48 protein-coding genes (2 of these 48 running past the window's edge) are annotated in these 56744 nt (G+C 73.1%); 24 read left to right on the plus strand and 24 right to left on the minus strand.

Going from position 1 to position 56744, the window contains the following annotated elements; all coding sequences use genetic code 11:
• From trxB to H5V45_RS11590, 6 genes are all read right to left on the minus strand, one after another.
• Nucleotides 1-653: the 5' portion of a thioredoxin-disulfide reductase gene (gene trxB, locus H5V45_RS11565; protein WP_185253055.1), read on the minus strand. 358 nt of this gene lie to the left of the window's left edge; the window shows 653 of its 1011 coding nt (coding positions 1-653); the start codon lies at nucleotides 651-653; its stop codon lies beyond the left edge, outside the window.
• 77 nt (nucleotides 654-730) lie between these two features.
• Nucleotides 731-1525, minus strand: coding sequence for a hypothetical protein (locus H5V45_RS11570; RefSeq protein WP_185253056.1), 795 nt, complete (start codon nucleotides 1523-1525; stop codon nucleotides 731-733).
• Between the two features lie 42 nt (nucleotides 1526-1567).
• Nucleotides 1568-2275, minus strand: a complete 708-nt coding sequence (gene sigM / locus H5V45_RS11575; protein ID WP_185253057.1) for an RNA polymerase sigma factor SigM — start codon at nucleotides 2273-2275, stop codon at nucleotides 1568-1570.
• Between the two features lie 7 nt (nucleotides 2276-2282).
• Nucleotides 2283-4397, minus strand: a complete 2115-nt coding sequence (locus H5V45_RS22390) for a protein kinase family protein (RefSeq protein ID WP_185253058.1) — start codon at nucleotides 4395-4397, stop codon at nucleotides 2283-2285.
• A 103-nt stretch (nucleotides 4398-4500) separates the two neighbouring features.
• Nucleotides 4501-6189, minus strand: coding sequence for a murein biosynthesis integral membrane protein MurJ (murJ, locus tag H5V45_RS11585; protein ID WP_185253059.1), 1689 nt, complete (start codon nucleotides 6187-6189; stop codon nucleotides 4501-4503).
• Nucleotides 6186-8435 (minus strand): DUF6049 family protein, encoded by a 2250-nt coding sequence (locus tag H5V45_RS11590; protein ID WP_185253060.1) that lies wholly within the window; start codon nucleotides 8433-8435, stop codon nucleotides 6186-6188. The genes murJ and H5V45_RS11590 overlap by 4 nt, the downstream gene beginning before the upstream one ends.
• Before the next feature lie 127 nt (nucleotides 8436-8562).
• On the opposite strand from H5V45_RS11590, the gene H5V45_RS11595 reads away from it, so the two are divergent.
• Nucleotides 8563-9981, plus strand: a complete 1419-nt coding sequence (locus H5V45_RS11595) for a CCA tRNA nucleotidyltransferase (protein WP_185254617.1) — start codon at nucleotides 8563-8565, stop codon at nucleotides 9979-9981.
• 156 nt (nucleotides 9982-10137) lie between these two features.
• Nucleotides 10138-10617 (plus strand): SRPBCC family protein, encoded by a 480-nt coding sequence (locus H5V45_RS11600; protein WP_185253061.1) that lies wholly within the window; start codon nucleotides 10138-10140, stop codon nucleotides 10615-10617.
• 619 nt (nucleotides 10618-11236) lie between these two features.
• Here the strand turns inward: H5V45_RS11600 and H5V45_RS11605 are convergent.
• From H5V45_RS11605 to H5V45_RS11615, 3 genes are all read right to left on the minus strand, one after another.
• A complete protein-coding gene (locus tag H5V45_RS11605) occupies nucleotides 11237-15154 on the minus strand; it encodes a PKD domain-containing protein (protein WP_185253062.1) in 3918 nt (1305 codons plus the stop codon).
• A gap of 188 nt (nucleotides 15155-15342) precedes the next feature.
• Nucleotides 15343-16428 carry an inositol-3-phosphate synthase gene (locus H5V45_RS11610; RefSeq protein WP_185253063.1) on the minus strand — a complete coding sequence of 362 codons (1086 nt, stop codon included), beginning with the start codon at nucleotides 16426-16428 and terminating at the stop codon, nucleotides 15343-15345.
• Between the two features lie 68 nt (nucleotides 16429-16496).
• Entirely contained in the window at nucleotides 16497-17099 is a 603-nt protein-coding gene (locus H5V45_RS11615) for a PadR family transcriptional regulator (protein WP_185253064.1), read from the minus strand.
• Nucleotides 17100-17287: 188 nt separating this feature from the next.
• Here H5V45_RS11615 and H5V45_RS11620 point away from each other — a divergent pair, with 188 nt between their 5' ends.
• Nucleotides 17288-19621 carry a transglycosylase domain-containing protein gene (locus H5V45_RS11620; RefSeq protein ID WP_185253065.1) on the plus strand — a complete coding sequence of 778 codons (2334 nt, stop codon included), beginning with the start codon at nucleotides 17288-17290 and terminating at the stop codon, nucleotides 19619-19621.
• Nucleotides 19622-19642: 21 nt separating this feature from the next.
• Complete coding sequence (locus tag H5V45_RS11625; RefSeq protein ID WP_185253066.1) at nucleotides 19643-21055, plus strand: glycosyltransferase 87 family protein; 1413 nt, start codon at nucleotides 19643-19645, stop codon at nucleotides 21053-21055.
• Here H5V45_RS11625 and H5V45_RS11630 read toward each other — a convergent pair.
• From H5V45_RS11630 to H5V45_RS11650, 5 genes are read right to left on the minus strand one after another with little or no spacing between them, the layout of a single operon-like run.
• Nucleotides 21016-22086, minus strand: a complete 1071-nt coding sequence (locus tag H5V45_RS11630) for an alanine racemase (protein ID WP_185253067.1) — start codon at nucleotides 22084-22086, stop codon at nucleotides 21016-21018. The two genes, H5V45_RS11625 and H5V45_RS11630, sit on opposite strands and share 40 nt — an antisense overlap.
• A 10-nt stretch (nucleotides 22087-22096) precedes the next feature.
• A complete protein-coding gene (locus tag H5V45_RS11635) occupies nucleotides 22097-23236 on the minus strand; it encodes a lipid II:glycine glycyltransferase FemX (RefSeq protein ID WP_343061532.1) in 1140 nt (379 codons plus the stop codon).
• Nucleotides 23237-23271: 35 nt separating this feature from the next.
• On the minus strand, nucleotides 23272-24060 hold the full coding sequence (locus H5V45_RS11640; RefSeq protein WP_185253068.1) for a deoxyribonuclease IV: 789 nt from the start codon (nucleotides 24058-24060) through the stop codon (nucleotides 23272-23274).
• Nucleotides 24061-24104: 44 nt separating this feature from the next.
• On the minus strand, nucleotides 24105-24908 hold the full coding sequence (locus tag H5V45_RS11645; RefSeq protein WP_185253069.1) for a LamG domain-containing protein: 804 nt from the start codon (nucleotides 24906-24908) through the stop codon (nucleotides 24105-24107).
• A gap of 55 nt (nucleotides 24909-24963) precedes the next feature.
• Nucleotides 24964-26355 carry a threonine dehydratase gene (locus H5V45_RS11650; protein WP_343061533.1) on the minus strand — a complete coding sequence of 464 codons (1392 nt, stop codon included), beginning with the start codon at nucleotides 26353-26355 and terminating at the stop codon, nucleotides 24964-24966.
• 185 nt (nucleotides 26356-26540) lie between these two features.
• On the opposite strand from H5V45_RS11650, the gene H5V45_RS11655 reads away from it, so the two are divergent.
• The 3 genes from H5V45_RS11655 to H5V45_RS11665 are packed head-to-tail and all read left to right on the plus strand — an operon-like array spanning nucleotide 26541 to nucleotide 29295.
• Nucleotides 26541-27800, plus strand: coding sequence for a hypothetical protein (locus H5V45_RS11655; RefSeq protein ID WP_185253070.1), 1260 nt, complete (start codon nucleotides 26541-26543; stop codon nucleotides 27798-27800).
• Nucleotides 27797-27961 carry a hypothetical protein gene (locus H5V45_RS11660; RefSeq protein WP_185253071.1) on the plus strand — a complete coding sequence of 55 codons (165 nt, stop codon included), beginning with the start codon at nucleotides 27797-27799 and terminating at the stop codon, nucleotides 27959-27961. Before H5V45_RS11655 ends, H5V45_RS11660 begins: the two co-directional genes overlap by 4 nt.
• Nucleotides 27958-29295 (plus strand): hypothetical protein, encoded by a 1338-nt coding sequence (locus H5V45_RS11665; RefSeq protein ID WP_185253072.1) that lies wholly within the window; start codon nucleotides 27958-27960, stop codon nucleotides 29293-29295. Before H5V45_RS11660 ends, H5V45_RS11665 begins: the two co-directional genes overlap by 4 nt.
• 11 nt (nucleotides 29296-29306) lie before the next feature.
• On the opposite strand, the gene H5V45_RS11670 is transcribed toward H5V45_RS11665, so the two are convergent.
• Nucleotides 29307-30497: a serine/threonine-protein kinase gene (locus tag H5V45_RS11670; protein ID WP_185253073.1), complete on the minus strand. Its 1191-nt coding sequence runs from the start codon at nucleotides 30495-30497 to the stop codon at nucleotides 29307-29309.
• 229 nt (nucleotides 30498-30726) lie between these two features.
• Between H5V45_RS11670 and rpsF the strand changes: the two genes are divergently transcribed.
• From rpsF to rplI, 4 genes are all read left to right on the plus strand, one after another.
• Nucleotides 30727-31017, plus strand: a complete 291-nt coding sequence (rpsF, locus tag H5V45_RS11675) for a 30S ribosomal protein S6 (RefSeq protein WP_185253074.1) — start codon at nucleotides 30727-30729, stop codon at nucleotides 31015-31017.
• 110 nt (nucleotides 31018-31127) lie between these two features.
• The gene (locus tag H5V45_RS11680; protein WP_185253075.1) at nucleotides 31128-31697 is read left to right on the plus strand and encodes a single-stranded DNA-binding protein; all 570 of its coding nucleotides are present in this window, start codon (nucleotides 31128-31130) and stop codon (nucleotides 31695-31697) included.
• An 81-nt stretch (nucleotides 31698-31778) separates the two neighbouring features.
• Nucleotides 31779-32015 (plus strand): 30S ribosomal protein S18, encoded by a 237-nt coding sequence (gene rpsR / locus H5V45_RS11685; protein WP_017933521.1) that lies wholly within the window; start codon nucleotides 31779-31781, stop codon nucleotides 32013-32015.
• Nucleotides 32016-32029: 14 nt separating this feature from the next.
• Nucleotides 32030-32476, plus strand: coding sequence for a 50S ribosomal protein L9 (gene rplI / locus H5V45_RS11690; protein ID WP_185253076.1), 447 nt, complete (start codon nucleotides 32030-32032; stop codon nucleotides 32474-32476).
• Between the two features lie 78 nt (nucleotides 32477-32554).
• Here rplI and H5V45_RS11695 read toward each other — a convergent pair whose 3' ends face one another.
• From H5V45_RS11695 to H5V45_RS11705, 3 genes are read right to left on the minus strand one after another with little or no spacing between them, the layout of a single operon-like run.
• Entirely contained in the window at nucleotides 32555-33733 is a 1179-nt protein-coding gene (locus H5V45_RS11695; protein ID WP_185253077.1) for a hypothetical protein, read from the minus strand.
• A gap of 51 nt (nucleotides 33734-33784) precedes the next feature.
• Complete coding sequence (locus tag H5V45_RS11700; protein ID WP_185253078.1) at nucleotides 33785-34339, minus strand: hypothetical protein; 555 nt, start codon at nucleotides 34337-34339, stop codon at nucleotides 33785-33787.
• 10 nt (nucleotides 34340-34349) lie between these two features.
• Nucleotides 34350-35717, minus strand: coding sequence for an MATE family efflux transporter (locus tag H5V45_RS11705; RefSeq protein WP_185253079.1), 1368 nt, complete (start codon nucleotides 35715-35717; stop codon nucleotides 34350-34352).
• 582 nt (nucleotides 35718-36299) lie between these two features.
• Here H5V45_RS11705 and dnaB point away from each other — a divergent pair.
• Together dnaB and H5V45_RS11715 are read left to right on the plus strand one after the other, a co-directional pair.
• Nucleotides 36300-37673 (plus strand): replicative DNA helicase, encoded by a 1374-nt coding sequence (gene dnaB, locus H5V45_RS11710; RefSeq protein ID WP_425491463.1) that lies wholly within the window; start codon nucleotides 36300-36302, stop codon nucleotides 37671-37673.
• Between the two features lie 119 nt (nucleotides 37674-37792).
• Nucleotides 37793-38392 carry a hypothetical protein gene (locus H5V45_RS11715; RefSeq protein WP_185253080.1) on the plus strand — a complete coding sequence of 200 codons (600 nt, stop codon included), beginning with the start codon at nucleotides 37793-37795 and terminating at the stop codon, nucleotides 38390-38392.
• A 143-nt stretch (nucleotides 38393-38535) separates the two neighbouring features.
• Here the strand turns inward: H5V45_RS11715 and H5V45_RS11720 are convergent, their stop codons facing one another.
• On the minus strand, nucleotides 38536-39198 hold the full coding sequence (locus H5V45_RS11720; protein ID WP_185253081.1) for a hypothetical protein: 663 nt from the start codon (nucleotides 39196-39198) through the stop codon (nucleotides 38536-38538).
• Nucleotides 39199-39260: 62 nt separating this feature from the next.
• Complete coding sequence (locus tag H5V45_RS11725) at nucleotides 39261-39629, minus strand: hypothetical protein (RefSeq protein ID WP_185253082.1); 369 nt, start codon at nucleotides 39627-39629, stop codon at nucleotides 39261-39263.
• A gap of 274 nt (nucleotides 39630-39903) precedes the next feature.
• Between H5V45_RS11725 and H5V45_RS11730 the strand changes: the two genes are divergently transcribed.
• The 5 genes from H5V45_RS11730 to H5V45_RS11750 all read left to right on the plus strand — a co-directional run bounded on the left by H5V45_RS11730 (nucleotide 39904) and on the right by H5V45_RS11750 (nucleotide 45181).
• The gene (locus tag H5V45_RS11730) at nucleotides 39904-40620 is read left to right on the plus strand and encodes a transporter substrate-binding domain-containing protein (protein WP_185253083.1); all 717 of its coding nucleotides are present in this window, start codon (nucleotides 39904-39906) and stop codon (nucleotides 40618-40620) included.
• A gap of 108 nt (nucleotides 40621-40728) precedes the next feature.
• Nucleotides 40729-42843 (plus strand): CARDB domain-containing protein, encoded by a 2115-nt coding sequence (locus tag H5V45_RS11735; protein ID WP_185253084.1) that lies wholly within the window; start codon nucleotides 40729-40731, stop codon nucleotides 42841-42843.
• On the plus strand, nucleotides 42840-43349 hold the full coding sequence (locus tag H5V45_RS11740; protein WP_185253085.1) for a hypothetical protein: 510 nt from the start codon (nucleotides 42840-42842) through the stop codon (nucleotides 43347-43349). The genes H5V45_RS11735 and H5V45_RS11740 overlap by 4 nt, the downstream gene beginning before the upstream one ends.
• 138 nt (nucleotides 43350-43487) lie before the next feature.
• Nucleotides 43488-43832, plus strand: coding sequence for an STAS domain-containing protein (locus H5V45_RS11745; protein ID WP_185253086.1), 345 nt, complete (start codon nucleotides 43488-43490; stop codon nucleotides 43830-43832).
• A 53-nt stretch (nucleotides 43833-43885) separates the two neighbouring features.
• Complete coding sequence (locus tag H5V45_RS11750; protein ID WP_185254621.1) at nucleotides 43886-45181, plus strand: alpha-hydroxy-acid oxidizing protein; 1296 nt, start codon at nucleotides 43886-43888, stop codon at nucleotides 45179-45181.
• 608 nt (nucleotides 45182-45789) lie between these two features.
• Here H5V45_RS11750 and H5V45_RS11755 read toward each other — a convergent pair.
• Complete coding sequence (locus H5V45_RS11755) at nucleotides 45790-48090, minus strand: DUF6351 family protein (protein ID WP_185253087.1); 2301 nt, start codon at nucleotides 48088-48090, stop codon at nucleotides 45790-45792.
• A gap of 99 nt (nucleotides 48091-48189) precedes the next feature.
• Here H5V45_RS11755 and H5V45_RS11760 point away from each other — a divergent pair, with 99 nt between their 5' ends.
• Both H5V45_RS11760 and H5V45_RS11765 read left to right on the plus strand, forming a co-directional pair.
• A complete protein-coding gene (locus tag H5V45_RS11760) occupies nucleotides 48190-49971 on the plus strand; it encodes a DUF429 domain-containing protein (protein ID WP_185253088.1) in 1782 nt (593 codons plus the stop codon).
• On the plus strand, nucleotides 49971-50321 hold the full coding sequence (locus H5V45_RS11765; protein ID WP_185253089.1) for an iron chaperone: 351 nt from the start codon (nucleotides 49971-49973) through the stop codon (nucleotides 50319-50321). Before H5V45_RS11760 ends, H5V45_RS11765 begins: the two co-directional genes overlap by 1 nt.
• Here H5V45_RS11765 and H5V45_RS11770 read toward each other — a convergent pair.
• Nucleotides 50318-51307 carry a GNAT family N-acetyltransferase gene (locus tag H5V45_RS11770; protein ID WP_185253090.1) on the minus strand — a complete coding sequence of 330 codons (990 nt, stop codon included), beginning with the start codon at nucleotides 51305-51307 and terminating at the stop codon, nucleotides 50318-50320. The genes H5V45_RS11765 and H5V45_RS11770 overlap by 4 nt on opposite strands.
• A gap of 127 nt (nucleotides 51308-51434) precedes the next feature.
• Entirely contained in the window at nucleotides 51435-52658 is a 1224-nt protein-coding gene (locus tag H5V45_RS11775; protein ID WP_343061534.1) for an MFS transporter, read from the minus strand.
• A 59-nt stretch (nucleotides 52659-52717) separates the two neighbouring features.
• On the opposite strand from H5V45_RS11775, the gene H5V45_RS11780 reads away from it, so the two are divergent.
• The 4 genes from H5V45_RS11780 to H5V45_RS11795 all read left to right on the plus strand — a co-directional run bounded on the left by H5V45_RS11780 (nucleotide 52718) and on the right by H5V45_RS11795 (nucleotide 56661).
• The gene (locus H5V45_RS11780; RefSeq protein WP_343061535.1) at nucleotides 52718-53266 is read left to right on the plus strand and encodes a CGNR zinc finger domain-containing protein; all 549 of its coding nucleotides are present in this window, start codon (nucleotides 52718-52720) and stop codon (nucleotides 53264-53266) included.
• Between the two features lie 77 nt (nucleotides 53267-53343).
• Entirely contained in the window at nucleotides 53344-54576 is a 1233-nt protein-coding gene (locus H5V45_RS11785; RefSeq protein ID WP_185253093.1) for a calcium-binding protein, read from the plus strand.
• Between the two features lie 67 nt (nucleotides 54577-54643).
• Nucleotides 54644-55750: a carbohydrate kinase gene (locus tag H5V45_RS11790; protein WP_185253094.1), complete on the plus strand. Its 1107-nt coding sequence runs from the start codon at nucleotides 54644-54646 to the stop codon at nucleotides 55748-55750.
• Nucleotides 55747-56661: a pseudouridine-5'-phosphate glycosidase gene (locus tag H5V45_RS11795; protein ID WP_185253095.1), complete on the plus strand. Its 915-nt coding sequence runs from the start codon at nucleotides 55747-55749 to the stop codon at nucleotides 56659-56661. Before H5V45_RS11790 ends, H5V45_RS11795 begins: the two co-directional genes overlap by 4 nt.
• 8 nt (nucleotides 56662-56669) lie before the next feature.
• Here H5V45_RS11795 and H5V45_RS11800 read toward each other — a convergent pair whose 3' ends face one another.
• Nucleotides 56670-56744 carry the final stretch of a TIGR03557 family F420-dependent LLM class oxidoreductase gene (locus H5V45_RS11800; RefSeq protein WP_185253096.1) on the minus strand. Its footprint extends 915 nt past the window's final position, so 75 of the gene's 990 nt are visible here — the last part of the coding sequence; the start codon falls outside the window, past its right edge — the gene reads right to left on this strand; its stop codon occupies nucleotides 56670-56672.

Genomic DNA, 56744 nt, shown 5'->3' on the forward strand with positions numbered 1-56744 from the left:
AGGGTCAGCGACTCGAGGCGGTCCTCGCCGTTGATCTCCTCGATGACGGAGTTCCACACGATGTCGAGCTTGGGGTCGGCGAAGGCCCGCTCCTGCATGATCTTCGAGGCGCGCAGCTCGTCGCGGCGCACGATCAGCGAGACCTTGGAGCCGAAGCGCGTGAGGAAGGTGGCCTCCTCGATGGCGGAGTCGCCGCCCCCGACCACGGCGATGTGCTGCTCGCGGAAGAAGAAGCCGTCGCAGGTCGCGCACCAGGACACCCCGCGGCCGGAGAGCTCCTCCTCGCGGGGGAGGCCCAGCTTGCGGTAGCCGGAGCCGGTCGCGAGCACGATGGACCGCGCGGTGTAGGTGTCGGTCGCCGTCTTCACGGTCTTGACCTCACCGGTGAGGTCCACCTCGACGATGTCGTCGGCGACCAGCTCGGCGCCGAAGCGCTCGGCCTGCGCGCGCATCTCGTCCATCAGGGCCGGTCCCATGATGCCGTCGCGGAAGCCGGGGAAGTTCTCCACCTCGGTGGTGTTCATCAGCGCCCCGCCGGCGGTCACCGAGCCCTCGAAGACGAGGGGGGCCAGGCTCGCGCGGGCGGCGTACACCGCGGCGGTGTAGCCGGAGGGGCCGGAGCCGATGATGATGACGTTGCGGGTGTCGGACATGGAGTGGAACTCTCCTCTTTCGGTGGACCTCGACACAACCGATCGTAGGCGAGCGGCATTCCCCGCGGCGGGCAGCGTCAGGGCGCGGGCAGCGTGGTGGAGCGCAGCACCACGGAGCTGCCGCAGCCGTACAGGTCGACGACCTGGGTGTCGCCCATCGCCCGGCGGAAGACCAGCACGCCGGGATCCCCGGCGTAGATGACCGGGACGAACACGCCGGCGCCCCAGTCCGCGGGCTCGCAGACGAAACCGCTGGTCGACGCGAGGGCCCCTGCCCCGGCCTCCTCGCTCCGCAGCCCTTCCGCGGAGTAGGCCGAGGGGTTGTCGAGGATCGCGTTCAGCTGCAGGGCCCGCGAGCGCAGCCGGCGGATGTCCGTCGAGAAGTCCTTCTCCGACAGCGGGCGCGGCGCGGGGAGGGCGTACGTCACCTTCCCGTCGGTCGGGCTCGCCTGCTCGGCCAGCGATCCGCCCGCCTCCTTGCGGCTGGTGTCCGAGCCCGCGGCCTCCGGGGCGTCGCCGGCTCCCGCCGAGTCGGCGCTGGTCGCCGAGCCGTCGCTGCCGGACAGCTGCGGCAGCACCTGGCCGAGCCCGATCCCGACGGCGACGACGGCCGCGGCGGCGACGAGGAGGGTGGCCACCCGACGGCGGCGGTGCGAGGCGAGGTCGACCACGGGGGCGGGGTCGGCGTGCCCGCCGGCCGCGAGCTCGGCCAGCACGCGGTCGAGCCGCGCGGCGACGTCGCCGGGGACCGGCTCGGCGAGGCGTGCGTCGGCGAGCATCCGGCGTACGTCGCGCTCCTGCTCCGGCGTGAGACCGGGCTCGTCGGAGGCCCCGTCGGCGTCGTCGTACGGCTGGTCGGTCGGCTCGGTCATCGGGGTCCTCCTCTCGGGGGGGTCGGGCGGTGCGGGGCGCGGTCAGGGGTCGGCGGGCGTGGGGGGTGCGCGGGGAGCCGTGGTGGATCGGACGGGCCGGGGCGGGTCGGGGTTCCCCGGCGCGGGGTGCGCCGCGTCACCATCCTCCCGGAGCACCCCCAGCAGCACCGCCAGCCGGGCCCGGCCGCGCGAGCAGCGGGACTTCACGGTGCCGACGGCGCAGTCCAGCATCTCGGCCACCTCGGCGACCGGGTAGCCCTCCATGTCGACCAGGACCAGCGCCGCCCGCTGCTCGTCGGGCAGGGTGGCCAGGGCGTCCAGGACTGCCCGTCGCCGCTCGTCGCGCACGCTGAGGTCGGCGGGGTCCTGCTCGGCCTCGGTGGCGGAGGCGAGCGAGCCGCGGTTGCCGTACTCCTCGAGGTCGTCGGGGAGGGTCTCGGTACGGCGTACCTTCGCCGCGCGCAGCCGGTCCAGGCACGCGTTGACGACGACCCGGTGCAGCCACGTGGTGACGGCGGCCTCGCCGCGGAAGGAGCCGGCCCGGCGGTAGGCCGCGATCAGGCCGTCCTGCAGCCCGTCGGCGGCGTCCTCCGGGTTGCCCATCGTGCGGACCGCGACCGCCCAGAGCCGGTCGCGGTGCCGGCCGAAGAGGACGCCGAACGCGTCGGGGTCGCCGTCGACGTGGGCGCGCAGCAGCTCCTGGTCGGTCGGCTGGTCGGCGAGCGGGTCGGTCGGCTGGTCGGGGGTCATCGCGCGGTCATCCCCGGACCGCGACCTCGGCGATCTCGCCGCGGTAGCGGCCCTCGACCGTCGGGAGGGAGGTGAGCCAGACGGTGACGTACCGCCCCGTCACGGGCTCGTCCAGGGTGATCCGCCCGCGCGGCTTGACGCTGCCCCGGGCCGCGGGGGTGAGGCCGCGGACCCCGGTGGGCACGGTGTCGGTGACGTAGACGGACACGCCGGTCGCCGCGCCGACGGTGGTGAGGTCGACCGAGGACACGGAGGTGCTCTCGCCGAGGTCGAGGACCAGCCCGACGCCGGTCTTGAGGCCGCCGGGGCCGAAGTTCTGGTCGTAGGTCATCGTCCGCCAGGCCGTCGACGGGTTCCCGTCGAGCGCGAGCGGCACGAGGTCCGGGTTCTCGTCCGGCGGGTCGCCCTGCGGGTCGAAGTCCTGCGCGCTCACGCCGGTGATGACGGCCGGCAGGGTCGCCTCCGCCGAGGGGCTGGACGCGCTCGGCCGGCTGCTGTCGGGCTCGGCGCCGAGCGGGGTCTTGCCGCGGCCGAGGTTGTAGGCGACGACCACGGCGACGAGCAGCAGCAGCCCGGCGGCGATGGCGCCGGCCAGTCGCAGCCAGCTGCGGCCAGGCACCTCGTCGTCGTCGTCCTCGTCGCTGATCGGGGTCACGCCGGTGCCGGTCGAGGAGCTGGACTCCCAGGGCCAGAAGTCGCCGGTGCTCGTCGTCACCGCGCCGGGGCGGGGGGTGCGCACGGGCCGGCCGTCCGCAGGGTCGGGGGCGAAGAGGGGTCGCTCGGGAGGCGGCTCGAACGGCGGGGGCGGGGGCGCCTTCTCGGTGCGGGCGGTCAGCCAGGAGACGTCGTCGTTCTCGTCGTCGAAGATCGGCAGCCCCGCCTGCGTCGGCTGCTCGACCGGGACGTCGCGTGGTTGCCCGGCGTCCGGGTCGGTCCGCGCCTCGCGGTTGTCGGGGCCGTCAGGGGAGGGGTCGGCGTCTCCGGGACCCGCCGGGGGCACCGGGACCGCGACCAGGGTCGGCTCGGACGCGGCCGAGGGCGGGGGCGTCGTCGGGGCCGGCGACGCTGGTGGCTCGGGGGAGGACTCGGCTGACTCGGCGATGGGCTCGGGGGTCGAGTCGGCAGGGACTGCCGGCGGCGCCAGCCGGACCACGGTGGGCTCCGGAGGGGGAGCGGGCGCCGGCGCGGGCGTCGGGGCGGCGTCCTCGGGGGTGGCGTCGGGTGCGGGCGGCACCTCGGCGGCCGCGTCCCCGCTCGGCGCGGGACGGTCGGGGAGGGGGGCGAAGGCCACGGTCTCCGGCTGGCGGTGGACGGGGGCGCTGGCGGCCTCCGCCTCGGCCATGCCGGTCGTGTCGCCCACGAAGTCGCGCAGGTAGTCGCCGATCCCGCGCGCGGTGCTCAGGTCGTGGGCGGAGCGCAGGCTGCCGTGGGAGGGGTAGGGGTTCACGACTTCGTCGCAGAGCGCGTCGAGCGGGCGCGGGATCCCGGCCCGGACCTGGCGCGGCCGCAGCACCCGGCCGTGCTCCTGGGGGGCGGGAGTGACGTCGGAGGGCGAGGCGCCGGGCCAGCGACCGGTCAGGGCGGCGTACAGCAGCCCGCCCAGGTCGCTGACGTCGGTGCTCGGGCGGCCGGCGGGCAGCCCGCGGAGGGCGGCGTCGACGGAGAAGCCGATCACCCGGATCGCGCCGTTGCGGTCGACGAGCACGTTCTCGGGGACGAGCCGCCCGTGGGCGACGCCCGCGTCGTGCGCCACCGCGATCGACGCCGCGACCTCGGAGACCAGCCAGGCGGCCCGGCGGGCGCCGAGCGGCCCCTCGTCGACCAGCATGATGTCGAGGGAGCGGCCCGAGCCCCACTCGTTGACCACGAAGCAGAGCCCGTCGACCTGGTCGGCGTCCAGGACGCGCAGCAGCCGGCGGTCCAGGATCGTCGCGGAGCGGCGGGCGGCCTCGAGCAGCCCGGGCGCGCGCTCGTCGTCCGCACCGATCACGTGCAGGGCGACGTGCCGCTCCAGGACCCCGTCGTGGGCCCGCCAGAAGCGGCCGCCCTCGCTCTCGGTGAGGAGGTCCACCAGGCGGTAGCGGTCGGCGAGGACGTCTCCGGGCCGGATGGAGTTCGGCACGCCTCTCCCCTCTGGATCCGCTGCGGCGTCGGGTCTCGCTGGTGGTCGGACGGGTGGTCGGACTACGCCGCCATCGTAGGGCGCGCGGGCCTCGTCCTCGTGGTCACCGGCGCGCGCGCCGACGAAGGACCGTGTCGAGCACGTCGGTGACCTCGCGCAGCCGCAGCGCCCGGGCCAGGAGGAGGAACAGGGCCACGTCGAGCCCCGTGATCGCGACGCCCTGGGCGAGCGCGACCGGCCACGTCGGCGTGCCGGTGAGGTCGTGCAGGAAGAGCGCCAGGGCGAGGGCCGGCACCGTGGCCCCGACCGTCGCCAGCGCCAGGCGCACGAGGAACCGGACCAGCCGGGGCGTCTCCAGCCCGCCGGTGAGGCGGCGGAGCACGGCGTACGACACGAGCGAGCCGACGGCGTACGACGCGGTGTAGGCGAGCACCAGGGACGGGGAGGTGTGGGCGTCGTCGGTGCTGCGGACCAGCGCCACGGCCACGGCGATGTTGGTCAGCGCGACGGCGCACTGGATGAAGAAGACCGTGCGGGTGTGCTCGAGGGCGTAGAACCCGCGCAGCATCAGGTAGTGGACCGTGAAGAACACCAGCCCGGGCCCGAAGAGGGCCAGCGACGGGACGTAGAGGCCGATGTCGTCGCGCGCGGCCCCGTGGAGGATGACGTTCGCGACGTCGGGGGCCACCAGCGGCAGCAGCGCAGCGAACGGCACGACGACCGCGAGCGCCGTGCGCAGCGCCGAGGTCAGCGATCGGGCCAGCCCGGCGAGGTCGCCGCTCGCGGAGAGCGCCGAGAGCCGCGGCAGGATCGCGGTCGCCAGCGACACGGTGATGATCGAGTGCGGCACCATCATGATGAGGAACGTCGAGGAGTAGACGGTCAGGCCGGTGCCGTCGTCGCCGCCGGCGGTGCCGCCGGAGGCGAGGTTCACGACGACGAAGTACGCCGCCTGGTTGACCACCACGAAGAGCACGGTCCAGATCCCGAGCCGGAACGTGTGGCCGAGCCCGGTGCCGCGGAAGTCGAAGCGCGGGCGGTAGGTGAAGCCGGCCTTCTTGAGGTACGGCACCAGGATCATCAGCTGGGCCACGATGCCGAGCGTCGAGCCGAGGCCCAGGAGCAGCTCCTGGTGGGCGGTGAACGCCGACCGCAGCTGCGAGTCCGGGACCGGACCGAACGCGACGAGGTAGACGACCAGCACCGCCACCGAGATCACGTTGTTGGCGATCGGCGCCCACATCATCGGCCCGAAGCGGCGGCGTGAGTTCAGGATCTGGCCGACCAGCACGAACATGCCGTAGAAGAAGACCTGCGGCAGGCAGTAGCGCGCGAAGTCGACGACCGACTCCCGCTGGGCGGCCAGGGCCGGGGTGTCGTAGTCCGCGTCGAGGTAGAACGAGAGCACCGCCGGCGCCGCGACCACCAGCAGCACGGAGACCGCGCCGAGGAACAGCGCGGCGAGCGTGATCACCCTGTTCGTATAGGCCTCGCCGCCGTCCGCGTCGTCCTTCATCGCCCGGACCAGCTGGGGGACCAGGACGGCGTTGAAGACGCCACCGGCGAGCAGGATGTAGAGCGCGTTGGGGATCGTGTTGGCGACCGTGAAGATGTCGGCGTGCAGCGAGAGGCCCAGGGCCGCGGCCAGCAGGGCCGAGCGCACGAAGCCGCTCAGCCGCGAGACGACCGTGCCGGCCGCCATCACCGCGCTGGAGGCGAGGATCTTGCGGTCCTCGCGCTGCTGGGTCGTCTCGCCCGCCTCGGTGCCGGAGGGCGTCTCGGGGGCGCTCATGCCTGCCGCGCCGCTCGCGCCGCGGCGCGGACCCGGCGGAAGAGCCGGACCAGGATCGCGCCGAAGAGCAGGGCAACGCCGGTGCCGAGGATCACCCAGATCACGCCGCTGACCTGCGCGGAGCGGATCGGGACCTGGTCGCTGCCGCCCAGCGGCGTCCCGTCGACGTCCGTCACCACGAGCGTCACGTTGTGGACGCCGGGGCGCTGGGTCGAGGCGTTGAGGAGCACGGTCGTGCGCGCGCCCGGGCCGATCGGGATCGTCTCGGGCACCCGGATCTCCAGCGGCTGGTCGGACATCGCCTGGATGCTGACGGTCACGGGCTCGTCGAGGCCGTTGACCAGCGTCGCGGCGAAGCGGCCGCTGGCGCTCGACAGGGTGACCTGCCGCGGCGCCTCGATCCGGATCGTCGACATCTGGCTCTCCAGCCAGGTCCGGGCCGCGTCGGCGTCGGCCCGGCTCGCGTCGGGGTGGTCGCGGCCGGCGTACGACGCGGTGCTGTAGGCGCGGTCCGCGACCTCGTCGGCGACGCTGCTGTTCTCGGTGAGGACGTTCTGCAGCGTCTCGCCGGTGCGGATCAGCGAGTCGGTGGCGGCGAAGTTCGCGGCGTCCAGCTCGCGGCGTGCCTCGCGGCGCGGGTAGGTCAGGTCGTCGACGTCGGCCCTGCGACCGTCGCGGGCGCTCGCCGTGGCGACGCTCGTCAGGTGCAGCCAGCTGATGTCGAGCCCCTCGAAGAACCCGTTGGTCCGGGTGGGCGACCAGCGGCCCGGGAAGACCGCCACCAGCGGGCGGGTGCCGGGGGCGAGCACGCGCAGCGCGGCCTCGCTCACGATCCGCTGGCGCAGCGCCACGGGGCTGAGCGGGTCGCCGGGGCCGGGGCCGCCGGCCATCGCGCCCGAGGAGGTCGAGACCAGCGTCCGGCCGTCGACCTTCGCGACCGGGGGCGCCTGGCCGGGGAACATCCGGTCCGTGACCAGCGCGGTCGTGTCCTGGTCGACCAGGTCGAGCGCGTCCGCGTCCAGGTAGCCCGACGGGGGCGCGATCGCGGCGGTCATCGGCAGGTCCCACGGCGTCAGGTCGGTGCCGCTGCGGGTGCGGGCGCTGTCGTAGAGGGACGGGTTGCGCTCGGCCGCGGCGGCGACGTCGAGGTCGCCGTACGGCAGGGCCAGGATCTGGCTCGACTGCAGGCCCTCGTGCAGCCGGTCCAGCCAGGCGGCCGCGGCGTCACCGGCGGCGGCCGTGAGCGGGTCCGGCTCGGCGGCGTCGCCGCTCCCGTCGCCGCTGGCGCCGTCCGACGGCGAGGGGGAGGTGGGGGTGGCGTCGTCGGTGCCGACGCCGGCCTCGCCCTCACCCTCGGGGGGCGGGGTGGCGGCGAACGAGACCGGCGGGTTGCCGTCGACCAGCCGGCGCGCGGCATCCGGCACGCTGGGGTCGATCAGCCAGGTGAGCGGCCGGGACCCGGCCGAGGCGCCGAAGTCCACGAGGTCGCGCAGCTTGCCGTCGGGGGACAGCGCGGTGGTCCAGTCCTCGACGTCCTCGAGGCTGCCGTCGGCAGCGTAGGTGACGTCGCGGCGGATGGGCAGCACCAGCGCGGTGTCGACCTGCTTGCGCGTGGTGGGCACCAGCGGGACGAAGGTCCGGGCCCGGCCGTCCGCCCCGTCGACCCGCCCGTCCGGACCCTCGCCGAGGGCGTGCACGCCGAACCAGTAGACGCCCGGCTCCTGGGCCGGCAGCAGCGCCCGCGGCACCTTGATCGCGAACTGCTTGGTCTGGCCCGGCGCGAGCTCGTCGATCGTGGCGAAGGTGCCCGGGGCGGTGATCCGGTCGCCGACGTAGGCCGTCTCGGGCAGCGCGGCGCTCTCGGCCAGCTCCGCCGACGAGGTCATCGGCGTGGCGGACATGAAGGAGTAGGTGCGCACGTCGCGCCAGGTCTCGGTGTCCTCGTTGGTCACCGACCCGGTGATGCGCACGGGACCCTTGCGGGGGACGTACGACGGCGTCAGCGTGTCGATCGTGACCTGCAGCGGCGACTCGCTCGCGGCGAGCGCACGCCGCGTGGCGCGGGCCGCGTGGGTCGCGTGACGGACCCGGGCGGCGTGGGCGGCGGCCGGCAGCTCCGCGGCCAGGGTGGACTCCTCGCCGGTGCCGGCCAAGGGGTACGCCGTCGCCGGGGCCGCCGTGAGCATCGGCACCGCCGTCGCCACCACCGCCGCGAGGGCAGGCAGCAGCGAGGAGGGGCGAAGCACGCGCCGACTCTATCCGCCGGGCTCACCCCTTCGGGCCGCCACGGCGGCCGAGCGCGAGTGCGGTGCGGGGGCGCCGACCCCACTAGACTCGCCTCCCGTGCCCGACACCCCGCTCCCCCCGCTGCAGATGACCGAGGTCCAACGGTCCGTCGGCGTCGAGCTCGAGCGGATCGCCTCGGTGATCGACGACCTCGGCCGGCGCTTCGCCGACGCCGGCCACGAGCTCGCCCTGGTCGGCGGCCCGGTCCGCGACGCGATGCTCGGGCGCCAGCACAACGACCTCGACTTCACGACCTCCGCGCGCCCCGAGCAGACCGAGAAGCTGCTCGCCGGCTGGGCCGACGCGATCTGGGACATGGGCCGCGCCTTCGGCACCATCGGCAGCCGCAAGGGTCCCTGGCAGGTCGAGATCACGACGTACCGCTCGGAGTCCTACGACCCCACCTCGCGCAAGCCGGACGTGGAGTTCGGCGACACCCTCGAGGGCGACCTCGGGCGGCGCGACTTCACCGTCAACGCGATGGCGGTGCTGGTGCCGGGTCGCGAGCTCGAGGACCCGTACGGCGGCGTCGTCGACCTGGCCCACCGCGTGCTGCGCACCCCGGGGACGCCCGAGGACTCCTTCTCCGACGACCCGCTGCGGATGATGCGGGCCGCGCGGTTCGCCGCCCAGCTCGGCTTCACCGTCGACCCGGGCGTGGTGGCCGCGATGACGGCGATGGCCGACCGGATCGAGATCATCTCGGCCGAGCGGGTGCGCGACGAGCTGGTCAAGCTGATCTGCGCGCCGTACCCCCGCCTGGGCCTCACCCTCCTGGTCGAGACCGGTCTGGCCGAGCGGGTGCTGCCCGAGCTGCCGGCGCTGGCGCTGGAGCGCGACGAGCACCACCGCCACAAGGACGTCTACGAGCACACGCTCACCGTGCTCGAGCAGTCGATCGACCTCGAGTCGCGGCTGCCCGGCGGCGGGCCCGACTTCGTCTCGCGCTTCGCCGCGCTGATGCACGACGTCGGCAAGCCGCGGACCCGGCGCTTCGTGGAGGACGGCACGGTCACCTTCCACCACCACGACGTGGTCGGCGCCAAGATCACCCGCAAGCGGATGAAGGCCCTGCGGTTCTCCAACGACGAGATCGACGCGGTCTCCAAGCTGGTCGAGCTGCACCTGCGCTTCCACGGCTACGGCTCGGGGGAGTGGACCGACTCCGCGGTGCGCCGCTACGTCCGCGACGCCGGCGACGAGCTCGAGCGGCTGCACATGCTGACCCGCGCCGACTGCACCACCCGCAACCAGCGCAAGGCCGACCGGCTCCGCCGGACCTACGACGACCTCGAGGAGCGGATCGCCCGGCTCTCCGAGGAGGAGGAGCTCGCCTCCCTGCGCCCGGGCCTCGACGGCAACCAGATCATGGAGGTCCTGGGCATCGGCCCCGGCCGCGAGGTGGGCCAGGCCTACCAGCACCTCCTCGAGCTGCGGATGGACCGCGGCCCGATGAGCGAGGACGAGGCCCGCGAGGCCCTCCTCGCCTGGGCCGCCACCCGCTGACCGACCCACGGACGCCGAGTCGGCGCATCTGCAGGTCCGGGAGACGCCGAGTCGGCGCATCTGCAGACGCTGGTGCCCACGTGGCGGGAGTCACGGTGCGTTGTTGACACAGATTCAGTACGGTCGGTGGACCCGTCCCCGACCCCGGAGCCTCCCATGACTGCCACGACCAGCCCGATCGAAGCCCTCGAGGAGACCATCGAGGTCGCCGCCCCGCCCGCGACCGTGTGGTCCCTCGTCTCCGACGTCAAGCGGATGGCCAGCTGGAGCCCCCAGGTCGTGCGGACCTTCGTGCGCGGCGGCGGCCCCGTCCATCTCGGCACCCGCACCTTCAACATCAACCACAAGGGCCTGCTGGTGTGGCCCACCCAGGCCAAGGTCGTGCGCTTCGAGCCGGACCGCGAGTTCGCGATCCGGGTCAAGGACAACTACACGATCTGGTCCTTCACCCTCGAGCCCACGGCGACCGGCGGCACCACGATCACCCAGCGCCGCGAGACCCCCGACGGCATCTCCTCGATCTCCCTCAAGCTCACCGACAAGGTCCTCGGCGGCCAGCGCGACTTCAGCGCCGAGCTGCGGCGCGGCATGCGGCAGACGCTCGAGCGGATCAAGGCCGAGGCCGAGCGGGGCTGAGCCCCGCTCGGGGGTAGGGCTGCGCCGCGGGGCGGCGGGCTGGTCCCGCCCGTGGCCGGCTGCTCCTCGGTGGGCTGCGGGGGCCGCGCCCACCCGCCGCGGCGCTTGCTCCCAGGGACCGCCCGCACTGCCTGCTGCGGTGACTGATCTGTTGCGGGGCGGGCGGTGGGGTCGTTTGACGCGCCCACGGCGGGTGGGCGCCGCCCCCGCACCCCGCGTGGAGCGCGTCCGTGGTCGATCACGGATGTGAAGGGGAGGGACTGAGTCCGCTGCGGGGGCTCTGACCCCAGCAGGCTCACCGCCCCGGAAACCCCCACCCACCCGCACCCCTCGGGGACGGGCTCGGGCGCCAGCGGGCCCCGGTGACGGCGGCTCCCCGCACGCGCGGGGAGCCTAAAGGCAAGCCCTCCCCCACCGCCCGCCCCGCAGGGGATCCATCACCGCAGCAGGGTTGCGGGCGGTTCCTGGGCGCAGCCCAGCGACCGCGCGTGCGGGGAGCCGCCGGCGCCGGGGACCGGTGCGACGACTCCCACGCCGCGCAAAGAACTCGCCGACACCGGCGAGGACCCCCGCCCCCCCTCGCAGGGGTGACGGGGGTCCGTCGATCAAGGTGTCCGCGTCAGCGGACGATCCCGAACCCTTCGACGTACGCACGTCCGCGAGTCACGATCAGCTTGATCTGGTGGGTGCCCTTGCCCAGGCGGGTGAAGGCCTTGTGGGCCGTCAGGCGCGGGCGGGTGCGGTTGCCGGCGAAGGAGATGGTGCCGACCTTGCGGCCGTCGATCACGATCTTCGCCGCACCGCCGCCGGTCGCCCGGCCGAACCAGACGTCGACCTGCTGGCCCTGGAACTTCAGGTCCAGCACGTCCTTGCCGCGGCCCGAGCCGAGGTTGTCGCAGTACTGCCCGCCGCGGACCCGGTCGTCCCGGACCGTGCGCCAGCTGCCCTGCTGGGCCACCCGGCGTGCGCCGCAGGCGATCTCGCGCCGCACCAGCACCCGCTTCTTCACCGTGGTGCTCTTGCCCCCGGCGTCGGTGACGGTGAGCGCGACGGTGCGGTAGCCGGCCTTCGCGAAGCGGGTCCGGACCACCTTGCCGGTGGCGTCGACCTTGCTGCCCCCGTCACCGAAGTTCCACCGGTAGACCAGGGACTTGCCGGCGGTCTCGGCGTCGCTGGAGCCGGCACCGGACAGCTTCACGCGCTGCTTGGTGTACGGCGTGCGCGGCTTGAGCTTGGCCTTCGCGACCGGCGCCTGGTTGCCGGGGGCGTCGCCGGACACGGTCACCGTGACGGTGTCGGTGTCGGTCTCGCCCATCGGGTCGGTGACGGTGAGCGTGACGTCGTACGTCCCGTCCTTGGTGAAGGCGTGGGTGACGTCGACGCCCGAGGCGTCCTTGGCCGAGCCGCCGTTGTCGAAGTCCCAGGTGTAGTCCAGGTCGTTCGGCGTCTCGGCGTCGTCGCTGCCGGCCCCGGTGAAGGAGACGGTCTCGCCCTTGCCGGCCTTCTTCGGCGTGGCCCCGGCCTTCGCGGTCGGCGCCGTGTTGGCCGTGCCCGTGACCGGGGTGTAGCCGTAGTCGAAGGTGCCGCAGCCCTGGCCCATGGTGAACTTCACGGCCCCGGTGAGGTCACCGTCGGACGTCTGCGGTCCCACGGCCTCGCCGCTCATCGACTGCACCTGGAAGCCGAGGCAGTCGTACTGGAAGCGCCACGGGTTGGGGACGTCGGCGTACCTGCTGTCCACGGACGTGTTGGCGGGGTCGGTGTAGTTGTCGGTGTGACCCTCGCCGGCGTCGGAGAACGTCGACCGCGCGGGCACCGCGGTGAACGCGGCATCGTTGAGGTCCGGCGTCTCGCTGCCGGGCTCCGGCGTGGCGTCCAACGGCGACTGGGCCGGCGGGTCGTCCGTGCCGGCGTTGCCGTAGCCGTGCGCCTCGTCGGTGTAGGCGAGGTACAGCCCGGACTCCCAGCCGATCGGGTCACGGTCGATCTGGCCGTGGCCGTCGTCGTCGAAGCCGGAACGGTCGCGCATCTCGAGGTAGTAGGCGTGGTCCTGCTCGGACTCGGCCCCGGCCTGGAGGAACTTCCAGCCCTTGGTGCACTGCTGGGCCGTGGTGAGGTCCTCGCGGCAGCCGCCGTTGTAGAAGCGCTCGTCGTTCGGACCGCCGTCGGACTCGAAGTCCGTGTCCAGCACGACCTCCTGGCCCGAGGGCGTCGTGGCCGTCACCTTGAGGTCGTCGATGAACCAGCCCGGCCGGGCCAGGCCCGGGTCCGTGGCGTAGCTGAACCGCAGGGCGCCGTTCGGCTTCCCGGCCAGGTCGCTGATGTCGTAGCTGTCGGCGAGGAAGACCGAGTCCGGGGTGTTGCCCAGCTTGCGGTCGGTGCTCTCGCTGCCGGCCGAGTAGGAGCCGCTGGTGCCGGTGATCCCGTTGTCGTAGGTCTGCTGGCAGGTGTTCTGGTTCGGGTTGCCGGCCAGCGGGTCGGTGTTCGACGTGGTGTAGCCGTTGTCCGACTTGTGCGAGGTGTAGGTCTTGCCGCCGTCAGTGGTGGTCAGGACATAGCCGTAGTCGAAGTCCCACTCGATGTCCCAGTTGGACTTGAACGAGAGGTTGACGGTGCTGCCGGCCGGCAGCGTCGCCAGCTTCGGGATCGACACGTCCAGGTTGTGCCCGCCGTCGGGGGCGCAGCCGAAGTCGTTGCCGGAACCGGACCACCAGGCGTGCGTCTTGCTGGCCTTGTCGCCCGTGTCGAACTTCGCCGGGTCCAGCAGCTGCCGGCCCGGGAGCTTGGCGACGTACATCTCCGAGTTGTGCACGGTGCCGTCGGCGCCGTTGGTGAGGGTGTACGGCGTACCGTCGGGTCGCTGCCACGTGATGGTGCCGGTGTCCTGCTTGGAGTCGGTCCAGTCGGAGACCGTGGTGGTCTGGCCGGGCTGGAGGACCTGCGGGACGACCCAGCCGAGCTCCTGGCGCGAGAAGGCGTCCATGTTCTGCGACTTGTCGGTCGCCATCAGGTTCCAGTCGCCGTAGGTCTCGCGGCTGCCGGTGGAGTAGAAGTCGGGCAGGCCGAGCGAGTGGCCGTACTCGTGCGAGATGACCGAGGCCTTGTCGATCGCGGTCTCGGGGTTCACGTTGTACGGACCGACGCGGACGAACACCTTGAGGGCGTCGCCCTTGTCGGTCGTCGTCATCTCCTTGCGGGAGGTGTCGGTGTACCAGAGCGGGCGACCCTCGAGGTCCTTGAGCTGGTCGTCGGTGGTGTAGCCGGCCAGGCCTGTGTCGGGGTCGGTGTAGTAGTACTCGAGCGACGAGGAGTGCGGCCAGACGTTGTCGTACGGCGCGTCCGTGTAGTCGCACCCGGCCACGGACAGCTGCGAGGAGCCGTTGCCGCCGCAGCCGGCGAAGACGGCCATGAAGAAGTCGACCACGCCGTCCTTGTCGGTGTCGTAGTCGGAGTAGTCGATCTCCGGGTCGGCGATCGCCGCGGCGTCGTAGACCATCTTGCCGGCGGGGCCGCAGCCCGAGTCGATGTTCTGCAGCGCGCCGACGCCGGCGAGCGAGCCGATGATGGCCGAGCCGTTGGCGTCGGAGCCGTAGTAGCCGGTGTTGCCCGGGAGGTTGTAGACCCCGTCGGTGATGCGCTCGGTGTACGCCGGGCCGCCGACCGTGCCGGGGGCGGGGACGCCGCCGGTCTGGGTCAGGCCGGCGCAGGTCTGGCCGGGCTGGATCTGGCTGAACTGGAAGCCCGGCCCGTAGGTGAAGTCCTTGGTCGCGATCCCGGCGGAGGGCACGGTGCCCTCGGGGAAGAGCTGGCCCAGCGACATCTCCTGGTAGAGGTTGAAGGTCGAGCCCTCCTTGGCCGGGTCGTTGATGACCGACTCGAGGGAGTCGCCGTTGTGCCCGGCCTGGTAGGCCCGGTCGCGGTACTGCACCGGGACGACGGGGAACGGCCGGTCGCCGTACCGCGCGGTGTCGTAGGTGTCCGAGGGCGGGATCACCTTGGGGCCGTGGCTGGTGGCGGTCTGCGTCGCACCCGCGACGGTGACGTCGGCGCTGGTGGAGATGTCGCGCCAGACGATCTCGGGGTTCTGGGCGGTGGTGTCGGCGACGCTGTCGAGGACGAGCGTCTTGGTGGCGCCCGGCTCCACGACCGGGACGGTCCAGGCCGCGCCGGTGCCGCCGCCGGTGACGGTGGCCCCCGAGCCGGCGGCCGTGATCGTCGAGCCCTCCGGCGCCGTGACGGTGACGGTCGCGCCGGTGACCGGGAGCGCACTGGTGTTGGTCACGATGATCCGCGACGGGTAGGAGTCGCCGGGCTTCACCCAGCCGACCGAGGACACGAAGCTGTTCTCCACCTCGAGCCCGCCGACCGAGACGGTGCTGACCGCGGGGGCGGACGGGGTCACCCGCTGCGCGGTGGCGGTCCGTGGCGCGGCGGTGGCCTGGGTGACGGGCAGGGTGGCGAACGCGGTGGCGAGGCCGGCGACCAGTGCGGTGGTGACCGCGGCGGTGCGCCGTCGTCGCTGGTGGGACAGGGACATGGGCATCCTCTGGGGCGGGTGGTCACGAGGTGGTGTGACGCGGGTGACACTCCAACGACGCGAGGGTGGGCGCGGTTACGTCGCTCTCGTGGCCGGCTGCTCCTCGGTGGCTGCGGGGAAATGAGCGAACCCCCGACACGGGCGGTGTCGGGGGTTCGGGTGCTCAGGTGTTCAGCGGTGCGGGGTGGTCACTCCTCGCCGGCGATGAAGGCCTCGACGCGGCGTCGACCCTCGTCGTCGGGGAGCTGCACCGGCGGGGACTTCATGAGGTACGACGAGGCCGAGATGATCGGGCCGCCGATGCCGCGGTCCTTGGCGATCTTCGCGGCGCGGAGCGCGTCGATGATGATGCCGGCGGAGTTCGGGGAGTCCCAGACCTCGAGCTTGTACTCGAGGTTGAGCGGGACGTCGCCGAAGGCGCGACCCTCGAGGCGGACGTAGGCCCACTTGCGGTCGTCGAGCCAGGCGACGTAGTCCGACGGGCCGATGTGCACGTTGCGGCTGTCGGTCTTGTCGGCCAGCTCGCCCTTGAGGTTGGACGTCACGGCCTGGGTCTTGGAGACCTTCTTGGACTCCAGGCGCTCACGCTCGAGCATGTTCTTGAAGTCCATGTTGCCGCCGACGTTGAGCTGGTAGGTGCGGTCCAGCGCGACGCCGCGGTCCTCGAACAGCTTCGCCATCACGCGGTGCGTGATGGTGGCGCCGACCTGCGACTTGATGTCGTCGCCGACGATCGGGACGCCGGCGTCCTCGAACTTCTTGGCCCAGACCGGGTCGGAGGCGATGAAGACGGGCAGGGCGTTGACGAAGGCGACCTTCGCGTCGATCGCGCACTGCGCGTAGAACTTGTCGGCCTCCTCGGAGCCCACCGGCAGGTAGGACACGAGCACGTCGACCTCGGCGTCCTTGAGGACCTGGACGACGTCGACCGGCTCGGCGCCGGACTCCTCGATGGTCTGGCGGTAGTACTTGCCGAGACCGTCGAGCGTCGGGCCGCGCAGCACCTCGATGCCGAGCGTGGGCACGTCGGCGATCTTGATGGTGTTGTTCTCGGAGGCGTTGATGGCCTCGGAGAGGTCCTTGCCGACCTTCTTGTCGTCGACGTCGAAGGCGGCGACGAACTCGACGTCCTTGACGTGGTAGTCGCCGAACATGACGTGCATGAGACCGGGGACCGTCGCGGTGGGATCGGCGTCCCGGTAGTACTCAACGCCCTGGATGAGGGAGGTGGCGCAGTTGCCGACTCCGACGATTGCTACTCGAACCGAACCCATCGGGTTGTCCTTCCTAATTACTGCTACTGGGGTCACTGCTTCTGAGGTCACAGCTGCTGGGGTCGCAGCTACTGGTCGGCCGTGGGGCCGGAGGGGTGGGGGGCGGGCACCGGGAAGGTGTTCGCCGGCCGCCCGTTGGTGCGCTCGGCCGTGATCAGGTCCGAGAGCCACCGGACCTCACGCTCGACCGACTCGACTCCGTGCCGCTGGAGCTCGGCGGCGTACTGGTCGACTTCCTTCTGGGTCATCGCCAGCTGCGTCTGGACGCGGTCCAGGCGCTCCTGGAGGCGGGTACGACGGCCCTCGAGCACGCGCAGCCGGATCTCCATGTCGGTCCGCCCGAAGAAGGCGAAGCGGATGTCGAAGTTGTCGTCCTCCCACGCGGTGGGGCCGACCTCCGACATCAGGCGCTCGAACTCGCTGTGCCCCGCCTCGGTGACCTGGTAGACGATCCGCGGGCGCCGGGTCACCGGCGTCACGGTCGTCGCGGTCTCCTCGATGAGCGCACTGCGCAGCATCTTCTTCAGGGTGGGGTAGAGCGAGCCGTACGACAGCACCCGACCCCAGCCGAGCATGAGGTTGAGGCGCTTGCGCAGCTCGTAGCCGTGCATGGGTCCCTCGTGCAGCAGTCCGAGGACTGCGAGCTCGATGGTCTCTGCGCGACGTGCCATACGACCTATCGTAGCGATATATCCAGAAGTGGAGAACTCCGCGCGTCCGGCGAGGCGCGCGTCACGGTGGAGCGCCGCACCGGCCGCGGGTGCGTACCCTGTTGGCGGCGCTCCCCGGGTGCGCCCACAGTCGGTGCGCAGCGGGGGCTCGCGCACGTCCCCCCGCAGCCGAGTCACGGAGTCCGAAGTTGAGTGGTAAGCGCAGGGCCGACGGTCCGGCCGTCAAGCAGTCGCCCAAGAAGAAGAAGGTGACCCCGCGCCAGCGGGTCAAGAAGGTCGCCAAGTGGCTGCTGGTCCTGGCCCTGGTCGGGGCGCTGCTGGTGGGAGGGGCGTTCTTCTACCTCTACAAGACCACCGAGATCCCGGACCCGAACAAGGACTTCCAGGCGCAGACCTCCTTCATCTACTACGCCGACGGCAAGTCCGAGCTGGGCAAGTTCGCGACCCAGAACCGCGAGTCGATCACGCTCAAGGAGATGCCGCAGACCCTCCAGGACGCGGTGGTCGCGGCCGAGAACCGCACCTTCTGGACCGACAAGGGCATCGACCCCAAGGGCATCATCCGGGCGGCGTTCAGCAACGCCCGCGGCAACTCCACCCAGGGCGCCTCGACGATCACCCAGCAGTACGTCAAGATCCTCTACCTCACGCAGGAGCGCTCGCTGAAGCGCAAGCTGAAGGAAGCGATCCTGTCGCTGAAGATCCAGCAGACGCTGAGCAAGTCGCAGATCCTCGAGGGCTACCTCAACACCATCTACTTCGGTCGGGGCGCGTACGGCGTCCAGGCCGCCGCCCAGGCCTACTTCGACATCGACGCCAAGGACCTGACCCTCCCGCAGTCGGCCGTCCTGGCCAGCGTCCTGAACAACCCGACGAACTTCGACCCGGCCAACGGCAAGGACAACAAGCGCGCCCTCAAGGAGCGCTACCGCTACGTGCTCGAGGGCATGGCGAGCGCCGGCACGATCGAGGCGTCGGCGGCCGAGAAGGCCGAGAAGAAGCTCCCGGCGTTCCCCGAGATTAAGGCGGACAGCCAGTACGGCGGCCAGAAGGGCCACATGCTCGAGCTGGTCAAGACCGAGCTGCACGGCCTCGGCTTCAGCGACGAGGAGATCGACGGTGCCGGCCTCCGGGTCACCACGACCTTCACGCCGAAGGCGATGCAGGCCGCCCAGGCCGGCGTCCTCGAGGCCCGGCCCGACGGCTTCTCCGACAAGCAGCTGCACATCGCGGTCGCCAGCGTCGAGCCCGGCACCGGCGCGCTGCGCGGCTTCTACGGCGGCCAGGACTACCTCCAGTCGCAGATCAACTGGGCGGTCTCCGGCGGCATGGTCGGCTCGACGTTCAAGCCGATCACGCTGGCCACGGCGCTGACCAACGGCTACTCCCTCAAGGACACCTTCGAGGGCAACTCGCCGTACACGTTCCCCGACGGCCTCGCGGTGCGCAACGAGGGCACCGGCTCCGACGGCCTCGGCAACGACTACGGCGACTCGGTCGACGCGACCTACGCCCTCGAGGAGTCCATCAACACGGCCTTCGTCGACATGTCGAACAGCATTCCGGACGGCCCGAAGAAGATCTTCGAGACCGCCGAGAAGATGGGCGTCCCGCCGGCCAAGGCGACCAAGAGGTACCCCGGCATCCCCAGCAGCACCCGCGACATCTCGCCCGAGGACACCCTCATCACGCTCGGCAAGGCCCGGATCAGCCCGATCAACATGGCCAACACGTACGCCACGATCGCGAACGGCGGCCAGCGCGCCGACGTGCACGTGATCGACAAGGTCGTCGACCGCAACGGCGAGGTGCAGTACTCCTACAAGCAGTCGACCGAGGACGCCGTGGGCGAGGACGTCGCCGCCGACGTCTCCTACGCGATGCAGCAGGTCGTCAAGAGCGGCACCGGCCAGGCCGCGCTGGCGCTCGGCCGGCCCGCCGCCGGCAAGACCGGCACCGCGACCAAGGAGGCCGGGGACAGCGACGTCGTCTCGTCGGCCTGGTTCGTCGGCTACACCCCGCAGCTCGCGACGGCCGTGATGTACGTCCGGGGCGACGGCGACGACCAGATCGACGGCTGGCTGCCGTCGTACTTCGGTGCGGACTACCCGGCCGACACCTGGACGGCCGTCATGACCAAGGACATGGAGGGGCTCGACGTCGAGCAGTTCCCGCCGGCCGCGAACGTCGACGGCACCGCGCCCGAGGGCGACCACGAGCCGTACACGCCGCCGGCCACCACCAGCGCGCCGCAGCAGACGCGCAAGCCCAGCCCGACGCGCACCACGCAGGAGCCGTCCAGCGAGGCGCCGACCAGCGAGGTCCCGACGACGTCGGCCCCGCCGACGCCGACCGACACGTGCGGCGTGCTCGGCTGCAGCCCGTCGTCCTCGCCCTCCAGCCCGCCGGCCTCCAGCCCGCCGCCGTCCTCGAGCCCGAGCGCGTCGCCCTCGGCGGCTCCCGGCTCGCGGGCGCCGCGGTCGATGGTGACCGCGGACCCGGCGTGGTACTCCCGGTGGTGACCCGGCCCTCCGGTACGCCGGGTGGCTGACGAGCGCGTCCACCCGACGCTCGACGACCCGGTCGTCGCCACGCTGAGCGAGAGCGTCGGCGGCCCGGTGGGGACCCGGGCCGGCCGGCACCGCTGGTGGACCCCCGTCCGGGTGCTGCTGGCGCTGACCGCGATCTGCTTCGCGGTGGGCATGGTGCAGAAGAACAACTGCTACCAGGACTCCTGGCGCGACGGCGAGGCCCGCTACTCGCACATGTGCTACTCCGACCTGCCCTACCTCTACACCGGGCGCGGGTTCGTCGAGCTCAACTGGCCCTACACCGACGACGAGCAGGTCCGGGCGCGCTACGACACGATGGAGTACCCCGTCGGCATCTCGTACGTCGCGTGGGCGACCGCCTGGGTCACGCACTGGGTCAGCGGCTCACCGTCGCTCGACGACCGCTACGGCCAGTCGGTCGCGACCGTGTCGGCCGACCCGGACGTCGTCGAGGAGTCCCGGACGTACGTCGTCGTGAACGCCGTCGTGCTGGCCGGGGTCACCCTGCTGGCGACGTGGTTCCTGGCGGGCGTGCACCGGCGACGGCCCTGGGACGCAGCGGTCTTCGCGCTGTCCCCGGCCCTGGCGCTGACGGGACTCATCAACTGGGACCTGCTCGCGGTCGGCCTGGTGGCCGGTGCGCTGTGGGCCTGGGCCCGCGGGAGACCGGTGCTCACCGGCGTGCTGATCGGCCTGGGCACCGCGACCAAGCTCTACCCGCTGTTCCTGCTGGGGGCGCTGCTGGTGATCTGCCTGCGCGAGCGCCGCCCGATGCGCTTCCTCGCGGTCCTCGGGGCCGCGGTCGCCACCTGGGTGGTGGCCGACCTGCCGGCGTACCTCTCCAGCAAGGAGCAGTGGCTGGTCTTCTGGCACTTCAACTCCGACCGCGGTGCCGACCTGGGCTCGATCTGGCTGGTCGTCGCGCAGGCCACCGACGGTGTCGACGTGCACACGATCAACGTGTGGTCGTGGGTCTTCTTCGGGGCCTGGTGCCTCGGCGTGCTGGCCCTCGGGCTGCTCGCGCCGCAGACGCCGCGTTTCGCCCAGCTCGGCTTCCTCGTCGTGGCGGGCTTCCTGCTCGTCAACAAGGTCTACTCGCCGCAGTACGTCCTCTGGCTGCTGCCCCTGGCGGCGCTCGCGCGACCGCGCTGGCGCGACCAGCTGGTCTGGCAGGCGACTGAGGTCTTCTACTTCGCGTCGGTGTGGTGGTACCTCGGCAACTTCCTGGCCCCCGCGGGTGGCGGCGACTCCGGGTTCTACTGGTTGGCGATCCTGGTGCGGATGGCCGGCGAGCTCTACCTCGTCGTGCTCGTGGCCCGGGACGTCTGGCGGCCGTGGCACGACCCCGTGCGGGCGCCGGTGGCTCAGGCCAGGACGACGCGGTCGAACGCCGTGGCGGTGTAGCGGACCCGCACGTCGACCTCGTCGCCGACCGCCGGGACCCGGGGGCCGTGCGGCAGGAAGAGCATCGAGGCCTGCATGTGGGGCGGCTCGGCGAAGAGCCGCTGCTTGCCGTCGATGGAGAACGGCGAGCGCACGAAGCCGACGGCGTCCAGGCCGCCGCGGGCCAGGGTGGCCGCGCGGCCCTTGATCGAGGAGTCGCCGAGCGGCGCCTCGAGACCGATGCCGTGGGCCGTGCCGCCGCTGACGACCAGGATGTGGCCCTGCTTGGGCGCGGTGCGGCCGCGGTAGCCGAAGACGTCGCCGCGCTCGACCGCGTGCACGTCCAGGACGGTCGCGCTCACGCGCAGCGCCCCGCGGTCCCCGAGCCAGAGGTCGGTGCCGACCCGCGGTCGGATGGTGAAGTCGGCGTACGACGCCCGCAGCGACGCGAGCTCGTCGGCGGTCAGGTGGCTGACCCAGATGGTGCTGGTGTCGAGGCCGGCCGCGACGACGTCGTTGACGAGGCGGGAGACCTCGGACAGGTGCGAGCCCTGCGCGAGCGGGAGGTGCAGGGCGATGCCCTCGAGCCGGGCACCCCGGTGCCGGGCCAGGACGGCCGCGGTCGCCCAGAGGTCACGGGTGCCGAGGCCGTGGCGCAGCATGCTCGTCACCTGCTCGAGCACGAAGCGGGCGCGGGGCTCGCGGGTGAGCAGGTCGTCGAGGTCCTCGAGCCGGCTGACGGTGTGCACGACCCGGTCGGCGAGCGCGGGGTCGACCTCGAGCCCGGCCCCGAACGGGCGCCAGGGCGTGAGCACGAGCAGGTCGCCGGAGAAGCGGGTCGCGACCTCGGGCAGCTCGGCGTACGTCCCGACGGCGATCGTGTCGAGCCCGGTGCCCTGGTCGGCCAGCCACTGCGACTTGCGGGCCAGCCGGCCCAGCGTGAAGCCGTAGCCGTTGCCCTTCACGACCGGCACCAGGCCGGGGTTGGCGTCGACGACCCGGCGCAGGTGGGTGCGCCAGCGCTCGCCGTCGACGGTCAGGGTGAGGCTCATCGTCGCGGTCCTAGCCCCGGCGCTTCAGGTAGAGCTGGAAGGCCTTGTAGAGCGCCCCGCTCAGCGGCAGGTCCCACTCGCCCGCGTGCTCGACGGCCTCGCCGCCGGTGCCGACCTTGAACTGGATGAGGCCGACGTGCGGGTCGTCGGCGTCGAGGGTGTCGGTGATGCCGCGCAGGTCGTAGACGTCCGCACCGGCGGCGAGGGCGTCCTGGATCATCGCCCACTGCACCGCGTTGGAGCCGCGCACGTCGCGCTTCTCGGTCGAGGAGGCGCCGTAGGAGTACCACGCGTGGCCGCCGACCCGGATCGAGATCGTCGAGGCGACGAGGTCACCCTCGTGGCGCGCGAACCAGACCCGGATGCGGTCCGGGTCCTCGGCGCCGAGCGCCTCGCACATCGTGCGGAAGTAGGACAGCGGCCGCGGCGTGAAGTGGTCGCGCTGCGCGGTGTGGGCGTAGAGGTCGTGGAAGGCCTTGAGCTCCTCGCCGACGTCGGCGCCGCTGACGCTGGTGACCTCGACGCCCTCCTTGGCGGCCTTCTTGATGTTGCGGCGCCACTGCTGGTTCATGCCCTTGAGGACGTCGTCCTCGGTGCGCGGGTCACCCGCGTCGTCCCGCAGCGGGACGACGAAGTTGTACTGCGGCTGGCCGGCGGCGAAGCCGCCCTCGACGGCCTGCGGGTGCCAGCCCAGGTGGTTGAGCTGGGAGACGACCCGGGCGCCGACGGAGCCGCGCTCGAGCGGCGCGAGCTCGCCCAGGCGTCGTACGCCGTCGTCGGCGATGCCCTCCTTGACCTGGGCCGCGCTCCAGCGGCGGGTCACCACGGGCGGGCCCATCCGGACGCCGAAGGCGCCCTGCTGCTTGAGGTGCGCGGTCAGCGGCCGCAGCCAGGTGGCGAGGTCCTCGTCCTCCCAGTCGATCACCGGGCCCTCGGGGAGGTAGGCGAGGTAACGCTTGATCTTCGGCAGCTGGCGGTAGAGCACCAGCCCGGCGCCGACCAGCTCGTCGTCGCGGAACCAGCCCAGCGACTCGCGGCGCCACTCGGACTTCACCCGGCCCCACGCGGGGACCTGGAGGAAGCTCGCCGAGCGGCGGCCCCGGATGAACTCCAGGTGCTCGGTCTCGGGGATCACTCGCACGCTCAGCACGCGCCCGAGGCTACCGCTCGGGGCGGCGCGACCGGTCACAGGCGTTCGGCCAGCCAGGCGAAGTCGGCGGTGTGCTCGGCGGCACCGCCGGGGGTCTCGCACACGACCGGGGCGCCCGCCTCGCGGACGACGGAGGCGAGCAGCTCGGGGTCGATCGTGCCGGCGCCGAAGTTCGCGTGCCGGTCGGCGCCCGAGTCGAAGGCGTCGCGGCTGTCGTTGCAGTGCACGAGGTCGATCCGGCCGGTGATGGCCAGGACGTCCCCGACGACGGTCTCGAGGGCGTTGCCGCCGGCGTGGGCGTGGCAGGTGTCGAGGCAGAAGCCGACCCGGTCGGCCTGCTCGGCCGAGGCGATGGCGTCCCAGACCCGCGCGATCCGCTCGAGGTGGCGGGTCATGGCGTTGTCGCCGCCGGCGGTGTTCTCGATCAGCAGCGGCAGCTTGAGGTCGGTCGCCTCGATCGCCTTGCGCCAGTTGTCGAAGCCCTTCTCGGGGTCGTCGGTCTTGTTCACGTGGCCGCCGTGGACGATCAGGCCCTTGGCCCCGATCGAGGCCGCGGCGTCGACGTGCTGCTGCAGCAGCTTGCGGCTGGGGATCCGGATCCGGTTGTTCGTGGTGGCGACGTTCACGATGTAGGGCGCGTGCACGTAGAGGTCCACGCCGGCGGCCTCGGCGTCGGCCTTCAGGCCGTCCGCGCCGCCGGCGTACCGGATCTCGGGGCCCTGGTAGCCCTGGGGGTCGCCGAGGAAGAACTGCACGAGCGGGGCCTGCCGCGCGGCGGCCTCCGCGAGCGGGTCGGTCTGGTCGACGTGGGCTCCGATCAACATGGGCCCAGCCTAGGAGGGTGGACCGACGACCGGCCCGGCAGCCGTCAGCAGGTGCGCTGGTAGGTGCTCTTGTGGGTGCGCGGCGCGGCCGTGGACTTCCGGTTCGGGCGGTGGAGGTCGTAGTAGCGCAGCCAGTCCATCTGCATGCGGCTCTGGTTCATCCGCGCGCCCGGCTTCGCGTCCATCCGGAAGCGGACCGTGAGCGGGACGCCGGAGCGCGCCTTGGGCCGGCGCTCGGTGCGGACCGCGTGCGCGTCGACGAACCAGGTGATCCGGTGCCGGGTCACTTCGACGCCGAAGGTGTGCCACCGGTCGTTGCTGAGGTTCAGGCGCTTCGAGGCGGTGAACTGGCGGTGGTGGGCCCGGATCCAGAAGTCCGCGTGCGAGCGCGACAGGCGGTAGCTCTCGAGCGCGACGTTGCGCGCGCCGCAGGCCTGGCGGCGGTCGCCCGCGGGGACCAGCTCGGTCTGGACGCGGTAGTTCGTGTGGCCGCTGCCGTAGCGGTGCGAGCGGAGCCGGATCTCCCAGCGTCCGGTCGCGTGGCCGCGCCGGTCCAGGGTGGCGGTGGTGTCGCCGCGCCGCCCGGTGTTCAGCGTGAGCTGGCCGAACTGGTTGCGGACGTTGCCGCGGCCGCTGACGTCCCAGTGGCGGGCGCGCTTGGCGTACTCGAACTCGTCCTGCCACTGCGGGCGCCCCCAGCCGAAGGTGGTCTGGGCGTTCACCGGCCCCGGCGCGGAGCCGGCGTGGTGGGCCAGCGCGGCCTGCGGCGCAGCGGCCGAGAGCAGGCTGAGGGCGAGCGCGGCAGCGCCGCCCAGGGCGGTCAGACGGGCGAGACGGGGGGCAGACATGCCCTCCAACGTACGACGACCGACGGTGCGCCTGGCAAGTCCTCGCGGCCCAGGGTCACCCCGTGAGGGCGCGGGTGAGGACGTCGAAGTCGGCGTTGCCGCCGGTGTGCACGACCGCGACCCGGCGCCCCGCCACGCGGTCCCGCTCGGCCAGCAGGCCGGCCAGCGCCAGGGACCCGGCGGGCTCGGCGAGGTTGTGCGTCGCGCGGTACATCAGCGCCATCGCGGCCGCGGCCTGCTCCTCGCTGACCCGCACGATCCGGGCAGCCCCGGCGACGATGCGCGCCACGGCGTCGAGGTGCGGCTCGCGGCAGGCCACGCCGTCCACGAACGTGTCGGCCTCGTCGGTGGGCACCGGCCGGCCCGCCTCGAAGGAGAGGGCGTACGCCGGCGCGCGCTCGGCCACGACGCCGACGATCTCGGTGGAGCGGCCGAGCAGGTCGCGGACCGCGATGTTCGCGCAGATCCCGCTGCCCATCCCGACCGGCACGTAGACCGTGTCCAGGGCCGCGACGTCCTCGTGCAGCTCCGCGGCGTACGTCGCCACGCCCTCGACCAGCCACGGGTGGAACGACGGCACCATCACCAGGCCGCGCTCGAGCGCGACCACCCGGGCGTGCTCGACCGCCTCCTGGAAGTCGCGACCGTGCACGACCAGCTCGGCGCCCAGCGCCTCGGTGGCGGCGTTCTTGTCGGGGGAGTTGCCCTCCGGCACCACGATCGTGACCGGCACGCCGTGGGCCCGGCCGGCGAAGGCCAGGCTCTGGCTGTGGTTGCCCCGGCTGGCGGAGACGAGGCCGGGCAGGTCGGGGGTGGCCGCGAGCTGGCGGGCCACGAAGGTGAGGCCGCCGCGGACCTTGAAGGCGCCGGTGGGGGTGTGGTTCTCGTGCTTGACCCAGGTCTCGGTACCGGTCGCCTGCTCCAGGAGCGGCCAGCGGCGGGTGGGCGTCCGCGGGACGTGCCGGGCGACGCGCTCGCGGGCCGCGCGCAGGGTCTCGACGGTGAGGGTGCCACCGACGGTGCCGTTCGCGGACGACTCCCCGGCGCCGTCCCCGGACGAGGACCCGGACCCGGACGCGTGGCGGGGGCCGGAGGCCACCGCGGTCACCCCGCTGTGCGGCAGCGGGCCGGACGCGGCGGCGATCTGGGCCAGCGTCACCGGGATCTCGACCGGGTCCGCCGCGCCCGAGGCGAGGTGCCCGGCGAAGTCGCGCAGCATCTCCAGCCGCGCGGTCGCCACCGGGTTGCCGATCCGCACGCGGTGCGCGTCGCGGACCGCGGTCAGCATCGGCACGGACACCCCGATCACCCGGGCGATGCCGCCGAGGTCGAGGCCGAGCCGCTCGCCGATCGTCGCCGTCAGCTCGGCCACCGGGGCGCCGTACAGCTCGGTCTGGCGGGCGCGGCGCTCGTCCGGGCCGCCGGTGGGGGCGTCGGGGTCGACCACGATGTCCTCTCGCGAACGTAGGGTGCGGCAGCCGGGAAGGTTTTCGGACGGCCGACCGGTGGAAGGAGGTCGGCAGCGGGCGTGCGCTCACGCTAGCCCGCGCCCATCGTCCACGACCACGCCCGTGTCCACAGCCGACACCGGCCCGCGTCCACCGCGGGACCGCAGCACAGAGGGGGAGACCGGTGACCGCACCCCTGTCGCGCCTGCTCGCCCGCGGCACCGCAGCCCTCGGGCTCGGGCTGCTGGGCCTCGCGGCCCCCGCCCTGGCCGCGGACCCCGCGACCTTCGCCGGCGAGGAGGTGACGCCGGCCGGCAACGTCATCGAGGCGACCCCGGTCGGCCCCGGGCTCTACACCGTCGCGGTGCCGGAGGGCGACGCCGAGCAGTACGTCGAGGTGAAGCGGACCATCCCGGGCAGCACGCTCTGGTACGGCGCCTCCGCCGTCCTCCCCAAGTCCGACGGCAGCACCGCCCCGCTGCTGACCCTCGAGAGCAGCCCGGACGGCTCGGGCGACTCGTGCGTCGGCTTCGAGTCGCTCTCCGACACCCTCGACCAGAGCACGTTCTCGACCCGGCTCTTCACGACCACGAAGAAGCCCGCCTGCCAGGCCGCGGACTCGCTCGTCCTGCGGACGGCCGCGACCGACGTGCCGGCCGGCCGCTACCAGCTGGTCGTCTGGGAGGAGCCGCCGCTCGAGGAGGGCGCGACGCTGCCCGACCGCAGCGTCACCGTGCCGTGGGCCGCGCTGCCGTCGGCCCCGCCCGACGACCTGGTCCCCGGCACGACCTACGCCGACGCCCCCGAGGTCACCGCCGGCACGTACGCCGTGCACGTCGAGCCCGGGGAGCCCGCGCTGGTCAAGGTGCCGCTGACCTGGGGCCAGCACGCGCAGGTCGCGGCGGTCAGCAGCACGCGGACCACGGCGTACGCCACCGTGGGAGCACGCTGGCTGAGCCCGCTCGGCGGCGTGCTGGGCGAGACCGGCTACTCCGGCGGCCCCACGACGACCGAGCTGACCCTGAACAGCACGCCGACCACGGCCGGCTGGGCCACGCCGACCATCGCCTGGAAGAACCGTGAGGGCAAGGCCGGCGACACCCCCGCGGCGATCGCCGGCGACTACTACCTCTCGATCGACACGTTCGCGGACAAGGCGACGAAGGACGGCGTCGACCTGACGTTGAACGTCGGCGTCGTGACGGACTACCCCGCCACCGCCCCGCCCTACGCCGAGGATCCGCCGGCGCTGCCGTACGTCGACGGCACGAGCGGTCCCGGGTCCGGCGGGTCGGACGGGGCAGGCGGCTCCGGCACGGCCGCGGGCGACGCCGGCCGGGAGGCCGGCACCTCGTGGACCCTCGTGGGCGGCCTGTTCGGCGCCGCGGCGCTGTTCGCGGTGGCCGGCGTCGTCGCCCTCGGCCGGCGGGGGCGCACCGGATGAGCGCCACCGCGCCGGCCCTGACCGTCCTGGCCGCCCAGCCGCCCTGGGGGCTGGCCTTCGGGCTGCTCGCCCTCGCCGCCCTGCTCGTCGTCCTCGGACTGGTCGCGCTGCTGCGCGGCCGGCGCCCCGCCGTACCCCCCACTCCTCGGGAGACCCCATGACCACCCGCCCCCTAGCCGCCCTGGCCTCGGCCGCGACGCTGCTCGCCCTGGCCCTCATGCAGGCGCCCGCGCTGGCCGACGACACCGGCGTCGACCTGCCCGCCGGCCTCACCGAGGTCGACGGCGGCGAATCGGCCGACGAGGCCACGCCGGTGACGGCCGGGCGGCTGCTCGACCACACCACGTCGAGCGACAGCCAGAACGTCTACTCCTTCCAGCGCACCATCCCGGGCTCGACGGTGATGTTCGGCCTCACCCTGCTCACCACCGACCCGGTCGTCGCGAAGGGGCGGCTGCGGGCGTCGGTGGCCTACAAGGAGGACGACGGGACGGCCGTCTTCTGCGGACGGACGGTCTTCGACTCCGACGGGCGGGCCTCGGCGATGCCGCTGCAGAGCCGGGCCGGCTACACGACGCAGAAGGCCGAGTGCGCCACGCACGAGGACCTCTTCCTGCTGGTCTACAACAACAAGGAGGCCGGCGTCTCCGAGGGCGTGCCCTACGAGCTGGACGTCTGGGAGGTCCCGCCGGTGACGAACCTCGCCAAGCTCCCGGTCACCGGCTACGGCAGCGCCCAGACCTTCTCGCCCGGCGAGCCGACGCTCGAGGCGGAGCCGGGTGCCTGGATGGCCGAGGCGACCACGCTCCCGACGGACGAGACGACGCAGGTCGACCTCCCGGTCGGGCGGATCTCGTGGTTCGCCGTCGACGTGCCGTTCAACCAGCAGCTCGACGCGTTCGCGAGCATCACCGACGAGGACGGCGCCGCCCCCGGCGCCGCCGTCGAGATGCGGATCCTCTCGCCCGTCGGCGGCATCGTCGGCGTCCCGCCCGTCGAGGCCGACCGCTTCCGGCCGACCGCCACGCTCGGCACCGGCCCGGCCAGCGTCGAGACCAGCTCGTGGCTGGTCTCGCCGCGCTCGCGCGCGGACTACGAGCCGGGCGACGAGTTCGACTCCGAGGGCACCCTGGCCGCGCAGCCCGGGACCTACTACCTCGCGGTGTACGTCGGCAACACGTCCGGCGCCGAGGACGCCACGGTCTCGATGGAGCTGACGCCGGCGCTGCTCAAGGGCACCGGCGTCTTCGCCGAGGGCGCCGACCCGCAGTACGCCGCCGACGTGCCGGCCTTCCCCGCGCCGCAGGGCGCCGAGGCGCAGCCGATCGGCACCCGGTCCGACGCGTCCGCCGACCCGGAGACCTCGGCCGCGGAGCCGGCGGCCGACGAGGGCAGCTCCACGACCACCACGCTGGTGGCGGGGCTCCTCGGCGCCGCGGCCTTCCTCGCGGTCCTCGGCGGGGTGCTGCTGGTGCGGGCCCGCCGCCGGGCCTGACCCGGGGCGCGTCAGCGCAGGACGAGCAGCAGGGCGATGCCCGCGAGCACGAGCGCGACGACGAAGCAGGCGATCGCGACCAGGGTGGCGCCATTGCCGGTCGAGCCGGTCGAGCCGGTCGCGGCGGGAGCCGTGCCGGGCGCGGCGCCGGTGGCGGGCTCCGCGCTGCCGGGCCGGAGCGCCGGACCCGCCGCGGGTGCGGGCGGGGTGGCCGGCCCCGACGGGGGACCCTGCGGGTCGGCGTACCCCCCGGGCCCGGAGGGCGTCCCCGAGCCGACCGGGGCGCCGGAGGCCGGGCCGGTGGCGTGGGTCGGCGTGCTGGGGACCGGGACGTCGCCGAGCTGGTCGAAGACCTCGGGCGGCTCGGGGTCGGACTGCCACGGCGAGCCGGGCGGCACGCCGAGCTGGCGGAGGTAGCCGAGCGCGGCGGCGGCCGAGGGCGGACGCACGTCGACGTCGTGGCTGGTCATCGCGTCGAGCAGCGGCTTGAGGCGGCCGGCCGGCGCCGGGTCGTGGGCCGCCTGCTGGCGCGGGGCCTGGCCGGTGAGCAGCTGGACCGCGACGATCCCGAGCGCGTAGAGGTCCTGGCGCGGGTCGGGGGCCGCGCCGCGCACCTGCTCGGGCGCCATGTAGCCGTCGGTGCCGATGGCGCCGGGGAAGCGGGTGAGCCGCACGTCGTCGACGAGCGCGGCGACGCCGAAGTCGCCGACCCGGACGACCGGGCGGCCGGTGCCGGTCGCCTCGAGCAGGAGGTTGGCGGGCTTGATGTCGCGGTGCACCACGCCGGCGCCGTGGATGGCCTCGAGGGCCTGCAGCGTCTGGTCGAGCAGCACCGAGACGTAGCTCTCGGGCAGCGGGCCGTGGTCGCCGAGCAGGGTCTGGACCGAGCCGCCCCGGACGAGGTCCATGGTGAAGACGACGAGGTTGTCCTCGGCGGCCCAGCCGCTGGGCGCGACGACGTGCGGGTGCTGGATGCGCACGGACTGCTCGCGCACGAAGCGGAGCAGCATGCCGCCGTCGTGCTGGCCGAGCACCTTGGCCGCGACGAACTGCTGGGTGCGCAGGTCCCACGCCCGCCACACCGTGCCCATGCCGCCGAGCCCGATCTGGTCGACCAGCACGTAGCGGCCGGCGAGCGGCGGGGTCGGGCCGGCGGCGGGACCGGTCGGCCCGGTCGGGAGGGAGTGCGGGGTCTCGGTCATCGCGGGGACGTTACCCCGCCGCGAGCGGGTTCACGCCTCCCCGCCGTACGACGTTTTGGGCGGCCCCACGCCCGCTGCTAGCCTGTGCTGTCTTTGTCTGCCCACCCCCACCGACGGGGGCCCGGTCAGCGAAGGCCCCCGGTCCGTCCGAGACGGTCGCCGGGGAACGCAACGCCCTCCTGCCACGGAAATGCCGTGGCCGCCGAGTCCAGAGGAGGTGGAGACCGCTTTGCGTGCATATGAAGTCATGGTCATCCTCGAGCCCAGTCTTGAAGAGCGCACCATCGAGCCGTCGCTCGACAAGTACCTCAACGTCATCCGCAAGGATGGTGGCACCGTCGAGTCCGTCGAGGTCTGGGGCTGTCGTCGCCTCGCCTACGAGGTCAAGAAGAACGCCGAGGGCATCTACGCCGTCATCTCGCTGAACGCCGAGCCGGCCACGGTCAAGGAGTTCGACCGCCAGCTCAGCCTCAACGAGTCCATCCTCCGCACGAAGGTCATGCGTCCCGACGCTCACTGATCCTCGCGTGGACGGGGCCGGCTCGCCGGCCCTGTGGACGAGCCCTTCCGCCTGTCGGTGCCACCGGCAACGATGGGCGGAAACACCCCAGATTCGAGTAGGAGACCCACATGGCAGGCGAGACCGTCATCACGGTGGTCGGCAACCTCGTCGACGACCCGGAGCTGCGCTTCACCCCCTCGGGTGCGGCCGTGGCGAACTTCCGGATCGCGTCGACGCCGCGCACCTTCGACAAGAACACCAACGAGTGGGTCGACGGTGAGGGCCTGTTCCTCTCCTGCGCGATCTGGCGCCAGGCTGCCGAGAACGTCGCGGAGTCCCTCCAGAAGGGCATGCGCGTCGTCGTGCAGGGCCGCCTCAAGCAGCGCAGCTACGAGACCCGTGAGGGCGAGAAGCGCACGGTCTACGAGCTCGATGTCGAAGAGGTCGGTCCCAGCCTGAAGTACGCCACCGCGAAGGTCACCCGCACCACCCGTCAGGGCGGCGGCGGGGGCTACTCCGGCGGCGGCAACCAGGGTGGCGGCGCACCGCAGCAGCGCTCCGGTGGCGACGACCCGTGGGCCACGCCCGCGCCGTCGTCCGCCGGTCAGGGTCGCGGCGGCTCCGGGGGCAGTGCTCCCCAGGGCGGCCAGGACCCGTGGGGCGCCCCGGGTGCGGGCTCTGATGAACCGCCTTTCTGATCAGCTCCTGATCTGTTCCACCATCCGTACACACCTCAACCATTCCGGCGTCAGCCGGGCTTCTAGAAAGGAAGCACCACAATGGCCAAGGCAGTGATTCGCAAGCCCAAGAAGAAGGTTTGCCAGTTCTGCAAGGAGAAGGCGACCGGTGTCGACTACAAGGACACCACCCTGCTCCGCAAGTTCATCTCGGACCGCGGCAAGATCCGCGCCCGTCGGGTGACCGGCAACTGCGTCCAGCACCAGCGGGACGTCGCCATCGCGGTCAAGAACGCCCGCGAGGTCGCTCTGCTGCCCTACACGTCCACCGGTCGCTGAAAGGAGCCAGGCAGATGAAGCTCATCCTGACCCAGGAAGTCACCGGCCTCGGTGCCCCCGGCGACGTCGTCGAGGTGAAGGACGGCTACGGCCGCAACTACCTCGTCCCGCGTGGCGTGGCCATCCGTTGGTCGCGCGGCGCCGAGAAGACCGTCGAGTCGATCAAGAACGCGCGCGCCTCGCGTGCCGTCCGCGACCACGACCACGCTGACGAGATCAAGACCAAGCTCGAGTCCGCGCCGGTCAACGTCAAGGTCCGCTCCGGCGAGGGCGGTCGCCTCTTCGGCGCCGTCACCGTCGCCGAGATCGCCGGCGCTCTCGCCGACGCCTCGGGCGAGCAGGTCGACAAGCGCACGATCGTCGTCAAGAACCCGATCAAGTCGCTCGGCTCGCACGTGGTCTCGGTCAAGCTGCACGACGAGGTGTCCGCCACGGTGGCCCTCAACGTCGTTCCCGCCTGACCCAGCCCCACCGCAGGACCTCGCGAGGCCCGTCCCCCTTCCCGGGGGGCGGGCCTCGTGCCGTTCCGGGGCTCGGGCTCAGCCCGGCGGGAAGACCAGCGCGTCGACGCGCACCGGCTTGCCGCCGGGGAGCGCCTCGATCACGACGGGCCCGGAGACCAGGGCCGACTGCCCCGAGCGCACCAGGTAGGTGATCCGGGGGGCGGTGCCCTGCCCGAGGTTGATCACCTTCCACGCACCCGTCCCGACCCTGACCCGGATCTTGCCGAGCTTCGGGTTGGCGGGGGCGAGCAGCCGGATCTCGCGGACGTTGCGGACCGTCAGCCGGACCCGCGAGCCGGACTGCCGGGTCATCAGCACCTTGCCCGCGAAGGCGCCCTTCGCGCGGACCAGCTTCCAGTGCCGGCTCCGGGTGAGGTCGTAGGGCACCGTGAAGCTCTTCGTCGCGGCGACCCCCTCGTTGCCGGCCGGGTCGGTGGCCCGGGCCGAGAAGGTCTTGTCACCGCCGGTGAGACCCCCGACCGGCACGGAGCCCTTGCCGCAGGGGACGTTCGCCCCGTCGAGCGCGCAGCGGAACGTCGCGCCGTCCTCGTTCGAGTCGATCGTGAAGCTGGTCTGCGGGGCGGTCGCGATCGGCGACCCGGTGCCCTCGTTGTCGACCGGGCCGCCGAAGACCACGGTGCTGGGCTTCACGGTGTCGACGCGGAACGTCGTCGACGCCGGCGTCGCGTCGAGGTCGGGGACGTCGCTCGAGGCCGGGGTGCAGCTGACCGGCGGGCAGTTGGTGCCCTGCTGGTCGGCGGCGATCGCCTGGTCGGCGGCGTCGACGGCCCGCACCAGGAAGACGTACGCCGGCCCGTCGCCGGACTCGGCGAGGTCGGGGTAGGTCTTCGGGCTGGTGCAGGTCTCCCACGCGCTCTCGACGGGCGTGGGGCTGGTGCCCAGCTGGCACTGCAGCGTGATCGGGTCGGTGTCGGCGTCGTCGTAGGACCCGGAGAAGGTGAAGGTGACGTCGTTGCCGTCCTGGGCGTCGAGGTAGCCGTTCGCGTCCGCGACCGGGCTCATCGCCACCGGCGCCGTGACGGGCGGGGTCGAGTCGTCGCACACGGTCGTCACCACGAGCATCCCGCTCGCGACCTCGGACGTGCAGCCCGCGTCCGCACGGCTGGGCGCGGCGACCACGACGATCGGGACCAGGGCGGCGACCAGGGTGGCCCCGGCCCACGTGGCGGTGCGGCGGAGGCGGGTGCTCGACATGGTGGTCCCTCACGTGGGGTGTCCCGACGGTGCGGGCCGAAGGGCCTCAGGCTACGAAGCGGACGCCTCGCGCGCTGCGGTTTGGCCGACTGGACCGGTCCAGGTGCGCCCGGCGTACGAGAAGAGCAGCCAGATGAGGGTGAGCGCGACGAGCCCGGCGGCGAGGTAGGACGTCAGCTCGAACGACACGAGCCCGCCGCCGAACACGAGCACGGGCAGCAGGGCGACCACGATCGTCGCGGACCGGGTGATGCCCAGCCAGCGCGCGGCCCGCCCGTCCCCGGCGGCGGCCGCCCGGGCGGCGAGCACGTGACAGAGCAGCGCCGAGAAGGCGAGCTGGGGCAGGTTCGCGGCCCAGCCGAGCGAGGCGTCGGCGTCGTACAGGTCCGCGGTGACGACCGGGAACCACACGACCGAGGCCACCACGCCGGCGAGCGCCGCCAGCCCGAGCAGGGTGCTGCGCCGGTCGAGATCGGCGGGCAGCGCCCGGACCCCGAGGTAGACGAGCAGCCAGCCCACCGGGTCGGCCAGCGCGTCGTAGCCGCCGAAGCGGGCGGACAGCACGACGATCACCAGCCCCATGGCGACGGACTGGAGCGGCTTCATGCAGGCAAATCTACGGGGCGGTGGCGGCGGGTGCGGCGGCCGCGCCGATCCCCGTCACCAGCCAGCGGTCGCCACGGGCCCGGTGCACGAGCACCACGAGGCGCGCCAGCATGAAGAGCCCGGCGAAGGACACCCACAGGACCGGCAGCCCGACCTCGGCACCGGCCAGCACCAGGACGACCGGGGCGTAGACGACCAGCGTGACCAGACCGCCCCGGGCGAGGTAGGCGCCGTCGCCCGCCCCGATGAGCACCCCGTCGAGGACGAACACCACGCCGGCCACCGGCTGGAAGAGCGCGGCGACGAGCAGGACCGGCAGCAGCAGGTCGCGCACCGCGGCGTCCTCGGTGAAGAGCGCACCGAGCACCGGGCTGACCGCGGCCAGCAGCAGCCCGGTCACCACGCCGCTCCACAGCCCCCAGGTGACCATCCGTCGGGTGACGGCCCGGGTGCCCGCCACGTCCCCGGCGCCGAGGTACCGGCCGGTGATCGCCTGGGCGGCGATCGCGATGGCGTCCAGGACGAACGCGAGGAACGCCCAGGTCGTCATGGCCAGCTGGTGGGTCGCGAGGTCGACCTGCTGGTCGAGGGCGTCGGCGGCGCCCAGCGTGACGGCGTACGTCGTGACGAGCAGCGCCGCGCGCAGGGTGAGCGTCCGGACCACCAGCGCGACGGCGGCGTGGGCGGCGGCGCGGATGCCGGGCAGGTCGGGGCGCAGGGACGCGCCCTGCCGGCGGGCGCCGCGGACCACGACCACGAGCAGGGCGCCGGCGCTGGCGACCTGCGCCAGGACCGAGCCCCAGGCGGAGCCGGCCAGCCCCAGCCCGTCGACCGGGCCGAGGCCGTAGACGAGCAGCAGGTTGAGCAGCACGTTGAGGACGTTCCCGCCCACCGCCACGACGAGCGGGGTCCGGGTGTCCTGCAGGCCGCGCAGCACGCCCGTCGCGGCCAGCATGAGCAGCAGCGGGACCGTGCCGAGGAACGCGATGCGGAGGTACGTCGCCGCGGGGCCGGTCACCTCGGGGCCGGCGCCGAACACGTGCACGAGCGGCTCGGTGAGCAGCACGCCCGCGACGGTGGTGACGGTGCCGATGCCGAGCGCCAGCCAGAGCCCGTCGACGCCCTGGGCCAGGGCGCCGCGCAGGTCGCCGGCCCCCACCCGTCGGGCCACGCTGGCGGTGGTGCCGTAGGCCAGGAAGACGCACAGCCCGATCGCGGTCTGCAGGACGGCGGCGGCGATGCCGAGGCCGGCGAGCGGGGCGGTGCCCAGGTGTCCGACGATGGCGGCGTCCGCGAGCAGGAAGAGCGGCTCGGCGACCAGGGCCAGGAAGGCCGGCACCGCGAGCCGGAGGATCTCGCGGTCGTGGGGGTGCGCCATCGGGCCAGTGTAGTCACCGTAAGGATCACTCGGGCGATCTGACCACAACGCGGGCTAGTCAGTTTCCACCTGTGGGTAACTACCCTTTACCTGTGGGAATCTGGCCCGGCCGGCCCATTGTCGATATAGCGCCCGGCATCGGACGGATGGACGACGGGTGAACGAGACGAACCCCAAATACTTTTCCCTCCACACCTGTGGAATCACGTCTCCGCAGGTCAGAGCCCCTTTTCCCCGGAAACTTTCTTCGTCCTCCACAGGCGCGTCAACATCCTGTGCACAGCGCCCCGCGTGTCGTCCACGACCTTCCCCCACTTATCCACAGGACCTGTGGATAACCGACTGTCGCCGGGGCCCGCGAGGCCGTACGGTCCCCCTGTCGCTCCCCTCGTCACCGCCGCGGCCACCCCCCGTCCACCGCCGTCCCGGACCCCGTCCGCGCCGGCCTGCCCGGGGGCCGGACCCGCTGTCGGTGGCCGGACCTAGCGTGGTCAGCGTGAGGGGTCGACGTCCGGGGAACTTGTCAGGAGGCAGGCGTTGAGCGTCACCGAGCACGACACGCGAGGCATGGGCGAGCCGCCGATGGACGACTGGGGCGACGGCCCCGCGTCGTACGCCCCCGGCGAGCGCCCCAGCTCACCGGGCGACCGCACGCCGCCGCAGGACATGGCGGCCGAGCAGTCGGTGCTCGGCTCGATGCTGCTGTCCAAGGACGCCATCGCCGACGTCTCCGAGGTGCTGCGCGGCGCCGACTTCTACCGCCCCGCGCACGAGACCATCCACGACGCGATCATCGACCTCTACGGCCGCAGCGAGCCGGTCGACATGGTCACCGTGGCGGCCGAGCTCCAGCGTCGCGGCGAGCTCCAGCGGATCGGCGGGGCGCCGTACCTCCACACGCTCTCGGCCAACGTCCCGATCGCGGCCAACGCCGGCTACTACGCCGAGATCGTGCGCGAGAAGTCCATCCTGCGCCGCCTGGTCGACGCGGGCACCAAGATCGTCCAGATCGGCTACGCGGGCGAGGGCCAGGTCGACGACGTGGTCGACCAGGCGCAGGCCGAGGTCTACAAGATCGCCGACCGTCGCTCGGGCGAGGACTACTCCCCGCTCAGCGACATCATGGACGGCGTCCTCGACGAGATCGAGGCGATCGGCAACCGCGAGGCAGGGCTGTACGGCGTCCCCACCGGCTTCGCCGACCTCGACGACCTGACCAACGGTCTGCACTCCGGTCAGATGATCATCGTCGCGGCACGTCCGGCCATGGGGAAGTCCACCCTGGCGCTCGACCTGTGCCGGGCGGCGTCGATCCACAACAACCTGACCAGCTGCTTCTTCAGCCTCGAGATGACGCGCTCCGAGATCACGATGCGCCTGCTGTCGGCCGAGGCCAAGGTGCCGCTGAACCACATCCGCAACGGCAACATGAGCGACGACGACTGGGCGAAGCTGGCCCGCAAGATGGGCGAGATCTCCTCGGCCCCGATGTTCATCGACGACTCGCCCAACATGACGATGATGGAGATCCGGGCCAAGGCTCGCCGTCTCAAGCAGCGCCACGACCTCAAGCTCATCGTGATCGACTACATGCAGCTGATGAGCTCGGGCAAGAAGGTCGAGTCCCGCCAGCTCGAGGTCTCGGAGTTCTCCCGGAACATCAAGCTCCTCGCCAAGGAGCTCGAGCTCCCGATCATCGCGCTCTCCCAGCTCAACCGTGGTCCCGAGCAGCGCGGCGACAAGCGCCCGATGATGAGCGACCTGCGTGAGTCCGGCTCGCTCGAGCAGGACGCCGACATGGTGATCCTCCTGCACCGCGACGACGTCTACGAGAAGGAGTCGACCCGCCCCGGCGAAGCCGACCTGATCGTGGCCAAGCACCGCAACGGCCCCACCCGCGACATCACCGTCGCCTTCCAGGGCCACTACTCGCGCTTCGTCGACATGGCGCACTGACCCCCGCTCGACCCCTGCCCGGCGCCCGGGATCGATGCCGAACCGTGTCGTGATCCGGCTCCGACGTGGGTCCCGCCCGGTCCATGCTGGGAGGACTGGTCGAGCACGGGGGTGTGGACATGGTGGGTCGTCGAGCTCTGCGCGGGTGGGGTCGGGTCGTCGCGGTGGCGGCGGCCGCCGTGCTGCTGGTCGGGTGCGGTGCGGACGACGGGGCGCGACAAGCGCGGGCGTCCGACCCTGCCTCCTCCTCCGGGGTGCCGCCGAACGTGACCGTCGAGGACGCGAGCGACCCGCCGGACAGCCCGGCACTCCCGCCGGAGGCCATGGACCCGTCGGCCACGCTCGCCGAGCTCGTGGACTTCCACGACCGCGACCTCTCCGGCTCGTGGTTCGACCCGGACGACGGGCACGTGCACGTCGGCGTGGCGACGCCGGCCGGTCGTGACCTGCTCGAGCGCAAGGGTTTGACCGACGACCCCGGCATCGTCGTGGAGCCCGCCGAACGCAGCCTCCTCGCGGGCCAGCGGCTCGCGCGGTCCTTCGTGCGGCACGCGACCTCCGCGGACGACATCTCCGGGATGGGGGCGCTGCCGGAGGGCGACGGCATCGAGCTGATGGTTGCGGCCGACGAGCTGTCGGCCGACCAGCTCGACGAGCTCGGGGCCCTGCCGTTCCGGGTCGTCGTCACGCTGGGCCAAGGGTTCGGGAGCCTGGACTGAGCGCGGCCCGGACGTCAGCGAGGAGTCTGGGGCGCACCACGTGCGCCCCAGGCTCCACGCTCACGCTGAAGCGGGCGCCGGCCCGGGCGTGACCGAGCTCTTCCCGGTCCGGGCCCCCTGACCCGCCGCCTCGGACGGCGCCCTCAGGGGTGGCGGTGGCGCTGCTGGTCGGCCGCGAGCTGGCCCAGCCGGTGGTGCACCGCGGGCGGAGCCTCGCCGAGGCCGCCGAGGCTGCCGCGCGCCCAGCCCACCTGGTCCCCCTCGCCGCGGCTCTCGGGCGGAGCCGCGGCCGCCGCACGGGCCAAGGCGACCGCGCTCTGCGCCGGACCGTCGCCGAACCAGGCGTGCGCATAGGCGTCGTAGGCGGGGCCGGCCTCGAACCACGGCACGGCGCGGCCTTCCCGGCGCACCGTGCGGACGGTGGGTGCGGCGCCCGCGACGAGCAGCCCGGAGCACCGCGCGCACGCGGGCACGAGGAGGGAAGCGGCGGACGGCGACGCCTGTGGTGACGACGGGGGCCAGGCGACGTCGGCCGTGGACGGACCGTGCGCGGGGTCGAAGAAGCAGACCGGGCGCGCTGCGGACCCGACGTACGACGCCACCGCCTCGCGCAGCTGGGCCGGGGTCGTCGCCCGGGCGACGCGGTCGGCGGCCCCGTCGAGCGCGCCGAGGTCGGTGACCAGCAGCTCCTGGGCCAGTCGCAGCTGCCGCTCCGCGCGCAGGGCCCGGTCGCGCCGTGCGCGGAGCAGGGAGCGGGTGAGGAGCAGGACGGCGAGAGCTGCCACCCCGATGAGGAGCCAGGCCATGCCCAGCACCGTACGTCCGGGGCCGCCCGTGCGGAAGGACCGCGGCGACGGGCGCCCGCCGGCTACGCGCCGCTGCGGCCCTTGCTGAAGCGCTCCCAGGCCGCCTGGCGGGAGATGCCGAGCGCCGCGCCGATGTCGGTCCACGACAGGCCGCGGTCGCGGGCCAGCCCGACCCAGTCGCGGAGGTACTCCACGCTCTGCTCGGCGGCCGCCGAGATCAGCGGGAGCTTGGCGAGCAGCTCCTCGTCGCTGAGCTGCTCCCACGGGGGCCGCCGGATCGACAGGATGCTCTCGCGGGTCGCGAAGAGCCGGGTGTACATGTCGAGACAGTCCTGGCACATCATCGCGCCGAGCCCGCCGGCGAAGTTGGTCGAGGCGGTGCCGACGAGCCCGCAGAAGGAGCAGACCCGGCCGATCGGGCTGAACTTCATCGGGCTCCTTCCACGACGGGCGGGCAGGCGGGGGGGCGGTTCTGTCCACAGGATAGGCGGGTGGGGAGAGGCGCTTGTCAGGGTCGTCTTGACATCCCGCGGCCCGGTCTTGACACTTCTCGTGTCCCTCCCTAGGGAATCGAGCCGGCGTGAGGTCGGGCGGAGTCCGGAACGAGCAGATTGGGGGATTGCTCGGTTCCGGCAACGGATCCGCGGCACCTCCGCCGGTTCTCCCGTTCCGGGGAGGGCACCCCTGCTGGCTAGGGTCGGAGCCATGGCCACCCCCGACGTCGTCGCCGACCTGGCGCCCACCGGCACGCTGCGCGCGTCGATCAACCTCGGCAACCCGGTCCTCGCCCAGGGCACGCCCGAGCAGCCCACCGGCATCACGGTCGACCTCGCCCGCGAGCTCGCCCGCCGGCTCGACGTGCCGCTCGAGCTGCTCTGCTTCGACGCGGCCCGGAAGTCCTTCGCGGCGATGGCCGAGGGCCGCGCGGACCTGTGCTTCCTCGCGATCGACCCCGCTCGCGAGGAGGAGGTCGCGTTCAGCCCGGCCTACGTCGTCATCGAGGGCGTGTACGCCGTCCCGCGCGACAGCCCGCTGCGCACCGTCGCCGACGTCGACCGCCCGGGTCACCGCATCGGCGTGAAGCAGGGCTCGGCGTACGACCTCTCCCTGACCCGGACCCTCGCCCACGCCGAGGTGGTGCGCGGCGCCGAGGGCCTCGACGTGTTCCGCGAGGAGGGCCTCGAGGTCGGGGCCGGGATCCGCGAGCCGGTGACCGCGGCGGTGGCGGGCGACGCCGGGCTGCGGCTGATCGACGAGGCCTTCATGCAGATCCGCCAGGCGGTGGGCGTCCGCCGCGACCGCCGGCCCGCGAGCGTGGACTTCCTGGCCGCCGTCGTCACCGAGCTGCTCGCGAGCGGCTTCGTCACCGACGCGCTGCGCCGTGCCGGACAGTCCGAGGACCTCGCCGCGCCGCAACCGTAAGGATTTCGCAGCATCCACCCTCGCGACATCGGCCCATCCGCGGCGTACCGTGCGTCGGGTCTGCTCGTTGAGTGAGGTGCGAACCTCCTCTCGGTGAAGGGTCACCCCATGCTCGGCGTCAACCTCGCCCACCCGCGCCGCCTGCTCGTCGGCGGCCTCTCCGCAGTGCTCGTGATCGCCGGAGGTGCGACGTACCTCGGTGCTGTCGACAGCGCCGACGCGGCCACGCCCCCCTCCGGCACCATCGCCGCCAGCGGGAAGCACGCCGTCTCCTGGACCGGCGGCCCGTTCGTGGCGCCGAACGCCACCGGCACCGGCCTGGACGCGCCGGACTGCTCGGCGCCGGAGTCCTGCGACGACTTCCAGCTCAAGGTGAAGACGCCCGGCGGCTACGGCAAGAACCACCAGCTCACCGTCAGCGTGGCCTGGGAGAACACCGCGGCGGACTTCGACGTCTACCTGCTCGACAAGGACGGCAACTCGGTCGCGACCGCCGCCACCAGCGCCGACCCCGAGCTGATCATCACCGCCCCGAAGGCGGGCACCTACACGGTCCGCGTCGTGCCGTTCACCCCCGTGGGCGAGAGCTACACCGCCACCGCGAAGCTCACGAAGACGCCGGCCAACCCCGACCCGGGCACCGCGACGCCGCCGACGTTCAAGAACTACAAGCCGGGCAAGGACGTCAGCCCCGACGTGAACAACGCCGGCGAGCCGTCGATCGGCAACAACTTCAAGACCGGCGCCACGCTCTACCAGGCCTACCTGTCGACCTTCCGCTTCGGCGTCAAGAACGGCAAGGGCGTCTGGAAGGACGTCTCGGCCAACGCGCAGACCGGCTGCCCGCAGGGCAGCACCCAGAGCCTCGACCCGATCCTGTTCACCGACCACCAGACCGGGCGGACCTTCGAGTCGCAGCTCACCGGCCAGGACTCGCTGACCTGCTACACCGACGACGACGGTGCGTCCTGGCTCCCGAGCCAGGGCGGCGGCCTCAACAGCGGCGTCGACCACCAGAGCATCGGCGGCGGACCGTACGCCGACGGCGGCAGCAGCCTGCCGACCACGGACTACCCGAACACCGTCTACTACTGCAGCCAGGACATCGCGGCGGCGTTCTGCGCCTCGTCGATGGACGGCGGCACGACCTTCGGCGCCGGCATCCCGACGTACAACCTCACCCAGTGCGGCGGGCTGCACGGTCACGTGAAGGTCGCCCCGGACGGCACGGCCTACCTCCCCAACAAGAGCTGTGGCGCCAATGCGGCCGTCTCGGTCTCGCGCGACAACGGCCAGACGTGGAACGTCTACGGCGTCCCGTCGAGCACGCCCGGCGACTCCGACCCCTCGGTCGGGATCGGCAAGAAGGGCCGGGTCTTCCTCGGCTACGTCGGCGCGGACGGCAAGCCCGGTGTCGCGACCAGCACCAACCACGGCGAGAACTGGAAGTACGGCCAGAAGCTCGGCCAGGACCTCGGCGTCAAGACCGCCGTCTTCCCGACGATGGTGGCCGGTGACGACGACCGCGCGGCGCTCGCCTACCTCGGCACGACGACCGGTGGCGACTACCAGAACGCCGACACCTTCAAGGGCGTGTGGCACCTCTACGTCTCCACGACGTACGACGGCGGCCGCACGTGGGTGACCCGCGACGCGACCCCGAAGGACCCGGTCCAGCGCGGCTCGCTCTGCACCGGCGGCACCACCTGCGGCAACGACCGCAACCTGCTCGACTTCATCGACGTCACGACCGACAAGCACGGCCGCGTGCTCGTCGGGTACGCCGACGGGTGCATCGACGCCTGCGTGAACGACCCGAAGAAGAACAACAACGACGCCTACGCCACCATCGCGCGGCAGAGCGGCGGCCGGACGCTGTTCGCGAAGTACGACCGCAAGCACGTCTCCGGTCACCGCAACGTCAAGCTCACCCGTCTGCAGGTCGTGAAGCGCAACGGCGACCTGGTCGCCCGGATCACGATCAAGAACACCGGCTCGAAGCCGATCCGCAAGGTGGGCGCGCGGGTCAAGGACAACGGCCACGTGGAGGGCCAGACCCACCGCTTCAACCTGCCCGTCGGCGCCTCCCGGACCGGCACGGTCCGCTGGCACCCCGGCCCGGCGCACCGGCACCTGGTGTCGGCCCGCGCGGACACCGCGAACCGGATCCGCGAGACCAACGAGCGGGACAACAAGCGCCACGTCTCGGTGTACCTCCCGTGAGGCGCGCGTTCGTCACGGCCGCGTGCGCGGCCGTGCTCGCGACCGCGGGCCTGACCGCCTGCGGCTCCGACTCCGGCAAGGGCGAGGGGGACGGCGACTCGGCCGCCGAGCGCGCGGCGGAGGAGAAGAGCAACGAGGAGCTGGAGAAGGCGGCCGACCAGAACGTCTGCCTCGCCGACGCCGAGGCGCTCGACGCGCCGTACGCCGACGGCTTCCCCGAGGCCTTCGTCTTCCCGCCCGACACGACCGTCTACGACGTCGAGGACCGCGGCGAGACCGGCATCATCGTCACCGCGATCTCGGCGACGCCGTTCCAGGACATCCTCGACTTCCTCAACAACGACGAGGTGGACGCGGGCTTCGCGATCACGTCGGGCGAGACCGAGGAGCACGACGCCGAGGCGAACTGGAAGTCCGGGGACCAGACCGGCCGCTGGGCGATCCGCGAGTCCGCGACCTGCGACGGGGAGACGACGATCCAGGTGCTGGCCAGCGCGACGAACTGACCGCTAGTCCGGACCAGCGACGCCGGTCCATCACCCCGTCGGGTGAAATTCGCCCACTCGGCTGCCGGGTTGGGCTGCGTGGGTGACACTGGGCGGGCCCGTCCGACCGGCGGTGCCCACCGAGGACAGAGACGCGCCATGCAGCTCGAGATCGCCGTACGACCCGAGGACGGCCGCCACGTCGTGGTCGCCACCGGCGAGGTCGATGTCGCGACCCGCAACCAGCTCAAGTCCGTCATCGACGAGCTCATCGTCCAGGGCCACGTCCACCTCGTCGTCGACCTGGACGAGACGACCTTCCTCGACTCGACCGGCCTCGGCGTGCTCATCGGTGCGCGTCGCAAGACGCACGCGTTCATGGGCTCCTTCGCGATCGTCTGCAACCGTCCGCAGCTGCTCAAGGTCTTCCGCATCACCGGCCTCGACAAGGTCTTCGAGATCCGCCAGACCCTCCCGGCCGTCGAGGCCGAGCCGGTCGTCTGAGACAGGCCTGTCCCGCACGCTCCGGACGTAGCAGACTCCGGGGCGTGAGCGAGATGACGCAGACCGCCCGCCGGCTCCAGGCCGCCGCCGTGTCCATGGGACGCGAGGTGCAGGCCCGGATCTACCGCAACGGCGTGTTCGGCCACCGACCCGTCGTCCCGGTCGAGCCGGCCGAGCTCGAGATCGCGGCCCAGCGCCGGATGTCGCCGGAGGCGTGGTCGTACGTCGACGGCGGGGCCGGCCAGCAGCGCACCGTGCGGGCCAACCTCGAGGCCTTCGACCGGCACCGGATCGTGCCGCGGATGCTCATCGACGTGGAGCAGCGCGACCTCTCGGTCGAGCTCTTCGGACGCCGGCTGCCGGCGCCGCTGCTGTTCGCCCCGATCGGCGTCCTCGAGATGGCGCACCCGGAGGCGGAGCGCGCGGTCGCCGCGGCCGCGAAGGCGCTCGGCCTGCCGATGGTGATCTCGACCCAGGGCTCGCTCCCGATGGAGGAGACCGCCGCCGCCCTCGGCGACTCGCCGCGGTGGTACCAGCTCTACTGGAGCCGCGACGACTCCGTCGTCGACTCCTTCATCGCCCGCGCCGAGGAGATCGGCAGCGAGGCGATCGTGGTCACCCTCGACACCCACGTCCTCGGCTGGCGCACCCACGACCTCGACCTGGCCTACCTGCCGTTCGCCCGCGCCGAGGGGATCGCGCAGTACACCAGCGATGCGACCTTCCGCGGCCTCGCGGAGGCCCGGGCGGCGGCCCCGTCCGACGAGCCCACCCCGCGCCCGACGTACGCCGCGGTCAAGGCGCTGTTCTCGATGGCGCGGCACTACCCCGGCGGGCTGCTCGACAACCTGAAGTCGCCGGTGCCGCGGGCCGCGGTCGAGACCTTCCTCGAGGTGTTCTCGCGCTCCACCCTGACCTGGAACGACCTCGACTACCTCCGGGCCCGGACGAAGCTTCCGATCCTGCTCAAGGGGATCCAGGACCCCCGCGACGCGGCCCTTGCCCTCGAGCACGGCGTCGACGGGATCATCGTCTCGAACCACGGCGGCCGCCAGGTCGACGGCGCCATCGGCTCCCTCGACGCCCTGCCCGGCATCGTGGCCGAGGTCGACGGCCGGGTCCCGGTGCTCTTCGACAGCGGCATCCGCAGCGGCGCCGACGCCTTCAAGGCGATCGCCCTCGGCGCAAGCGCGGTCCTCGTGGGGCGGCCCTGGGTGTACGGCCTGGCGCTCGCCGGCGCCGAGGGCGCGCAGGCGGTCATGGAGCACATCTGGGCCGAGCTCGACCTGACGATGGCGCTCGTCGGGGCGACGTCGCTCGACGAGGTCACGCGCGACCTGCTCGTCTGAGAGTCGCACCGGCGGTTGCCGGAATGATCCGGCCGGGGGAGCCGGCCAGTGGCCGGGGAGGCCAGCGTGGCGTGGTCGGCCGTGCTCGCGGGGTGGGCGCGGTGCGCCCACCCACCGCGGGCGCTTGCTCCCGGGACCGCCCGCAGTGTCAGGTGCGGTCAAGGAGTCCGTTGAAGGGCGGGCGGTGGGTCGCCTTTACGCGCCCGCAGTGGGTGGGCTCCCCGCGCCCCCCCGGCCAGCCACGCGCCCGTGCCGGAGGGTGCGGGTGGGTGGGTGAAGAAGAGCCAGGGGTCGGAGTGACCGCAGAGGAATGACTCCTCCCTTCACATCCGTGTTCGACCACGGACGCGATCCACGCGCCGGGGGTGGCGGGGCGAGGGGTGCCCGGGGAGCGTGAGAGCTAGCCCTCCCACACCGCCCGCCCCGCAGGAAGACATTCAGTGCAGCGGGGTGCGGGCGGTTCCTGGGCGACGCAAGCGACCGGGCACCCCTCGCAGCGCCTCACCCGGCACCGAGGGGCAGCCGGCCACGGGAAGCCCAGCCCGCGGCGCAGCCGCAGCGCCGCGCGCGGCCATCCCCGAGGCAAGGGCCGCACGCGGCGGGCGGGGTCAGTGGCGGATCAGGCCGCGGAAGGAGGGGCTGGCCCAGCCGTCGCCGGAGTGGGCCGGGACGGCGGGGAGGTTGCGGCCGCCGTACACGTGCTTCGTGGCGGTGCCGTAGCGCAGCCACGTCTGGGCGGGGCCCTGGCCGCGGCCGGGGACGGTCCAGTCGCAGACTCCGTTCGGGAAGACCTGCTGCAGCGTCGCCCACTCGTCGTCGGTGAACGCGACGTCGAGGGGGGCGTAGTCCGCCTTGTCGAGCGGGCGGAGGTTGCAGGCGACGTTGTCGTTGGCCTTCGGGCCGCCGGCGACCTGGCGGGGCGTGCTGAAGCGGGTCTGGATCGTCTCGGCGTCGGACTGCTGGCAGACCGGCTCGCCGTCGGGTCCGGGGACGCTCTCGATGCCGGGGGCCTCGGTGCAGCGGTCGGTGACGTCCGCGGGCTTGTCCTGCACGATCTTCTTCGTCAGCGGCGCCGAGCCGTGGTCCTTCTCGACCGCCGTCAGCCAGCGGTCCATCGCCACGAACGCCTCGTTGGCCCAGTTGGGGTCGCCGATCAGCGGGGCGGGGCCGAACCACATCACCCGGTTGTCGGTGTGGCCCTGGTCGGCCATCAGCCGCTCCTCGGTCCAGAACGCGTGGCTGTAGTCGTGCGCGGCGCCCGGGTCGGGGCCACCGTGGTTGATGATCGCGACCTGGTCGAGGTGGTTGTCCTCGTTGATGAGGCCGGTCCGGTAGGCCCGGGCGATCGCGGCGGGGTCGCCGTCGATGCGCTCGTCGCGGAAGTCGTTGTCGACGTTGAGCCCGCCGACCTTGACGTTCAGGTCGACGAACTGCGACGGGGTGATCAGGCCCTGCTCGAGGGCGCCGAGGCCGTACTGCACGCCGGTGTTGGCGAACGGCACGCCCGCGAAGCCGTGGCCGGCGGCCTTCTCCTGCGGGGTCCAGACGCTCTTCGGGCGCGGGCCGAGCTGGTTGCCCATGATGTCGAGGGCCGAGCAGCGGACGCCGCCGGGGTTGATGTCGGAGTCGTAGCGGGTGCTGCGGTCACCGGCGACGGGCGCCTTCGTGCCGGGGCAGTCGGTCTCCGGGTTCAGCGCCGCCTTGTAGAGCCCCTCGTCCGCGACGACCGCGTTGACGTGCGAGGCGTGGCCCTCGACGAGTGCCATCTGCTCGGGGTTCCACACGACACCGGGCGCCCAGCGCGACGGGTCCTCGAAGTAGAGTCGCAGCAGGTGGTAGTCGGCAAACTGCGCGCCGGCGGTCAGGGTGTCGGGGTAGGAGCAGGTGGTGACCAGGCCCTGGTAGATGCCGGGGTAGGCGTTCGCCACGGTGTGCTGGGCGATCGAGCCGCCGGAGCAGCCGGTGCCGATGGTGTAGCGCAGGGTGCCGTACTTCTCGACCAGCCGCTCCTTGGCCATCACCAGCGACTCGGCCTCCATGGCCACGCTGCAGTTGTGGCCGGTGTTGGCGAGCGCCGTCGACACGACCGCGAAGCCGCTGCCGAGCGCCGTGACGTAGCTCGGGGTGACGCCGGGGACCGACTCGAGCGTGCCGGAGTAGTCCTGCAGGGGCGGGTTGCCGGGGGCGTACGACGCCCCGCAGTTGCCGCCGTGCGTGATCAGCAGCTTGTGGTTCCACTGGCGCTGCGGGGCCCAGGGGCGCCAGGCCTTCCCGGGCCGGAAGAGCTGGAGGATCGTGTAGCGGTCGCGGTCCTGGTAGCCGCTCTCCTTGCGGACCACGAACGGCACCTCGACGCCCTGGTCGGTGGTCGTGGTGGCGACGTCCGACGGCGGGTTCTTGCGGTCGTAGGGCTGCAGGTCCGGCTGCGAGGGGTCGGTGGACTTGTAGAGGAAGGAGTACGTCGCGCGCTCGTTGCACGCGGCGTCCTTGGCGGTCTCCTGGCACTGGTAGTGCTCGGACTGCGGGCCGGTGAAGATCGGGCCGCCGTTGGGGTGGTTGGTGATGACGGTGCGGCCGGCGTATCCGGGCGCGGTCGCCCGCACCACGTTGCGACCCAGGCGCAGGCCCTTGACCAGCCCGAGGAAGCGGCCGTCCTGGCGCACCTTGAAGCGGTGGGTCACGTCGCGGTCGCCGACGGTGACCTCGACGCTGCGGGCGCGCACGCCGCGCGGCAGCCGGACCGCGACGAGCGCGTCGCCGCTGCTGACCAGGTCGGCCCGGTTGGAGAGCACCTCGATCGTGAGCCGCTTGGCGGGCGCCGCCTCGACGGGCAGCAGCGGCGCGGCCAGCAGGGCCGCGAGCAGGGCGATGACGAGGGCGAGCGGGGCGAGTCCGGGTCGTGTGCGCACGACAGGACAACGAGCGCAGGTGGCGGGCGTCACGCGGGCAGGTCCACCCACCGGGGCGCGGGCGAGCGCGGACCACCGCGGCTAGGGCAGGCTGCACCCATGCACTTCGTGGGCGTCGACCTCGCCTGGGGCGAGCGCAAGCCCACCGGTCTCGCGGTCCTCGACGACGGCGGACGCCTCGTCCACGTCTCGGCCGCGGGCGACGACGACGAGATCGCGGCCGCGCTGGCGGCGTACGTCGAGGGCGACTGCCTCGTCGCGCTCGACGCCCCGCTCATCGTGCGCAACGCCACCGGCAACCGGCCCGCCGAGGCGGCGCTGAACAAGGACTTCGCGCGCTTCGACGCGGGCGCGCACCCGGTGAACACGTCCAAGAAGGAGATCGGGGACACCCCGCGGGGCGCGCGGCTGAGCTCGCGGCTCGGCCTCGACATGAACCCGCGGTCGGGGCGGGCGCGGCGCGCGATCGAGGTCTACCCGCACCCGGCGACGGTGTCGCTGTTCCGGCTGGGGCGGACGCTGAAGTACAAGAACAAGCCCGGCCGCACCTTCGAGCAGCTCCGCGGCGAGCTGGTCGTGCTCATGGGCCTGCTCGAGACGCTGGCGGTCGCCGAGCCCGCGATGACCGTGACCGGGCCGGCCTGGTCGGCGCTCGTGCGCCAGGTCGAGGCGGCCACCCGGAAGAGCGAGCTGCGCGTGGTCGAGGACCAGGTCGACGCGGTCGTCTGCGCCTACGTCGCGCTGCACAGCGTCCGCGAGCCGGGGGCGGTGACGACGTACGGCGACTTCGAGAACGGCTACATCGTCACGCCCACGCTGCCGGCCGGGCACCGGCCGACGCCCCGCGAGCGGGTGGTGCGCGAGGCCGTGGACCCCGTCCGCGCGGCGGTGCAGGAGTACGCCGAACGGCACGTCGAGCTGCGGGGGGCCGCCGACGAGTTCGTCGCGCTGGTCACGACCATCCTCGACGACGCGGGCATCAACTACCTGAGCGTCACCGGGCGGGCCAAGGGGGTGGCGTCGTTCGCCGCGAAGGCCGCCCGCACCCTCGACGGCGAGCTGGTCTTCGCCGACCCGCTGCGCGACATCACCGACCAGATCGGCGTCCGCGTCATCACCTACGTGCACAGCGACGTCGCCGCGGTGGCCGACCTGCTCGACGACCAGGTGGTCGTGATCGACGACCGGGACATGGGTCAGGAGACCGCGAGCGAGGGCCGCTTCGGCTACGCGAGCCGGCACCTGCTGATCTCGCTGGACCCGGCCCGCGAGGCCGCCCACGAGGCCCTGCGCGGTCGGCGGGCGCAGATCCAGATCCGCACCGTGCTGCAGCACGCGTGGGCGGAGTTCGAGCACGACATCCGCTACAAGGGCGAGATCCCCGACGAGCACGCGCGCGACTTCGACCGGCGCTTCACGCTGGCGGCCGGCCTGCTCGAGCTCGCCGACCGGGAGTTCTCCACGATCCGCGACCGGCTGCAGGCCGGGATGACCGGCGCCCGCACCGAGCCCGAGGACGACGACCCGCGGATCAGTGCGCGCGAGCTGGCGGCGTTCCTCGCCGGGCAGTACGCCGACGCGGGCTGGTCGCGCACCGACCACTACGAGTGGATCTCGGGGCTGCTGCTCGAGCTCGGCGTCACCTCCCTCGAGGAGCTCGGCGACGTGCTGCGCGGCCTCGACTCGGCGGCCCTGGTCGAGCGGATGGCCTACCGCTACCCGCCCGGCGCCGTACGCCGTCTGGACGACGCGCTGCTGGCCGGCTTCGGCGACCGGTACGTCGCCCTGCACGGCAACGCGCACCGCTCGGCGGCCCTGGAGACGCGGCTGGCCAAGCTGCGCGGGGAGGCCGCCGCGGGCGGCGAGGGGGAGGGGTCCTGATGGCCAGGAAGTTCGCGGACGTCGAGTCCTACCTCGCCTCCTTCCCCGACGACGTCCGGGCGGTGCTCGAGGCGGTGCGGCGCGCGGTGCTCCGGGCGGTGCCGGACGCCGAGGAGACGATCGCCTACGACATGCCGACCTACCGCCTCGACGGCACCGCGCTGGTGCACTTCGCGGGGTGGACGACGTTCGTCAGCCTCTATCCCATGCCGGTCTTCGAGGGCGCGCTCGAGACCGAGCTGGCGGCGTACCGCGCCACCCGCGGGACCGGCCGCTTCCCGCTCGACCGGCCGATCCCCTACGACCTGATCGAGCAGGTCGTCCGGGCGATGGCGGCCGCGCGGAGCTAGTGCCCGACCAGCCGGTGCACGCGGGTGAACGTGTCGCGGTAGCCCAGCCGGCGCCAGGCCCGTGACGACAGCAGGTTGGTCTCGCGCCAGTCGGTGACCAGCGAGGTGTAGCCGGCCCCGTGCGCCCAGGCGCCGACCGCGTCGCCGACCGCGCGGCCGGCGCCGAGCCCGCGCGCCTCGGGCAGCACCGCGGCGAAGCCGAGGAACGCCGCGTGCTCGGGGCGGGCCGGGCCGGTGTGGCTGGACGACTTCTCGAGCGGGCAGCCGACCGCGCTGCCGACGACCCGCCCCTCGTGCTCGACCACGAAGGTGGTGAACGTCGGGTCGTCGAAGTCCTCGGTCCACTCGGCCACGGACTCCTCGTAGGAGCCCAGCGGCCCCGAGGAGAAGCACGGGGCGAGGCCCTGGTGCCGGGGCAGCACGTTCTCCAGCGTGGCCAGGGCGGGGATGTCGTCACGGGTGGGGCGGCGCACGACGAGGCCGTCGCGCGGGGGAGGTACGTCGGCGGGCGGCGACTGCACGGCGTGGGTGTGCTGGTGCCCGAAGGCGAGGCGGAACCACGCGCTCGCGAGCGCGGTGTCGTGGGCCGGCAGCAGCGCGTAGTGGGCGGTCCGGCCCTCGTCGACCCAGCGGGTGGCGGCCTCGGCGTACAGCTCCCGGGCCAGGTCGGTGCGCTCGTGGTCGGGCAGGTCGGTGTCGACGGCGTGCCCGGCGGACTCGACCCAGACGTTGGGTCCCCAGGTGGGGCTGGGCTTCGCGGCGCCGAGGAGGTAGCCGACCACGTCGCCGCCCCGGGTCGCGACGGCGCCGGAGGCCTCGGCCGCGCCGAGCTCGTCGGCAAGGGCCGCGGTGGCGGCGGCGGGGTCCTCGAAGTCCTCGGGCAGGAGCGGCTCGGCGGCACGGTGGTGGCGGTGCCGCTGCGCGAGCAGGCGTCCGGCCGCAGCCAGGTGCTCCTCGGCGAACGGGTGGAGCTCGGTGCGGGTCATGGGCTCAGGGTAGGGAGCCCCCGCCGGTCGGGGCCGCTGGTTTTCCCGGTGGGCTGGTCCTGGTGGCCGGGGTCTTGGCGCGCGCTTGGTTCGCGGCGTGTGCCCCACGACGCGCCGGGGCGCGTCCTCAGGCACACGGGGCGAGCAGGCGTCGCCGGATCGCCGGTTGGGCCGCGGCCAGCACCAGGCAGAGCGCCGCGACGACGGTCCAGGTCAGGACCGGGCCACCGTGCACCAAGAGCTGGGTGCCGAGCAGCGGCGCCACGATCGCGGCGAGACCCCAGCTGGTGCCGTACACCGCCAGGTAGCGGCCCCGGGCGTGGGCCGGCGACACGTCGACCACCACGGCGTACGCCCGGCCGAGCAGCACCAGGTCGCCCAGCGCGGTGAGGAGGGTCGCGACGGCGAACCCCGCGCGGCTGGTGACGAGGCCGGTGAGCAGCAGCCCGGCGGCCAGGACGAGGTAGCCGAGCGTCATCGCCCGGAAGTCGTCGAGCCGGCGCAGGTGGGGGAGCCGTAGCAGGGGCTGGCCGAGCACCATCGTGGCCGCCCCGAGGGTGAGGAGCAGCCCGAGCGTGGACGCCGGCAGGCCGCGGCCGGTCAGGGTCAGCGGCAGCGCGATCGTCACCTGCAGGTAGACCACGGCGAAGACCGTGCCGGTGCCGAGCAGGAGGAGCAGGCGGCGGTCGGACCAGGGGCGTACGCCGGCAGACTCCCGTCCGGGGTCGTCCGTCTGCTCGGGTGGCGCCGGGCGGCCGCCCGGGAGCAGTGCGGCGACGACCGCGGCGCAGGCCAGGCAGCTCGCGGCGTCGGCGACCAGCAGCCAGCGCAGGTCGAGGCCAGCGAGCGCGGCGGCCAGGAGCCCGGCGCCCATGCCCGCGCCGGCCATGGCCGCGCCGAGCAGCGAGAAGGCGACCGCCCGCTGCTCGGGGAGGGTGACGTCGGCGATGATCGCCTGGCTGGGTGGCTCGTAGATCTCGAAGGCCAGCCCCAGCAGCACCACCGCGACGGCCGCTTGCACGAGGGACCCGGCGAGCGCGACGCCGAGCTGGGCGGCGGCCGTCCCGACCAGGCCGACCAGGATCGTGGCCCGGGTGCCGATCCGGTCCGAGAGCCGCCCGCCGAACAGCCGCGACGGGATCGTCGCGAGCCCGAAGCCGGCCAGGAGGTAGCCCGCCGTCGCGACGGACGCGTCGTACGACCCCACGAGGACGACCGCCAGGAACGGCAGCGTGAGGGCGCCGAGCCGGTTCACCGCACGGGCGAGCACCAGGGCCCAGACGACGGCGGGCAGTCGCCGCCACGACGTCGTGCCTCGGGTGTCACTGGTGTCGGCTAGGTTGGTGGTCACGGACGGGAACTCTAGGGAGATGGGTGGTGACTGGTCAAGTGGCATTCGACAGTCACGTGGTGACGCTGGTGGAGGTGGCGGCCCGGCTGGTCAACCACCTGACGTCCGGCTGGTCCGCGGGCCAGGAGGTCGCGGCGCCGCAGGGAGCGGCTCGGGTGACGGGGACGGCCGAGGCCCTCGGGGGCGACGGTCGTCGGACGCCCCGGGTGAGCCCTGCCGAGGCCGACGCGCTGGCCGGTCACGCCGCGTCGTTCCGGGCGGTCTTCGAGGCCGTACACGAGGACGACGTCGCGTCCGCGGTCGTGCTGCTGAACACGGCGCTGGCGGCGACGGGCGCGCGACCGCAGCTCGACCCGCTCCCGGAGGGAGGCGGCTGGCACGTGCACTTCCACGGGTCGGACGACAGCCTCGCGGTCGGGTGGGCGGCCGGCTGCACGGCCGGCCTCGCGCTCGCGGTCGGCTCCGACCTGGCGGGCCGGCTGGGTGTCTGCGGCGCCGAGCGCTGCGACCGCGTGTTCGTGGACCTGTCGCGCAACGCCGGCCGGCGCTTCTGCTCGACCGCCTGCCAGAACCGCACCAAGACGGCGGCGTACCGCGCACGCCGCTGAGGCCGCCGCGAACCGATCCGGGTCTTGCGGCATCGGACTCCCGAACGCCCGTCCATTCGCGCGAGGAGAGCCCCCTGATGCCTACGACCACGCCCACCATCCCTGTCCCCCTGGCCATGGCGGTCCTGGCGTTGCTGCTCGGTGGTGGCCTCGCGCTCACACCCGGCGGAACGGCCCGAGCGACGACCGTCGCCGCGGACGCCCCCCGCTGCCACGGCCTGCGCGCCACCATCGTGGGGACCTCGGGCCCGGACGTCCTCGAGGGCACGCGGCACCGGGACGTGATCGTCGGCCTGGGCGGGCTCGACTCGATCCGGGGCGGCGGTGGCGACGACGTGATCTGCGGCGGCCCGAACCCCACGGACCAGGGGCCCGACGGGCCGATCGTCGAGACGCTCGAGGGCGGGCCGGGCGATGACCTGTTGCTCGGCGGTCCGGGGGAGGACGTGCTGGTCGGCGACGACGGGAACGACGTTCTGAGGGGCGGGCTGTCGCGGGACGGCCTGGACGGCGGGGACGGGAGGGACCGGCTGCTCGGGGAGGCGGGACCGGACTACCTGCGGGAGGGGCCCGGGGCGGGTCGGGTCGTCGGTGGCACGGGCGACGACCAGGTGGAGGGCGGGGCCGGCGACGACACCCTCCGCGGTGCGGGGGGTGACGACGTCCTGGTCGGCGACCAAGGTGACGACCGCCTGGACGGTGGTCCCGGGCGTGACGTGGCGGAGTACCAAGCCATCCAGTCGCGCTACAGCTCCTCCAGCCATCGTGAGCCGATCCGGGTGGACCTGCAGCGCGGAGTGGGTGGAGGTCGGCACTTCGGCCGCGACCGGCTCCTGCGCGTGGAGGACGTCTACACGGGTGACGGGAACGACGTGCTGGTCGGGGACCGCCACGCCAACACGTTCTACACCGCGGAGGGCACGGCGACGGTCCGCGGCGGTGGCGGTCGTGACCGGCTGAGCTTCGACTCGGCGAGGATCGACCACTCCAGCGGTGCGGCCGTGCACATCGACCTGTCGATCGGGGTGGCGAGGTACCAGCAGGACGACATCCGCTTCACGTCGATCGAGGACGTGACCGGGACGACCTCCAACGACGTGATCCGAGGTGACGCCGCGCGCAACCACCTCGTCGGGGGAGGGGGCGAGGACGTCGTCCGAGGACGTGGAGGTCGCGACCTTGTCGAGGGCCGGGGCGGGGACGACGACCTCGACGGTGGCGCTGGGGTGAACGTCATCGTGGGCGGGCCGGGCAACGACCTGTGCCGGCGGCCGTCGACCGGCCGGCGTGCCACGGAGTGCGAGCGCTAGTTTCCGCGCGCCTCCGGGTGCGATCACTAGTTGCTTGTCATGACAAAGCACCTTTATGCTGACAAGCATGAGCCTCACGGACCGCGAGCAGGAGATCGTCGCGCTGCTGCGCCGCGACCCGCTCATCGGGTCCGAGGCGATCGCTGACGCGCTCGGCACCACGCGGCAGGCGGTCAACGTCCACCTGTCCAACCTGGGCAAGAAGGGCGTGATCCTCGGCCGGGGCTACGTCCTGAGCGAGGCGCCCGCCGTGGTCGTCATCGGCGGCGCCAACATGGACGTCAAGGCGCGCAGCACCCGCACCGCGGTCGTGGCCACCAGCAACCCGGGCACCGGGTCGATGGCGCCGGGCGGGGTGGGCCGCAACATCGCGGAGAACCTCGCCCGCCTCGGCACCCGCACCCACCTCGTCGCGGCCATCGGCAGCGACGCCCTCGGTGACCAGGTGCTCGCGGCGACCTCGGCCGCCGGCGTGCACGTCGAGCACGTACGCCGGAGCGCGCGGGCGACCGGCACCTACACCGCGGTCCTCGACGCGACGGGGGAGCTGGTCGTGGCGGTGGCCGACATGACCGCGACCGACGAGCTGGGCCCGGACCGGGTGAACGCCGCGCGGGACCTGGTCACCACGGCCGGTCTGCTCGTCCTCGACGGCAACCTCGCGCCCGACACCCTCGCCTTCGCGGTCGAGCTGGCTGCCGCGGCGGGTGTGCGCACCGTCCTCGAGCCGGTCAGCGTGCCCAAGGCCGCGGCCGCCGCGCACCTCGTCGAGGCGTCCCGCCCGCTGTTCGCCATCACCCCCAACCGCGACGAGCTGGCCGCGCTGACCGGCCTCCGGGTCGGCACCGACCGGCAGGTCCGCGCGGCGGCGCGGCAGCTCCACGACCGGGGCGTCACCCACGTGTGGGTGCGCCTCGGTGCCCGCGGTTCGCTCCTCAGCAGTCCCGACGGCGAGGTCGCCCTGGCCGCGGTGCCCGCCGACGTCGTCGACGTCACCGGGGCCGGTGACGCGCTGCTCGCGGCGTTCTGCCACGGGATCCTCGCCGGTGACGATCCGGCCGCCGCCGCGGCGTACGCCCATGCCGCCGCCGCCCTCACCATCGCCAGCACCCACACCGTCCGGCCGGACCTGACCGACCGCCTCGTGCGCACCCGACTGAAGGAAGCCCCATGACCCACCCCCTGCTCACCGTCACCGACGAGGTGGCCCAGGCGCTCGCCGACGGCGCCCCCGTGGTCGCGCTGGAGAGCACGATCATCAGCCACGGCATGCCCTACCCCCAGAACGTCGCCATGGCGCTCGAGGTCGAGGGCATCATCCGCGAGCACGGCGCCGTGCCGGCCACCATCGCGGTGCTCGACGGCCGGCCGCGGATCGGGCTGACCGGCGACGACCTCGAGCTGCTCGCGAGCCACCCCGACGTGCTCAAGGTCAGCGTCCGCGACCTGCCGTACGTCGTGGCGCGCGGCGTCCACGGCGCGACGACCGTCGCGGCGACGATGCGGCTCGCCGCGCTGGCAGGCATCCGCACCTTCGTCACCGGTGGTCTGGGCGGGGTGCACCGCGGCGCCGCGCAGAGCTTCGACGAGAGCGCCGACCTGACCGAGCTCGGCAGCACCGACGTCGCGGTCGTGTCGGCCGGCGTGAAGAGCATCCTCGACATCGGTCTGACCCTCGAGCGGCTCGAGACCCTCGGCGTCCCCGTCGTCGGGCTGGGCACCGACGAGTTCCCGTCGTTCTACTCCCGCAGCAGCGGGCACGCCTCGCCGATGCGCCTCGACACCGCGGCCGAGGTCGCGGCGCTGATGCGGGCCAAGTGGGCCCTGGGCATCTCCGGCGGGGTCGTGGTCGCGAACCCGATCCCCGTCGAGGACGAGATCCCCGCGGCCGAGATCGGCGCCCTCATCGACCGCGCGCTGGCCGACATGGACGCGCTGGGCATCCACGGCAAGGACGCGACGCCGTACCTCCTCGGCCGCATCGTCGAGATCTCCGACGGCGCCAGCCTGACCGCGAACATCGCGCTGGTGCGCAGCAACGCCCGGCTCGGCGCCGCGATCGCGCGGGAGTACGCCGCCGGCTGACCGGCCGCTCAGCCGGCCGCGGCGCGCAGCTTCTCGAGCAGCGGCCCGGCCGCCTCGCGCAGGAAGGCGTCCTGCCCGTCGTC

Origin of the sequence: Nocardioides luti, assembly GCF_014212315.1 — a bacterium.
Taxonomy (GTDB): Bacteria; Actinomycetota; Actinomycetes; order Propionibacteriales; family Nocardioidaceae; genus Nocardioides; species Nocardioides luti.

What these genes read in the sequence shown, in the direction of transcription:
- H5V45_RS11700 (WP_185253078.1), bottom strand. Translation starts at nt 34,339, where the DNA reads ATGAAGCCGCTCCAGTCCGTCGCCATGGGGCTGGTGATCGTCGTGCTG.
- H5V45_RS11725 (WP_185253082.1), bottom strand. Translation starts at nt 39,629, where the DNA reads ATGAAGTTCAGCCCGATCGGCCGGGTCTGCTCCTTCTGCGGGCTCGTC.
- H5V45_RS11695 (WP_185253077.1), bottom strand. Translation starts at nt 33,733, where the DNA reads ATGTCGAGCACCCGCCTCCGCCGCACCGCCACGTGGGCCGGGGCCACC.
- H5V45_RS11665 (WP_185253072.1), top strand. Translation starts at nt 27,958, where the DNA reads ATGACCACCCGCCCCCTAGCCGCCCTGGCCTCGGCCGCGACGCTGCTC.
- H5V45_RS11645 (WP_185253069.1), bottom strand. Translation starts at nt 24,908, where the DNA reads ATGTCTGCCCCCCGTCTCGCCCGTCTGACCGCCCTGGGCGGCGCTGCC.
- H5V45_RS11795 (WP_185253095.1), top strand. Translation starts at nt 55,747, where the DNA reads ATGACCCACCCCCTGCTCACCGTCACCGACGAGGTGGCCCAGGCGCTC.
- H5V45_RS11595 (WP_185254617.1), top strand. Translation starts at nt 8,563, where the DNA reads ATGACCGAGGTCCAACGGTCCGTCGGCGTCGAGCTCGAGCGGATCGCC.
- H5V45_RS11785 (WP_185253093.1), top strand. Translation starts at nt 53,344, where the DNA reads ATGCCTACGACCACGCCCACCATCCCTGTCCCCCTGGCCATGGCGGTC.
- H5V45_RS11735 (WP_185253084.1), top strand. Translation starts at nt 40,729, where the DNA reads ATGCTCGGCGTCAACCTCGCCCACCCGCGCCGCCTGCTCGTCGGCGGC.
- H5V45_RS11745 (WP_185253086.1), top strand. Translation starts at nt 43,488, where the DNA reads ATGCAGCTCGAGATCGCCGTACGACCCGAGGACGGCCGCCACGTCGTG.
- murJ (WP_185253059.1), bottom strand. Translation starts at nt 6,189, where the DNA reads ATGAGCGCCCCCGAGACGCCCTCCGGCACCGAGGCGGGCGAGACGACC.
- H5V45_RS11670 (WP_185253073.1), bottom strand. Translation starts at nt 30,497, where the DNA reads ATGACCGAGACCCCGCACTCCCTCCCGACCGGGCCGACCGGTCCCGCC.
- H5V45_RS11715 (WP_185253080.1), top strand. Translation starts at nt 37,793, where the DNA reads ATGGTGGGTCGTCGAGCTCTGCGCGGGTGGGGTCGGGTCGTCGCGGTG.
- H5V45_RS11615 (WP_185253064.1), bottom strand. Translation starts at nt 17,099, where the DNA reads ATGGCACGTCGCGCAGAGACCATCGAGCTCGCAGTCCTCGGACTGCTG.
- H5V45_RS11660 (WP_185253071.1), top strand. Translation starts at nt 27,797, where the DNA reads ATGAGCGCCACCGCGCCGGCCCTGACCGTCCTGGCCGCCCAGCCGCCC.
- H5V45_RS11600 (WP_185253061.1), top strand. Translation starts at nt 10,138, where the DNA reads ATGACTGCCACGACCAGCCCGATCGAAGCCCTCGAGGAGACCATCGAG.
- rpsR (WP_017933521.1), top strand. Translation starts at nt 31,779, where the DNA reads ATGGCCAAGGCAGTGATTCGCAAGCCCAAGAAGAAGGTTTGCCAGTTC.
- H5V45_RS11705 (WP_185253079.1), bottom strand. Translation starts at nt 35,717, where the DNA reads ATGGCGCACCCCCACGACCGCGAGATCCTCCGGCTCGCGGTGCCGGCC.
- H5V45_RS11630 (WP_185253067.1), bottom strand. Translation starts at nt 22,086, where the DNA reads ATGAGCCTCACCCTGACCGTCGACGGCGAGCGCTGGCGCACCCACCTG.
- H5V45_RS11790 (WP_185253094.1), top strand. Translation starts at nt 54,644, where the DNA reads ATGAGCCTCACGGACCGCGAGCAGGAGATCGTCGCGCTGCTGCGCCGC.
- H5V45_RS11640 (WP_185253068.1), bottom strand. Translation starts at nt 24,060, where the DNA reads ATGTTGATCGGAGCCCACGTCGACCAGACCGACCCGCTCGCGGAGGCC.
- dnaB (WP_425491463.1), top strand. Translation starts at nt 36,300, where the DNA reads ATGGACGACTGGGGCGACGGCCCCGCGTCGTACGCCCCCGGCGAGCGC.
- H5V45_RS11750 (WP_185254621.1), top strand. Translation starts at nt 43,886, where the DNA reads ATGACGCAGACCGCCCGCCGGCTCCAGGCCGCCGCCGTGTCCATGGGA.
- H5V45_RS11680 (WP_185253075.1), top strand. Translation starts at nt 31,128, where the DNA reads ATGGCAGGCGAGACCGTCATCACGGTGGTCGGCAACCTCGTCGACGAC.
- rplI (WP_185253076.1), top strand. Translation starts at nt 32,030, where the DNA reads ATGAAGCTCATCCTGACCCAGGAAGTCACCGGCCTCGGTGCCCCCGGC.
- H5V45_RS11730 (WP_185253083.1), top strand. Translation starts at nt 39,904, where the DNA reads ATGGCCACCCCCGACGTCGTCGCCGACCTGGCGCCCACCGGCACGCTG.
- sigM (WP_185253057.1), bottom strand. Translation starts at nt 2,275, where the DNA reads ATGACCCCCGACCAGCCGACCGACCCGCTCGCCGACCAGCCGACCGAC.
- H5V45_RS11720 (WP_185253081.1), bottom strand. Translation starts at nt 39,198, where the DNA reads ATGGCCTGGCTCCTCATCGGGGTGGCAGCTCTCGCCGTCCTGCTCCTC.
- H5V45_RS11605 (WP_185253062.1), bottom strand. Translation starts at nt 15,154, where the DNA reads ATGTCCCTGTCCCACCAGCGACGACGGCGCACCGCCGCGGTCACCACC.
- H5V45_RS11570 (WP_185253056.1), bottom strand. Translation starts at nt 1,525, where the DNA reads ATGACCGAGCCGACCGACCAGCCGTACGACGACGCCGACGGGGCCTCC.
- H5V45_RS11770 (WP_185253090.1), bottom strand. Translation starts at nt 51,307, where the DNA reads ATGACCCGCACCGAGCTCCACCCGTTCGCCGAGGAGCACCTGGCTGCG.
- H5V45_RS11765 (WP_185253089.1), top strand. Translation starts at nt 49,971, where the DNA reads ATGGCCAGGAAGTTCGCGGACGTCGAGTCCTACCTCGCCTCCTTCCCC.
- H5V45_RS11760 (WP_185253088.1), top strand. Translation starts at nt 48,190, where the DNA reads ATGCACTTCGTGGGCGTCGACCTCGCCTGGGGCGAGCGCAAGCCCACC.
- H5V45_RS11610 (WP_185253063.1), bottom strand. Translation starts at nt 16,428, where the DNA reads ATGGGTTCGGTTCGAGTAGCAATCGTCGGAGTCGGCAACTGCGCCACC.